Origin of the sequence: Rhodococcus sp. PvR099 (assembly GCF_017833315.1) — a bacterium.
GTDB lineage: Bacteria > Actinomycetota > Actinomycetes > Mycobacteriales > Mycobacteriaceae > Rhodococcus_G > Rhodococcus_G oryzae.
This window is the reverse complement of record NZ_JAFIBV010000001.1, coordinates 1,151,589-1,207,387: the sequence shown is the minus strand read 5'-3', so window position 1 is coordinate 1,207,387 and position 55,799 is coordinate 1,151,589. Positions and strand designations below refer to the sequence as shown.

Here is a 55,799-nt window from a genome sequence, read left to right as displayed (position 1 = left end):
GCCCTGTTTGTTGCCGCCCGCTCGAACCTCGCCGAGTTGCTGGCATCGATGGCGGTACTCGGCTTCGGCGTCGGCGGATTCTCGGCGGCGATGCCCTCCGTCATCCTGGCCGTCACCCCGACGGATGAGACGACGAGCGCCATGAGCTTCAACCAGGTCGTGCGCAGCGTCGGCTTCTCGCTCGGAAGTGCAATCGGTGGCCTGGTGTTGGCCGCCGGCACTCCGAGCGGGCATCTCTTCCCGACCGACGACGCCTACACGACCGCGGCATGGATCGGGATCGCAGCAATGGCAGTCACGGCGATCACGTGCGTCACGCTCGCCCGCCGTCCCGCGGCCCGAGAACCTGGCACAAATCAGCCAATTGGGTTTCGCTGACCTGGCGGTGGACACGGCCAAATACCGGCGGTCCAGGGCTTCAAGTGAACAACTGTGCAGGTATAGGCTGAGTGACGGCATCGGCTCGGTTCTCGCGCCCATCGAGGAACGTCATGACCGTGACATCCCGCATCACCCGCACCGGGCTGATCCGCGCATGGCGAGACCTCGACCGCGGTGAGCGACGCAGCCTCCTCGGCATGGCGGTCACGGTGCTCGCCCTCAACGTCATCGGCTGGGGTGTGCTGTTCGTCGTCGTCGTTCCCGGGCACTACACGGTCCACGGGTCCGCTTTCGGCGTCGGGCTCGGCGTCACGGCGTACACGCTCGGCATGCGGCACGCCTTCGACGCCGACCACATCGCGGCCATCGACAACACCACGAGGAAGCTCGTCGCGGAGAACAAGAAGCCGATGTCGGTCGGATTCTGGTTCTCCCTCGGGCATTCCACGATCGTGTTCGTGCTCGTGGCGCTGCTGGCATTCGGGGTGCGTGAGCTCGCCGCGAGCCTGTCCGACGACAACTCCGATCTCACGCGATGGACGGGAGTGTTCGGCACCCTGGTCTCGGGGACCTTTCTGCTGCTCATCGGCCTGTTCAACCTGATGTCGTTCATCGCGATCCACCGGGTGTTCCGCGAGATGAAGAGGGGCGCCTACGACGAGGCGCGGCTGGAGCGGGAACTCGACAATCGGGGAGCCCTCAACCGGGTGCTGAAGCCGGTGGTCGCCGCGGTCCGCGCGCCGTGGCACATGTATCCGGTCGGGCTGCTCTTCGGGATGGGCTTCGACACGGTCACCGAGGTGGGGCTGCTCGTCATCGCGGGTGGCGCGGCCGCGACCGGGCTGCCCTGGTACTCGATCCTGGTGTTGCCGATCCTGTTCTGCGCGGGCATGTCGTTGTTCGATTCGATCGACGGCTCGTTCATGAACTTCGCCTACGGCTGGGCGCTCGCCCGGCCGCTCCGCAAGATCTACTACAACCTCGTGGTCACGGGGCTGTCGGTGGTGGTCGCGATGCTCATCGGTGCGCAGGAGATCATCTCGCTCCTGACCGCGAAGTTCGACGTCACCGATGGGCTGCTCGGGTGGATCGGCGCGCTCGATCTCGGGGCGATGGGGTTCATCATCGTCGGGCTGTTCATCGGCACCTGGCTGACCGCCGTGCTGGTGTGGCAGTACGGCGGCGTGCAGGCGCGCTGGGAGTCCGGTCTGGCGACGTCGCCGTCACCCGAGAAGGCGGCGTCACCCGAGTGACGAACCGTTGTGCCCGTGGTGGTCGCGTCCTAGGGTGAATTCCACCGAGGCCGGAGCGAGGCCGTGATGCACGAGATGTCGATCACCCAGAGCGTCGTCGACGCGGTGTGCGAGCGTGCGGCGGGCAGGCGGGTGCGGCGGGTCACGATCGAGGTGGGCACGCTCTGCGCCGTGGTTCCCGATTCGATGCAGTTCTGTTTCGAGCTGGCGACCGAGGGCACCGTGATGGAGGGTGCCAGCCTGGAGATCGATCAGCCGCCGGGCAGGGCGCACTGTCGCGGCTGCGGGGCGGATTTCGAGCTGACCGATCTGGTGGTGCTGTGCCGCTGCGGTAGCGCGGACGTGGAGATCCTCTCGGGCCGCGAACTACGGATCATGTCGATGGAAGTGAGCTGAGCTATGTGTGCAACATGCGGATGCGGCGACCACGCGGGTGCGGTGATCACGGTGCCCCACGACCATGCCGATCACGATCACGATCACGCTCATCCACACGACCCTGCCCACTCACACGATCACGCGCACCAGCACGACCACGACGATCATCCGCACGAACACCTGCCGCCGACCGAGACGATCTCGCTCGAGCAGAAGGTGCTCGCGAAGAACGACCTGCTCGCACAGGAGATCCGGGAATGGTTGGCCGCCCGCGACATCCTCGCCTTCAACATGACGAGCTCGCCGGGCGCGGGCAAGACCACGTTGCTCGAGCGAACGATCCGTGAACTCGGCGGCGCGCGCCCGATCTCTGTCATCGAGGGCGATCAGGAGACGTTGCTCGACGCCGAACGGATCAAGGCCACGGGATGTTCGGTGGTGCAGGTCAACACCGGCGCCGGCTGTCACCTCGACGCCGAGATGATGCGGCGCGCCCTCGACACGCTCGACCCGCCCAGCGGGTCGTTGCTGTTCGTGGAGAACGTCGGCAACCTCGTCTGCCCGGCCCTGTTCGATCTCGGCGAGCGCAGCAAGGTGGTCGTGATCTCGGTGACCGAGGGGTCGGACAAGCCGCTCAAGTACCCGCACATGTTCGCGGCCGCCGGGTTGGTGATCATCAACAAGACCGATCTCTTGCCGTATGTCGACTTCGATCTCGAGGCGTGCTCGCGACACGCGCGGTCGGTGAACCCGGACGTTCAGATCGTGCCGGTATCGGCGGTGTCGGGTGAGGGCGTAATCGATTGGTACACATGGATTGACGCGCAGTCGGGGCGCCGTGACGATCCTGCGACCATTGACAAGGTTCTTCCGGCGGGTGTAGACCGTGATGAGCGTCATACAAGTGGGCCGAGGGTCGACTCCGATGACGTAGGGGCACAGCCCTGCCCCGGAGAGCGGCACTGATGCCAACGGAGGCGGCAGTCAAAGCCGAAGAAACGTTGATCCACGTGCTGTGGATCAACGCGGGTCTCAGTTGTGATGGTGATTCGGTGGCACTGACTGCTGCCACCCAGCCCAGCATCGAGGAGATCGCCCTCGGTGCCCTTCCGGGCCTGCCAAAGATCGCCGTCCACTGGCCCCTGATCGATTTCGAGTGCGGGTCGGCCGGCGGTGCCGACGACTTCCTCGAGTGGTTCTGGAAGGCCGATCGCGGCGAACTCGAACCGTTCGTGCTGGTGGTCGAGGGATCGATCCCCAACGAGAAGCTGCACGACGAGGGGTACTGGTGCGGCTTCGGGAGTGACCCGGCCACCGGACAACCCGTGACGACGAGCGAGTGGCTCGATCGTCTCGCGCCGAAGGCGACCGCGATCGTGGCGGCCGGAACCTGCGCGACGTACGGCGGAATCCACGCGATGGCGGGAAATCCCACCGGCGCGATGGGCGTGCCCGACTACCTCGGCTGGGAATGGAAGTCCAAGGCCGGGATCCCGATCGTCTGCGTGCCCGGTTGCCCGATCCAGCCGGACAACCTGTCCGAGACGCTGACGTATCTGCTGTACATGGCGACCGATCAGGCGCCGATGATCCCGCTCGACGAGGCGTTGCGCCCGCAGTGGCTGTTCGGTGCCACGGTGCACGAGGGTTGCGACCGCGGTGGCTATTACGAGCAGGGTGAGTTCGCCACCGAATACGGGTCGCCGACCTGCCTGGTGAAGCTGGGCTGCTGGGGTCCGGTGGTCAAGTGCAACGTCCCCAAGCGCGGCTGGATGAACGGCCTCGGCGGATGCCCGAACGTCGGCGGCATCTGCATCGGGTGCACCATGCCCGGCTTCCCCGACAAGTTCATGCCGTTCATGGACGAACCGCCCGGCGGCCTGGTCTCGAGCACGGCGTCGGGGCTCTACGGCTCCGTCATCCGGCGCCTGCGTCACGTGACCGCACGAACGGTGGAGAAGGAACCGCGTTGGCGCAATCCGGGTTCCACGCTCGAAACGGGAGCAGTACGTACCTGGTAGCTCGACCTGTCGAGAGGCAATTCGATGACACAGATCATCCCCGAGCCGTCGCACAAGCAGACGGACCCCGGCGGCCTCGTGGAGATGGCCTGGGATCCGATCACCCGCATCGTGGGCAGTCTCGGCATCTACACCAAGATCGATTTCGACAACCGAGAGGTGGTGGAATGCCACAGCACCTCGTCCATCTTCCGCGGCTACTCGTTGTTCATGAAGGGCAAGGATCCCCGCGACGCGCACTTCATCACGAGCCGCATCTGCGGCATCTGCGGCGACAACCACGCGACGTGTTCCTGCTACACGCAGAACATGGCCTATGGGGTGAAGCCGCCGCACCTCGGGGAATGGATCGTCAATCTCGGTGAGGCCGCCGAGTACATGTTCGATCACAACATCTTTCAGGAGAACCTGGTCGGCGTGGACTACTGCGAGAAGATGGTGTCGGAGACCAACCCAGGCGTGCTCGCCAAGGCCGAGAACACCCAGGCGCCGCGGGCGGGCGAACACGGCTACCGCACGATCGCGGACATCATGCGTTCGCTCAACCCGTTCACCGGCGAGTTCTATCGCGAGGCGCTCCAGGTCAGCCGGGCGACCCGAGAGATGTTCTGCCTCATGGAGGGTCGGCACGTGCACCCGTCCACCCTGTACCCGGGCGGGGTCGGGACGGTGGCCACCATCCAGCTGATGACGGACTACATGACCCGGTTGATGCGGTACGTGGAGTTCATGAAGAAGGTCGTGCCCATGCACGACGACCTGTTCGACTTCTTCTACGAGGCGATTCCTGGGTACGAGAAGGTGGGCCTGCGCCGGACGCTGCTCGGTTGCTGGGGCTCGTTCCAGGACCCCGAGCACTGCAACTTCGAGTACAAGGACATGACCAACTGGGGCCGGAAGATGTTCGTCACCCCCGGGGTCGTCGTCGACGGCAAGCTGGTCACCACCGATCTCGTCGACATCAACCTGGGCATCCGGATCCTGCTGGGCTCGTCGTACTACGACGACTGGTCCGACCAGGAGACCTTCGTCAAGCAGGACCCGCTGGGCAATCCGGTCGACCGGCGGCACCCGTGGAACCAGCACACCAACCCGCAGCCGCAGAAACGCGACCTCGAGGACAAGTACAGCTGGGTGATGTCGCCCAGGTGGTTCGACGGCACCGACCACCTCGCGCTGGACACCGGCGGAGGGCCGCTGGCCCGACTGTGGTCGACGGCGCTGGCAGGGCTCGTCGACATCGGGTACGTGAAGTCGACCGGCCGCAGCGTGCAGATCAACCTCCCGAAAACCGCGCTCAAGGGCCCGGTTTCGCTCGAGTGGAAGATCCCGGAGCACGGCAGCAACACCATCGAACGCAACCGCGCCCGGACCTACTTCCAGGCCTACGCGGCGGCCTGCGCGCTGCACTTCGCGGAGAAGGCCCTCGAGGAGATCCGGGCCGGGCGCACCAAGACCTGGGAGAAGTTCGACGTTCCCGACGAGGGCATCGGCTGCGGGTTCACCGAGGCGGTTCGCGGCGTGCTCTCCCACCACATGGTGATCCGGGACGGGAAGATCGCGAACTACCACCCCTATCCGCCGACCCCGTGGAACGCCAGCCCCCGCGACAGCCTCGGCACACCGGGGCCGTACGAGGATGCGGTGCAGGGGCAGCCGATCTTCGAGGAGAACGATCGGGATCACTTCAAGGGGATCGACATCATGCGGACGGTCCGCAGCTTTGACCCCTGCCTGCCCTGCGGCGTGCACATGTACCTCGGCAATGGCAAGACGCTGGAGAAGCTGCACTCGCCGACGCAGTACTCGACCGGAGAGTGACGGTGAACGGCGAGGCGGCAGGGGACGAGGAAGCACGGTGGCGCGCGGCGGGTGATCGGATAGAGACGCTTCTCGAGGCCAGTTCGGCGGGCGGCACCGTGGCGCGCGAGCGCGCCGAACAGCTGGTGCGCGAGGTGGTCGACCTCTACGGCGAGGGATTGGCGCGGGTCGTGCGGATCCTCGGCGAGCACGTGGAGGACGGGGCCGAGTGGCTCGCCGACGACGACCTGGTGGCGAGCCTGCTGCTGGTGCACGGTCTGCACCCGCACGACGTGCCGACCCGGGTGTGTGCGGCGCTCGACAGCGTGCGGCCCTATCTCGGCTCGCACGGCGGGGACGTGGAGCTGATGGGCATCGAGTTCCCGGGTGAAGGCGGGCCCGCCGATGGTGGCGGGGTGGTGCGCCTGGAGTTGACCGGCAGCTGCAGGAGCTGCCCGTCCTCGTCGGTGACGCTGGAACTGGCCGTGGAGGGCGCGGTGCTCGCTGCGGCGCCGGAGATCGCCTCGATCGAGGTGGTCGCCGCTCAGCCCGGCTCCGAGCCAGGGCTGATCGCCGCCGAGTCGCTGTTCTCGCACGTGCACGCCCCGCCGGGTCCCGCCGGAACGTGGTGCCCCGCGCCGGAACTGGAGCAGCTCGCGCCCGGCGAGGTGGGCGGGTTCGTGGTCGGGGGTCTGCCCATCCTGGTCTGCCGCATCGGCGACGACCTGCTGGCCTACCGAGACCGCTGCCCGTCGTGTACGCACTCGCTGGCGGGCGCCGTCCTGGCGCGTCGCGCCGGCCACGCGGCGGGCGACGCCGTCCTGCGGTGTCCGACCTGCCGCGCCCATTTCGACGTGGTGCACGCGGGTGCCGGGCTCGACGACGGCGACGTGCACCTCGAGCCGCTGCCGGTGCTGGTCCGGGACGGCGTGCGCTCGGTCGCGGTACCGGTGGGGGTGAGCGGATGAGCACTCCCTTCTCGGTGCTCAAACGCATCACGGCGACCCGCCCGGCTCCGCAGCCGGGCGAGCGCTGTGAGATGTGCGCGGAGGCGATCGGCGATCGCCATCAGCATGTGGTCAACGTGGAGGGGCGGGCGTTGATGTGCGTCTGCCGCGGCTGCTACCTGCTGTTCACCGACCAGGGCGCCGAGCTGCGGTACCGCGCCGTCCCGGATCGCTATCTCTCGTTCCCCGGGTTCGAGCTCGGCCAGGGCCGATGGGACGAACTCGAGATCCCGGTGGGATTGGCCTTCTTCTTCCGGAACTCGGTCCTCGGCCGGATGGTCGCGTTCTATCCCGGTCCCGCGGGGGCCACCGAGTCGGAACTGCCGCTCGACGCGTGGAACGTCGTGCGCGCGGCGAATCCGGAGCTGGACACGGCGGCCGACGACGTCGAGGCGGTGTTGATCCGGATGCCGGAGGAGGGGCGCGGCGAGGCGGAGTGCTTCCTGGTGCCGATCGACGCGTGCTACGAGTTCGTTGGTCGGCTGCGCACGCTGTGGCGCGGCTTCGACGGCGGCCAGGAGGCGCGCGGGTACATCGACGACTTCTTCGCGGGGATCGCGGCCCGGGCCGGTCGGTCTCACGCCGGCGGTGCCGGCCGGGAGTTCGGCGGCGGTGAGGCGCCGTGAGTGAGGTGTCGTTCGCCGTCCTCGACGTCGCCCCGGAGCCCTATGCGGCGGCCCCGATCCTCTCCGCTCGAGTGGCGGTGAGCGCCGCCGCGCCCGTACACGCCATCGCGCTGCGCTGCCAGGTGCGCATCGAGCCGCACCGACGGCGGTACACCGACGCCGAGGCCGCGGGGCTGGTTGACCTCTTCGGCGGTCGGGAGCGGTGGTCATCGACGCAACACTCATTCGTGTGGCTGCAGTGCGCCGCGCTGGTGCAGGGTTTCGCCGAGACCTGCGAGGCGACCCTGCCGATGCCGTGCACCTACGACTTCGAGGTGGCGGCGTCGAAGTACCTGCACGCCCTGGAGGAGGGGACCGTCCCGCTGGTGTTCCTGTTCAGCGGCACGGTGTTCACCAAGGGTGCAGGGGGGTTCGGGGTCCAGCAGATCCCGTGGGATCGTGAGGATCGCTACGACCTCCCGGTCTCGGTGTGGCGGGACCTGATCCGGATGCACTTCCCGAACACCGGCTGGGTGCGGCTCGGCCGGGAGACCCTCGAGGCGCTGGCCGAATACAAGTCCACGCGGGGCCTGGTCGGCCTCGACGAGGCCGTCACGGAACTGCTCGCGCAGACGCGGGAGCAGGCCCGGTGACCACCACCGATGTCGGAACCCGAGTCCGCGCCGTCGCCGACGCGGTGCTCTACGAGGGCTACCTGCTCTATCCGTACCGGGCGAGCTCGCGAAAGAACCAGTCGCGCTGGCAGTTCGGTGTGCTCGGTCCACCAGGGGCATCGTCGGCAGGCGTCGGCGAGGAGCCGTCGCTGTCCGCGCAGTGCGTGCTGGCGCGCGGCGCGCCGGAGGGGGAACGCGCGGCACAGGTCACGGTGACGCTTCGCTTCCTGCAGCTGCAGGCCCGCAGCGTGCAGGAGGCGTCGGGCGCGGGCGGATACCGCGCGGTGGACGAACTGGTGGTGGGGGCGCGGTCGTGGCTCAGTTGGGACGAGGCCGTCGAGCGGGAGATCGAACTCCCGGCGGTGGCGTTGTCGGAACTCGCGGTGGCCAGGGGCTTTCCGATCGACGTGGCGGGCGGCACGGACACCGAGGAGCTGCTCGCGCCGGACGGATCCACCGCGGGACGGATCGTCCGGTCCCGGTTGCCGATCGCCGCAACGGTGACTCTCGGCGCCGCGGAGGACGACGGCTTCACCCGGCTGTTGGTCGAGGTGCGAAACACCGGGCCGGAGACGATCGACAAGGATCTCGCCGTCGCGAGGTCGTTGATCGGTGCGCACGCGATCGTGACCGTCCGCGATGGGTCGTTCGTCTCCCTGCTCGAACCGCCGGATGCGGCGGCCGGCCCCGTGGCCCGGGCCGTCCACCACCGGTGCTTCCCGGTGCTGGCGGGCACGCGCGGAGAGACGGACATGGTGTTGATCTCGCCGATCATCCTGTACGACTACCCGGAGGTCGCCGCGCAGAGCGACGGCGCGCTCTTCGACTCCACCGAGATCGACGAGATCCTCACTTTGAGGGTGATGGCGATGACCGACGAGGAGAAGGCGCAGGCGCGCGCCACCGATCCGCTGGCCGCGCAGATCGTCGACCGCTGCGATGCGATGACGCCCGAGGCGATGCAGCGGCTGCACGGCACTTTCCGCGACCCGCGGCTCGATCCGGGACTGATACCCGAAGTGCCCGAGGGGGTTCCCTGGTGGGATCCCGAGGCCGACGCGAGTGTGCGGCCGGATGTGGACGCGGTGTCGGTGAACGGTGTCCGTGTGGCCAAGGGCAGCGCGGTGCGGCTGCACCCGTCTCGCCGTGCCGACGCGCAGGACCTCTTCTCCGACGGCAGGACGGCAAGGGTCGCGTCGGTGCACGCCGATGTCGACGGCAACACCCACGTCGGCGTGGTCATCGACGACGATCCCGCCGCGGACCTGCACGACTGGTACGGGCGTTATCTCTACTTCGCCCCGGACGAGCTGGAACCGCTCGGTGGCGATGAACCGGGCAGAGAGGAGAACTAGCGATGGAAACAGTGGGGCAGATCGCGACGGTGCTCGTGGTGGCGCTGGTCGCAGCCGGTGTGATCGTCGGCGTGCGTTCGGTTCCCGACATCAGGCGCTACCTACGCATGCGTCACATGTGACGACGGCGGCGCGCGGAGAGATCGGTGAACGACCAACGGCGGGTGCTGGTCGCCGGTATCGGGAACATCTTTCTCGGTGATGACGGGTTCGGCCCCGAGGTGCTGAGACGGCTGGCCGAGCGCGGGCACGCGAGTGAGCCGCGGCCGATCCCGGACGGGGTCCGGCTGGTGGACTACGGCATTCGGGGCGTTCACCTGGCCTACGACCTGCTGGACGGCTGGGATGCCCTCGTCCTGGTGGACGCGCTGCCGGATCGTGGCGCGCCGGGCGCCATCCGGGTCTTCGAGGTCGATCCGGAGCGCGGCGGCGGGGGCGGTGGGCTCGATGCCCACGGCATGGACCCGGCGTCGGTCTTCGCGAGCCTGGACGCGCTCGGCGGCACCGCGCCCCGGACGGTCGTGGTGGGCTGCGAGGCGCGGTGCGTCGCGGACGGCATCGGGTTGTCGCCGGAGGTGGCCGCGGTCGTGGACGACGCGGTCGCGGCAGTGCTCGAACTGGTCGAGGATCCGCCGAGGTGGGTGCCCGCGGCCGCCGCGGATGCGGGAGAGGAGGGCTGAGCGGATGTGCTTGGGGATCCCGGGGCAGGTGGTGCGCATGCTCGACGGCTACGGCGACCAGTTGGCGCTGGTCGACGTCGCGGGCGAGCACCGAAAGATCAACGTGGGGATGCTGCCGGACGACGTGTTCGAGCCAGGGGACTGGATCATCATCCACATGGGGTTCGCCGTCGAGAAGACGGATGCGGCGGGTGCGCAGAGTGCCCTCGCCGGTCTCGAGTTGATGGGGCGGCCTCGGGAACCGGACGAACAGTCGATGTGAGGGTCGCGGGCGGACCCAGGAGGATCTATACTAGCTATCTAGATAGATCCGCCAGGCGTCCCCGGAGGCAGACATGTCGAACAGTGCAGCACGCGCCCGCGGCGTCCCGGAGCGTCACCGCGACCACCCACGCCGCCTGACCGCAGTCGGCGATTCGGTCAGCGACCACGACCTCATCGAGCTCATCCGATCCGAACTGGCCAGCCGTCCCACCCTGAGCCTGGTCGCGGGTCGGGTCTCCCACCTGCTGCTGGCCGGCCAGGTCGACGGCGACGATCCGATCCTCGACCTCATCGATCCGGGCAACATCCTCGACGAGAAGACGGTGATGCGCGACGCCGTCGAGTACATCCTGTCGTTCCCGCACCTCTCCGCGGGAGAGGTTGCCGTCAAATATCGCAAGACCTGGGCCAACCCGAGCGACGCACTGCGCAAGCGGGCCGGACAGATCATCGGCCTCAAGCAGGGCAGGCGATACCGCTACCCGGAGTTCCAGTTCTCGCTGCCCGAGGACGCGATCGAGCTGATCCGCCGGAGCAACGTCGCGCTTGGCGCCGAGAACGACCCGTGGGGCGTGGCGTCCTGGTGGCTCTCGCCCAATCCCGCCGCCACAGGCCGCACCTCGCCCGTGGACCTGCTCGAAGCGGGAGACCTCGAGCAGGTCGCCGCCCTGGTCCGGGCCGAGGTAGAGGACGACATTGCCTAACCGGGTACCCCCACCCGCGGTGACCGCAGAGGTGGCGTCGATCCCTGCCGGAACGAAGCTGTGGCGCATCCATTCCGGCGCCCCGGATCGACACGTGCTGTCCCTGAACCAGACCCCGGCCCATCCCGTCCACGGCGGCAGGTTCGACTCCCCGGACGGCTCGTTCCACTACAGCTACTTCGGCGACGACATCTCCGTCTGCATCGCCGAGACCTACTGCCGCTCACTCCCGCTCGACGACAACGTGCCCAGGATCCTGCGCAGGAAGAAGCTTGACGGGCGGGTGCTGTCGCAGGTGCAGGTGACCACCGAGTTCCCGGTCGCGCTCCTGCACGGCCGCCACCTGGCCGCCATCGGCCAGGACCTGTGGCTGACGAAATGCGATCCCGTCGACTATCCGCGGACCCAGCAGTGGGCCGCGGCGGTGCTGAACGGTTCGCAGGTGCACGGCATCAAGTACCGCGCCCGCAACGACGAGGACCGGTTCTCGGTGGTCATGACCATCCGCGCGGACACGGACCCGCCCGTCGCGCTGGCCGATCTGATGTGCGTGGTGCGGGACCCGATTCCGCTCGACGACGCTTCGGGCCTGGAACTGGTGCGCTCGCACCTCGCGGTCTACAACGCCACGCTGCGCTGATCGCAGAGTGTCGAGATGCAGGCTGAACCCCGGGTTCCATGTGTGGGCGTTGGCTAGGGTGCCAGCGTGACCTATTCGTGGGTGTTCCTCACGGTCGCCGTCGTGCTGGTGCTGACGCCGGGCGCGGACTTTGCGCTGATCGTCCGCAACAGCGCGTCCGGCGGGCGCAGGTTTGGGATGGCCACCACCTTCGGGGTCAGCTCCGCCGCGGCTGTCCAAGGCCTGCTCGTCTCGTTCGGCATCGCGAGCGTGATCATCGGTGTGCACCCGATCTTCCTCGCGATCAAGTGGCTCGGAATCGCCTACCTCGCCTGGATCGGGTGCTCGATGCTGCTCAGCGCGGTCCGAGGGCATGACGCCGCCACCGCGGGCGAAACCGGACCTGCCCCATGGACCGGATACCGGCAGGGATTCCTCTGCAACGCCACCAACCCGAAGATCTTCGTCTTCTATCTGTCGCTGCTGCCACAGTTCGTGCAGCCGGACGCGCCCTGGTGGGTCTGGCTGTTGCACGCCTGGACCCTGCCACTCATCGGAACCCTCTGGTGCTTGCTCGTCGTCGCGTTCGTGGGTTCACTACGCCAGCAGTTCGAACGCCGCACGGTTCGACGGACGATCGACGCCGCCGCAGGCGTCGTCATGCTCGGCTTCTGCTCCACGCTCGCTCGCGAAGCCTGATCCAGCCCGCCCGCCGAGCGATAGGTAACGTCCCTGTGGTGGTGACAGACGCGGCGCAGTCGTGGTGGGAAGAGTACGACGACAACATTCTCCGCGCGCGCGAAACCGGCTGGGGCGGGGAAGAGCCGTTGCTCTCGCGAGAGATGCGCGAGCTGCTCGACGACGTCGACGCAGCCTTCGCGGTCACCGGCGCGCAGACACCCGGGTGGCCGAACCCCTATAAGGACGGCCCCAGCCCGGGAGAAGAGGCGTACGAGCGTTCCAGCAACCCCGAGAAGTACCGGATCGTGGTGGCCAGAGCACAGGCATGGACTCAGGTTCTCCTCGACCGCGGCTGGGCGCGCGAAGCATCGCATGTGGACTGGGCGCTTCCTCCCATGGAGCCCGGCGGGGCCGACACCGTCCTCGAGCCGGCCGCCGCCGGCGCGGTTCCGCTGGTGTTGACGACGCACACACCCATGGACAGCGATCATCCCTTCAACATCACGATCGCCGCGGGCGACCCCGCGGTGCGGTTGGACACGCTTCCCGACTGTGCATGCGATGGGTGCGACAGCGGGTCCGCCGGCCTGCTCAAGTACCTGGACATGTTGGTGCTCTCTGTCGTCGACGGTTCTCTCGACGTTGACGTTGGCGACAACTACTACTGGCTGCGCACATCGTTCAGAGTCAAGGGCAGCGGGACCCAGAATCGCCACGCACGGACGGCGTTCACGGCTGCACCGTGGCCCGCGAACTGGACAGCCCGCCCGTTGGCACCACCTCTGAGTCGGGGTCGGCGTTGATCTCCTACACGAGTTGTCGACCTATCCCACCTGTGGAACTGACGTTGGCGAGATCGGTCGGTAGGTTCTGATCGCTCAGCCCGCGGCCTCGGTCCGTTCGAGACGGCGATTGGTCTGTGCGAGCTGCCACCCGGTCCAGTGCTGCAGGCGGTCGGTGTCCTCCGGGGTCAGCCTGTCGCACACGAAGTCCCAGTGCACGGCCACCGTGTCGCCCCTGCGGAGATCGGGGACGAACGAGCCGCCGGCCGCCCGATGGCGCACCGGCCGATCCTGTTCGTCGCCGAGGTGGAGCGCGCCGTCGTAGGTGAGCGGTCGCGCACGCACCACCACGTACTCGGCGCGCACCTCGATCACCGTCCCGCAGGTGATCCGGCAGGAGTCGAGCACCTGGAGGGGCTGCGGCACACCGGAGCCGAGCAACCGGGACCACGGATAGACGCCGAAGACGTGGAAGCCGTGGGTCGGCGCCGCCTCGGCGAGCAGGTCCTCTGTGAGGTGCTTCCAGTAGTGCCCGGCCTGGGGCGCCAGCCGGGAAAGCAGCTCCCGGCCGAAGCCTTCGCGGTCGATCTCGTCGGTCAGCTCGTTGCCGGTCCAATAGGCGCGCACCACCGACGCGTCCAACGGGTCGGTGCGCCCGGTCATCTCGGCGATGACCTGTTGGTACGGCCAGGCACCGCTGAACCTGGCGGCCAGCGACGGCACGTCCGCGATGGGCCCGTCGGTGCCCATCCCGTCACCGCACGCGACGGCCTCGAGGGCGCGCGCGTCCGCTGGGCCGCAGTAGCCGAGCGTGTTGGGGGCGTAGGCATACTGCGCGAACAGTCGGTGACCGGGCGGGCTCGGCACTCAAGCCTCCGTGGTGTTCTTGCCGACCAGCATCGCAGTCTCGCGGTGCAGTCGGCCGAAGTTGTAGTACGCCGCGCAGGCGCCCTCGGGTGAGACCATGCAGGTCCCGATCGGCGTCTCCGGCGTGCACGCGGTCCCGAACACCTTGCACTCCCACGGCTTGATGACGCCCTTGAGCACCTCGCCGCACTGGCACGCCTTCGGATCGGCGACCCGCACCCCCGGCATCGAGAATTTCTCCTCGGCATCGAACTCGGAGTAGTCGTGGTGCACCTTCAGTGCGCTCTGCGAGATGAAACCGAGTCCGCGCCATTCGAAATGCGGTCGCAGCTCGAAGGTCTCGGCCATCAGCTTCAGCGCCTGGGTGTTGCCCTCGGTCTTGACCACGCGGGTGTACTGGTTCTCCACCTCGCACCGGCCGTCCCGGTGCTGCTGCAACAGCATGTGCACGGAGGCCAGGATGTCCAGCGGTTCGAACCCGGCCACCACCATCGGTTTGCCGTACACCTCCGGCACGAAGCGGTACGGCCTGGTGCCGACGACGGTCGACACGTGACCGGGGCCGAGGAAGCCGTCGAGCCGCAGGTCGGGGGATTCGAGGATCGCCTTGATCGGCGGGACGATCGTGACGTGGTTGCAGAACACGGTGAAGTTCTTGACCCCGAGTTGTCGGGCACGCACCAGCGTCACCGCGGTGGACGGTGCGGTGGTCTCGAAGCCCACCGCGAAGAACACCACCTCCCGATCGGGGTTGTCCACGGCGATCTTGAGCGCGTCGAGCGGCGAGTACACGAATCGGACGTCGGCGCCCCTGGCCTTCGCCTCGATCAGGTTGCCCCGCGAACCGGGCACCCGCATCATGTCGCCGAAGGTCGTGAAGATGACGCCTGGCTGCTCCGCGAGCGACATGGCGTCGTCGACCCGGCCCATCGGGATGACGCACACCGGACAACCGGGGCCGTGCACCAGTTCCACGGTCGGCGGCAGCAGGTGTTCGATGCCGTGGCGGTAGATAGTGTGGGTGTGGCCGCCGCACACCTCCATGAATTTGAACTCGTCGGTGCCCGCGAGGTCGGTGATGGACCTCACGAGCGCGCGGGCTGCGGCCGGATCACGGAATTCGTCTACGAATTTCATCGTGTGTTCCTCGCTGACGGAAGATGCCCGAGATCAGGCGATTTCGGACGAGTTGTACGCGTCGATCTCGTTGGTGTAGTCGGCGCCCATCTTCTGGACCTGGTCCAGCGTCACCTGCGCCTCGGCCTCGTCGATCTTCGACATCGCGAACCCGACGTGCACCAGGACCCAGTCGCCCACGACCAGGCCCTCATCGGCGAGTAGGCGGACGCTGATGACCCGACGGATCCCGTTGACGTCGACCTTGGCCAGGTGCTGCTGGGCGTCGACGATGTCAACCACCTGCCCCGGTATGCCCAAGCACATAGCCGTCCTCCTTTCAGGAGTTCCTGTTGCTCAACAGATTCGCGGCAGCGGGTCGCCGACGAGCATGTCGACGATCCGGCTGCCCCCGAACGCGGTCCGCAGCGCCACGATGCCCTGCGGCTCGGCCATCACCTCACCGATGACGGCCGCCTGCGCGCCGCCGGGCTGCGCACGCAGCGCGTCGACCGCGGCGTCCGACTCGGCGCGCGGCACGATCGCGATGAACTTGCCCTCGTTGGCCACGTAGAGCGGGTCGATCCCCAACATGTCGCACGCGCCGAGCACCTGCGGCTGGACGGGGAGCGACTGCTCGTCGATGATCACCGCGAGACCGGAGACCTGCGCGAGCTCGTTGCAGACCGTGCCGACCCCGCCGCGGGTGGCGTCGCGCATCCACCGGGTCGACGGTGCGGCCTCGAGCAGCGCCTCGACGAGCGAGTTCACCGGCGCTGTGTCCGAGTCGATGTCGGCCTCGATGGCGAGCTCGCCGCGGGCGAGCATCACCGCCATGCCGTGCTCGCCGATGGTGCCCGACACCAGGACGCGGTCACCGGGCTGCACCCGGTCCGCGGACAGCACCCGGCCCGCGGGGATGACGCCGACGCCCGCCGTGCAGATGTACATCCCATCCGCCGCGCCCTTGCCGACCACCTTGGTGTCCCCGGTGACGATCTCGATACCGGCCGCCTGGCCGGAATCGCGCATGTCGGCGACGATCTCACGCAGCGCGGAGATTTCGAAGCCCTCCTCGATGACGAATGCGGCCGAGAGCCATTGCGGGCGGGCACCCGAGACCGCGAGGTCGTTGACGGTGCCGTGCACGGCCAGGTTCCCGATGGACCCGCCGGGGAACCGCAGCGGTTGCACCACATACGAATCGGTCGAGAACGCGAGCCGCTCGCCCGACGGGAGCGGCAGCACCGCGGCGTCGCCGAGCTGCTCGAGCTCCGGGTTGCGGAACGCCTCGACGAAGACGGAATCGACAAGGGCCGCCGAGGATTTGCCGCCCGCACCGTGGGCGAGCGTCACCACCGATTCGAGCAGGCGCGGACGGCGTTTGCGGAACTCGTCGATGCGGTCGAGTACCCGGCCCTCGCGTTCGGCCGCGGTCGAGGGTCGGTCGCCGACCTGTGAGCTGCTCATCTGGGACCGCCTGTCGTCTCTCGCGGCCCCGGTGCGGGTTTCGCGAGGTTGTCCTGCACCGCAGACCAGAGCTGGTATCCGACCAGCGCGTGGCTCTCCTGGATGCGATGGATGCTCTGGGACCGGATGGTGAAGCAGAAGTCCAGGTCGTCGCTGGTCGACATCCGGCCGCCGTCGTGGCCGGCGAACCCGACGGTCAGCAGCCCGCGCGTGCGGGCCTCGGCCAACGCCGTCATCAGATCGTCGGAGTTGCCGGAGGTGGACAGCGCGATGGCGATGTCGACCGGCTTGGCGTGGGCGATGATCTGGCGCGAGAAGATCAGCTCGAAGCCCACGTCGTTTCCCAGCGCCGTGACCACCGCCTGGTCGGCCGCCAGCGACCAGGCCGCGACCGGCCGACCGCGGGCGGGCCGGCTGAACAGCGAGGCCAGGGTGGCCGCGTCGGTGGAACTGCCGCCGTTCCCGAAGGTGTACAGCCGCGCGCCCGCGCGGAAGCGCTCGGCCATCCGGGCGCCCGCCGAGGTGATCCCGTCGCCCCATTCCTCGAGCGAGACCCGCTGCAGCCGTGCGCTCTCGGCGGCCTTGCTGCGCGCCGACGCGGCCAGGTCGGTCAGCAACGCGTCGGCGTCGTTCTCCTCCGCGTCGATGAAGGGATAGAGGAAGTTGGTGCTCTCCTGCTCGCTCATCGCGACACCTCGGCGTTGTCGATGCGGGTGATCGCCGCGCCGCCGTGCACGAGGATCAGGTCGTTCGCCTCGACCTCGCCGAGCACGGTGACGTCGACGGACTCCTCGCCGGAGCCGGTGCGGACCAGCGCGGTGTCCAGCGCGGTGGCCGGAGGCAACACCACCTCGGCGAGCCTGCCCTCGTCGCTGCAGGTGACGCACCCGTCGTCGGCGCACGCGTCCTCGTCCGGGGTCAGCAGGCCGGGATGTTCGAAACAGACGTGGGTCAGCTCCCACAGCAGGTGGTACATCAGCACGAACCTGCCGGTCGCCGGGATCATCGGATCGTCGGAGGCCACCCACAGCGTGTGATCGGCGCTGCCCGCCGGCGGGCGCGGGCCGGAGCCGATCCAGATAGTGTCGGCGCCCCACGCGGGTGCGCGCCGCATCGCGTCGCGCACCTGGGGCTGGTCGGCGGAGGCCACCGCGATGATCACGTCGCCGGGCCGGGTGGCGACGCGGCACTGCGCGACCGGGTCCGGTTCGACCAGCGCGACGGACGGCAGTGCCCGCTTGCCCATGATCACCGGGTGCACGAACTCGACCGCGACGTGATGGGCGTGCGGCTCCCACTGCGGCGAGATGACCCACAGCGTGGCGCCCGCGTTGAACCTCCTGGCGAGCGACAGCGCCGCGGACGCGAGATCCGCGGAGAGATCGTCGTCGATCAGGGGGGCGTCCGAATGCGCCGTCGTGGTCATCGCCGTGCTCCGATCTCCGATTGGTCGGTTCTGGTACCGCGCCGGTGGGCGGCGCGCTCGAGGAACGCCAGGCCGAGGACCGCCTGGCCGAGCGAGAGCCCGCCGTCGTTCGCGGGCACCCGCTGGTGGGTGAGGACCTCGACACCGTTGCCCTGCAATCGCGTTCGCAGCAGGCTCAGCAGGAGCCGGTTCTGGAAGACGCCTCCCGTGAGCCCGACGGTTCCGGTGCCGGTCCGGTCGGCGATCCGCAGGGCCAGCGCCGCGGTCGCGGTCGCGAGCGCGTGGTGGAATCCCAGCGCCAGCGAGGCCGCGGACTCGCCCCGCCGCAGGCCCGCGACGAGACCGGTCAACAGCGCATCGAGTCGCAGCTGCCCGCCGTCGATCGCCATCGTCAGCGGTGCCGGTCTGTCGGCCTGTCGCGCGAGGGCCTCCAGTTCGATGGCGGCCTGCGCCTCGTAGCTCACCCGGTGGCAGACGCCCAGCAGCGAGGAGACGCCGTCGAACAGGCGCCCGACGCTGGTCGTGCGGACGGCGCCCGCCCCGGAGGCCAGTTGAGAGGCGACGAGGAGGCGTTCCGCGGCCGCGAGCGCTCGGGTGCAGGGCAGGTCGTCGATCTCGCGGATCCCGGCCTCGTGCAGCAGCGACAGCGCGACGCGGGCGGGGTTGCGGACCGCGGCATCGCCGCCGGGCAGCCAGAACGACTGCAGGTGGCCCGACCGCTCGGTGGTCAGGATGTCCGGGCCGACCAACAGGAGCTCGCCGCCCCACACGGTCGCGTCGCACCCGTATCCGGTGCCGTCGAAGGCGACGCCGAGGACCCTCGAGTCGAGGCGGCCGTGCTCGGCGAGCAGGGAGGCGACGTGCGCGTGGTGGTGCTGCACCGTGCGCAGTTCGATCTCGTTCGCGCCGGCGTACCGCGCCGCCCACTGCCTGGTCGAGTAGCCCGGGTGATCGTCCGCGACGATCAGCGCGGGCGCGGCCCGGTGCATGGTGGTGAGCTGGCGCACCGAGGTCTCGAACGCGCGCCGGCTTTCGAGTGTGCCCATGTCGCCGAGATGTGCCGAGCAGAATGCGAGATCCTGGCGGGTCAGGCAGAAGGTGTTCTTCACCTCGGCCCCCACCGCCAGCACCACCGGACCCGGGGAGGGCAGCAGGATCGGGAGCGGCGCATACCCTCGCGACCGGCGGATCGGGACCTCCCGGTCCTCGGATACCGCCAGGACCGAATCCTCGCAGGGCACGGCGATGTCGCGATCGTGCATCAGGAAGAGGTCGGCGATCCCGGCGAGCCGCGCGCGGGCGTCGTCGTTGTCGAAGCAGAGCGGCTCGCCGCTGGTGTTCCCGGAGGTCATCACCAGGACACGGGGGTGCTCATCCGGTGGCGACCCGGGAGCCGGCGAGAAGAGCAGGTGGTGCAGCGGGGTGTAGGGCAGCATCACTCCGAGTTCGTCCAGGCCGGGCGCCACTTCGTCCGCGACGGGGCCGGTTCCCCGGGTTCGCAGCAGCACGATCGGCCGCGCGGGGTGGCCCAGCAGGCGCTGCTCGGCGTCGGACACCTCGACGATCCGCTCGGCCGTCGCCGTGTCCGCGGCCATCACCGCGAACGGCTTGGCGGGGCGGCGCTTTCGGATCCGCAGACGCCGCACCGCGCCCGGCTGGGTCGCGTCGCACACCAGGTGGAAGCCGCCGAGCCCCTTGATCGCGACGATCAGGCCGTCGTTCAGCGCCCGCTGGACGCCACCGAGCACCTCGTCGTCCCCGACGGTCCGGATGCCGTCGCGCTCCAGGAAGATCCGCGGGCCGCAGGCGTGGCAGCTGATCGGCTGGGCGTGGTAGCGCCGATCCTCCACGGTCCCGTACTCGCGCAGGCAGCGTGGGCACATCGCGAACGGGGCCAGCGTCGTCGCAGGACGGTCGTAGGGCAGGTCGGTGATCACGGTCAGGCGCGGCCCGCAGTTGGTGCAGTTGATGAAGGGATGCCGGTAGCGGCGGTCGGCGGGGTCCCGCAACTCGCGTAGGCAGTCCTCGCAGGTCGCGACGTCCGGGGAGATCAGCGTCCGCGCGCCGGGCACGTGCCTGCTCTCGGCGATGCGGAAGGATCTCTCGCCCTGCGGGGCAAGGGCTTCCGCGGCGAGGTCGACGATCACGGCGATCGGTGGCGCCTCGGCCCGTATCCGGCGCTCGAACTCCGCGAGGGCGGCGGCGGGGCCCTCCGCCTCGATGAACACACTGGCATCGTCGTTGCCGCAGTGGCCGCCGATCGCCAGGTCCGCCGCCAGCCTGGCGACGAAGGGCCGAAACCCCACCCCCTGGACGATTCCGCGAACCACGATCCGACGCCGTTCGATACGGCCTTCCGCCCGGTGTGCTGGCTGTAAGTGGGTTGTCATACCCGACTCCACATCGCAGACGGTTCACCCCGGGTCCGGGGTGCTGGGTGACGACCGGCCTTCATCGGATCTTTCTCCTCGCGCTCCGGACCCGCAAGGGGCATCGGCGCAGTATCCGCAGCATCCGGAGGACCCAGGTGCAGACGCGGAGCGGTCTACGGGTGTGTACTTGATCGCATGAGCCTCGGGCCCGGCTCGGCGGGCGGCGGTGTGTGAGCATGCCGGTGTGGCGGCTGCGTGACTTCCATGACGGGGATCTCGATCAAGCCATCCAGATCCTGGATCAGAGCCGTGCGCCGGGGTCGGAGGAGCCGGTGTTCGCGGTCGCCGAGGTGATGGCTGCGGCCCGGGCTGGTCAGCCCGCCGTGGTGGCCGCGGTCGGGGACGAACTGGTCGGGATGGCGGTGGCACAGACACAGGGCGAGCGGGCCTGGGTGCTCCTGGTGGCACTGGGATCGAGATGGCGAGGACGCGGAATCGGTAGCGCGCTGCTGGCGAATCTGGAACAACGCCTGCGTTCCTCCGGGGTTCAGCGGATCTGTGCGGTGTTGACCGAGGGTGCCACCGGTTCGGCGGCGTTCGAGAACTCCGGCTACACCCGTCGGGACGGTCTCGTCTACTACGAAATGCTCGAGCCGCTCGGCCCGGATCGGGCGTTGCTCGCCGAGTTGGGTGGTCGCATACTGCCCACTGGGTTGTGGCAGGCGATGGCCGGAATGGAGCGGGTGAAGGAAGCCATCGAGCGCCGGGTCGTCTTGCCGCTGGCGGAGCCGGACGTCGCCGAACGGTATGGCGTCCAGCCCCCCAAGGCGGTGATCCTGTTCGGCCCGCCCGGTACCGGCAAGACCAGCTTCGCGAAGGCGGTGGCATCGAGACTGGGCTGGCCGTTCGTCGAACTGTTCCCCTCTCGCCTGGCCGCGGCGGTGGACGGTGGGTTGGCCGCCTCGTTACGGGATGTCTTCTCCGAACTGGCCGAGCTCGAGGAGGTGGTGCTGTTCATCGACGAGGTCGAGGAGATCGCGGCCGCCCGCACCGGGTCGGCGGCCAATGCCGCGCATGGGGTCACCAATGAACTGCTCAAGCTGATCCCGTTGTTTCGGGAACGCGACCGGCGACTGATGGTCTGTGCGACGAACTCGGTGCACTCGCTGGACTCTGCGTTCCTGCGGCCCGGTCGATTCGACTACGTGATCCCGGTCGGCCCGCCGGATGCGCCCGCCCGTCGTGCGGTGTGGGAGCGGTACCTCGGTGCCGCACACGGTGCGGTCGACGTGAACCTGATCGTGAATTCCAGCGAGCTGTTCACGCCCGCCGACATCGAGTTCGCGGCGCGGAAGGGCGCGCAGACCGCCTTCGAGCGGGAGATTCTCCACCGCCGCGGCGAGCCGGCGAACACCGACGACTATCTCGCGGCCATCGCCGACACGCGGCCGACCCTCAGTGCCGAGTTGCTGGCCGAGTTCGACCAGGACACCGAGCAGTACACACGCCTGTGACGTTCTGACCTGCGCCGGAACACCCGCCCGAGGCGGGATCGGGCGGTAGCGTGAGCAGACGGAACGAAACGGAGTCGGTATGCCCGATTCGGCGCGTCATTCGACACCCGCGATGCGGGTCCTGCTCGTGCTGGCGTGTGCGGTGCTGGCCGCGGCATTCGGAGCGCCCGCGATGGCCGCCCGCGCCGCCCCTGCCGGCCCGGAGTCGCCCGCGTGCGCGTGGCGCTTCATGTCGAACGAGACCGTTCTCAATGTCGCGTTCCCGGACGCCAACGCGACCTACTGGGTGCTGCCGTACGCGTTGGGGGGCGACGACCGGATCGAGCTGAGCGGGGACTATCCCGCTGCGCGCTACTTCTCGCTCAACACCTACGGCACCGACCTGAACACGGTCGACACCCTGCGCGACGACCAGATCGTCCCGGATCGAGGCAGCGGGAACCCGTTCGTGGATCCCTCGCCGGCCGGGTCGCCGGAGTCGGCGGGGCGTTGGCACGCCACCGTGGTGCCCGGCGAGGCGGACCACGCGCTCAACCAGATCCGGGCGCTGCCCGCCGGAGCCGCGAGCCAGACCGTGCCGATGGGCTTCCTGATCATCCGGGTGTACGTCCCCGACGACGTGGCCTCGCCGCCGGGAGGGGTGCCGCTGCCCGCGGTCGCCCTGGTGCTGAACAACGGCGCCACCACGATCCCGATCTCGACCTGCCCGGCGGCATTCGACCCGGCGGACGCCACCAACGGACCGATGGGGCAGGCGATGGAGGCGACCTTCGACCGACTGATCGCGGGCGCGGCATCGGGCGCGTTCCCCGGGAACGTGCCCGAGGCGACCTTCGTGAACCCGGCCAGCACCTCCGGGCTGTTCCCCAACGGCGACAACAAGTACATCGGCGCCGGACTGACCTATCAGCCGGGCCGGATCGTCGTCGTGCGGGGACGGGCGCCGACCTTCCCGGACACCCGGGAGGGCGTGCCGGTGACCGAGCCGGGGCAGCAGGTGCGGTACTGGTCCATGTGTCAGAACGACCAGGTGTCGCCGTATCCCGTGGTCGCCTGCGCGGCCGACTTCCAGACCAACCTCGATGCGCGCGGCTACTACACCTATGTGGTGGCGGTGCCGGAGGACGTGCCCGCGGCCGCCGCGTCAGACCCCACGGTGACGGTTCTGCCCTGGGGTTCCACCGAGGTTCCGAAGAAGGTGCTGTTCCTGCGGCACATGCTGCCCAGCCCGGCCTTCTACCCCCAGTCGGTGCAGGCGTCCCAGGCGGCGAACTCCGACCCTGCGACGACCATGGGGGAGTACTACCCGCGGGCGACCTACTGCGCGCGCGCCGACTTCGAGGCGGGCGGTTACCTGGCCTGCCTGGACGGGGACGGCTGAGTCCGGTCGGCCGGGCGGCCGGTGAGCCCGCACAGCGCCGCCACCTGTCCGATGGTCAGTGCTCCGCCATTGTCGGTCGCAAGGGCGAACCGCCCGTCCGCCCGGACCCGCACCGCGACGGCCGCCTCCCGGCGCATTGGATCGCTCGCACGGTCGAGAAGGTACTCGTCGTCGCCCGCCGGGGTCGGCGTCACCGCGCGGACCACACCGCGCGCGTATGCCTCTTCGATGAGACGGTCGATCATGACGCTGACTCCTCACGTGTAGGCACTGTGCCCGGCCGTGAGTATTAGGTACGCCTTACCTTATTGTCAAGCCGTCATTCCCGGTCAGCAGACCTCGGCGAACGGCGTCAGCCGCCCCCCTGACGCCGCCATCACCCCAGGGTGGGCAATTCCTCGCCCTGGGGTGATGGCGGCGTCGGTGCCGCGCGGCCCAGCATTGAGGAGTAGCGAATCCGGAACTCGGATTCATCCGAATCGACCACAGAGAGCTCGGCATGAACGCGATGAACACACCGGCGTCGACCGCGACCGGGGCAACCGGAGCCGGCGGTTCCATGACCACTGAGGAGATCAAGGCCCGCCTCGGCGCGATGTTCGTGTCGGCCAGGCCGGAGGGGCGACGCCGGGGTTCCGGGCTGCGCAGATTGGATCGCGGAGCTCCGGTGTGATCGGTGCGACTGCGTCGGCACGCGCTGTTTCGGAGTGACCGACAGTGGGTATGCCGCCTTCGTCATTCTCGACCACCACTACGAAGCGGGGTTCATGCCATGATCGTGCTCGGATTGATCTTGCTTCTCATCGGCTTCCTGACCGGCATCTCCATCTTGTGGACGATCGGCATCGTCCTGGTGGTCGTCGGATTGATTTTGGCCCTGCTCGGTGCGACCGGCCGGGCCGTCGGGGGTCGGAAGTACTGGTATTGACGCTACCGACGTTGCCTACGGACTCGGCTGGGGCACATTGCAATCGGTGACCTTCGGATTCACGCCGGCGTAGTTCAGCGGCCCGGCCAGTACCGTGACCGCGATGGTGCCGACGCCGGCGCAGTTCTCCGGGGTATTCGTGTAGTAGCCGCGCTGGCCTGCCGCGATGGCCCCGACCACGAGCCAGATCAGCACGACGAGAGTGATCAAGCGCATCACGGACCTCCGACTTCGCGCGGTTGCGACCTGTCAGAGCAATACCCCGCCGTGAAGCAGCGAAACCTACGTCGACGCCTCCCGGGTTGTCCGTCTGTACAGCGGCGGTGCCATCCGGGAGGCGTCGACTTCGGCCGATCAGTCCTTGAAGGCGTCCTTGACCTTTTCGCCGGCCTGCTTGAGGTTGCCCTTGGTCTGATCCTTCTGACCGCGGGCCTCGGTTTCACGATCGCCGGTCGCCTGGCCGACCTTCTCCTTCGCCTTGCCTGCGAGCTCTTCAGCCTTGTTCTTGGCCTTGTCGGTCGCTCCCATGGGGTGCCTCCTTGTGGTCTTGGCTCAGTGATTGCGCAGAGAGTTGATGAGTTCCTTCTTGTTCAACTTCGAGTAGCCGCTGAGTCCGAGTTCTTTCGCCCGTTCTTTCAGTTCGGGCACCGTGCGGTCTTTGTACGACTCGGCCTCGCCCCCGGTCTTCCCTACGGATGAACGACCTTCGGTCGCGGCGGCATTCGAGATCCGTGCCGCCTTTTCCTTCGAATCGCCCTCCTTGCGGAGTTTCTCGTACAGGTCTTGATCCTTGAGGTGGGGGTCTGATCCCTTTCGCGGCATCGACTTCTCCTTCCTGGTCCCGCCTGTGGGAGCCGGGCCGGCGAGCAATGATCTGCCCGGGCTCTGCCCCACACTGGTACCCAGCCCGAGGCCCGCCGAAACCGAGACGTCAGCCCGATTCGTCCATCGCCGCCCGGAGCGAGGCAAGAGTCCGCGCCAGTATCCGCGACACGTGCATCTGGGAGACCCCGACCTGCTCGGCAATCTGCGTCTGGGTGAGGTTGCCGAAGAACCGCAGCATCAGAACCGTGCGTTCACGCTCGGGCAGCGCTGCGACCAGCGGCCGGAGAGCTTCACGATTGTCGATCGTGTCGAAGGCGGAGTCGAGGTTTCCGACGGACTCGGCAAGTGGCGGCGCGCCGGGGCGCTCCGTACCGGGGGCGTCCACCGACGTCGTCTGGTACGCATTGCCCGCCAGCAGTGCCTCGTTGACGTCGGCGCGACTCACGCCGAGCTCCGACGCGATCTCTGTCGGCGTCGGGGACCGGCCCAATTGTTGACTGAGAACCCCGGTCACCTTTCCGATGGCCACATGGAGTTCCTTGGTGCGGCGCGGAACACGCAGCGCCCAGCCCGCGTCGCGGAAATGGCGACGCACCTCGCCCATGACGGTCGGAACGGCGAAGGACACGAACTCCGTGCCACGTTCGGGGTCGAATCTGTTGACGGCGTTGACCAAACCCACTCGGGCGACCTGGACGAGATCCTCGTGCGGTTCGCCGCGGCCCGTGAACCGGCGGGCTATGTGCTCTGCCAACGGCAGGCAGCGCTCCACGATCTCGGCTCGAACGGTTGCTCGTGCCGGATCGTCGGGCGTCATCGCCGCGAGTACCTCGAACCGGACATTGACATCCGAGTACTCGTCAGAATCAGGGCCTGAGTGCCGGCTCACCCGGGCGTGCCCTCCGCACGGCGAGTGAAGTCGATCGTGAGGATCAACCGGGATCCATCTTCGGGGTCGGGTGCGTGGTGTGCGGAGACCTCGTCGGTGAGGGTTCGCAGCACATGCCACCCGAACCCCTGGTCCAATCCACCCACCGCTTCGTCGGAGCCGGCCGATGTCGATCCGGAGAACACGAATTCTCGGTCGTGGACCTGAACCCGACACCGGAGCAGTGCCTCCGGTAGCGCCGCCCGCACCAATCGGGTGGCGGCCTCGTCGACGGCGAGTCTCAGATCGGCGATGGTGTCGAGATCGAAGTCATTTTGTGTCGCGATGGCCGTGACCATCGCGCGAACCAGGAAAAGTTGGTCGGCGTCGGCCGGCAACCGGAGCTCCAATTCCGATCCGGTCTGCTCTCCGAACTCTTCGGCGTGCGCCCGTGACATACGGCCTCGTTCCCCCACGTGGGATGTTGCGTTCGCTGAACGCAGACTACCCACCTTCCTCATCGCCGAAACGAAGGTATGGCCTCGCTCAGATCGATCTGGTAAGAAAGAGACAGGTTGAGCCAACAGCCGGCGGTAGGTCGAGCAATCGTCGCAGCTCCCGAAAATCCACTCGAATGCCTGATGAACGATCGCAACACCACCGCTTCACTCCGCACTGTCAATTGCGATGATGAGGAGGGTGTCGTGCTTCAACGTCACCAGTTCAAGGGAACGGATCGAGTGTCGCGCCCGGTGGAATCTCCGCCGAGAAGAACATCGACGGTTGTCGTCCCGATCAGTGGAGATGTCGATGCAGCCACGCTGCCAGCCGTGCGGGAACAGATCAATGCCGGGATCGACGAGGCAGCTGACAGGCTCGTGGTGGACCTGTCGCAGGTCACGTTCCTGAGCATCAGGGGTGCGGAGGTGCTGGCCGACGCACAGTGGCGAGCCCGGGCCGACGGGGTGGAATTCTCAGTGATCACCGGGTCGCGCGCGGTCGACCACACCCTCCGGGTTGCCGAGCTGGACAACCGATTCCGCTGCTTCGCTTCGGTCGAGAGCGCGCTCGCGCTGCAGCATGATGGTCGATCGCGTCCTGTCGATACCGCTTCCCTCGGGGCTTGGCAGGCGGTCGGCTGATCGCAGCCCCTCGGGCCCGTGGTCATCGCGGCGCCGGCGGCGGTGGTGCGGGCGGCACGGGCTCGGGGGATGGTCCCGGCACCGGTCCCGGTTGCGGCGGCTGTGGCCCCGGCGGCGCGGGGTCGGGTGCCGGCCCTGGGAGGGGCGGGGTGGGGACGGGCGGAGTCGGGATCGGTGGCTGTGGAACGGGGTCACCCGGTTCCGGCTCGCCCGGATCCGAAGCGCCGCTGATTCTGGTCATGCCCCGGTGATACCCGCCGAGTGGGTGCCGGAAACCGGACCCGATGAGTGAATCGGAGGCGTGCAGTGCAGATCGGATACAAACTCTTCGCGGAGGGGTACTCGCCGACGGAGCTTGTCCGCCAAGCCGTCCACGCCGAGGCGGTGGGCTTCGACTTCGTCGAGGCAAGCGACCATTTCCATCCGTGGCTGGACAATCACGGCCACTCCGGCTTCGTCTGGTCCGTCTTGGCTGCCGTCGCCGCGCGAACCAAGACGGTGGGCCTCGCGACCGGTGTCACCTGTCCGTTCCTCCGATATCACCCCGCGCTGATCGCGCAGGCCGCGGCCACCACCGCCCTCCTGAGCGAAGGCCGGTTCACCCTCGGTGTCGGTTCAGGGGAGCGTCTGAACGAACACGTCGTCGGTAGGGGGTGGCCTGCGGTCACGCGGCGGCACGAGATGCTCCGCGAGTCGCTCGAGATCATTCGGTTGCTGTGGTCGGGCGGCTATCGGTCGTACGAGGGCAAGCACCTGACGCTCGAGGACGCGAGGGTGTTCGATCTGCCCCGAGAGCTGCCGCCGATCGCGGTCGCCGCAGGCGGACGTTCCGCCGCGACGGTGGCGGCCGAGCTGGGGGACGCGTTGTTCGCCACCGAGCCGCGGCCCGAGATCGTCGAGCGCTACCGGGGGGCAGGCGGCAAGGGGCCCACCTATGCCGAGGTACCGCTGTCATGGGCGGCCGACGACTCCGCGGCCGCCGAGTCGGCCCGCGAGAAGTTCCGGTTCGGAGTGCTGGGCTGGAAGGTGCAGGCTGAGTTGCCCAACCCCGCGGGTTTCGAGGCCGCCTCGGCGTATGTGACCGACGACGACATGCGCGCCGTGTTCGGTTGCGGTCCAAGGGTTGACGACCATCTGGCGGTGGCGCGGAAGTACGTCGATGCCGGCTTCGATCGGCTGGTGCTGATCAACGCGGGACCCGATCCGGACGGCTTCTTCGACTTCTTCGCCGACGAGCTGTCGGGCCCGCTGCGTCAGTTGGGTGGCTGAACTCCGATGCGTGTTCGGCGCCAATCGCTTCCGCCATGAGCTGTTCGGAGCCGGCATCACCGCCGTCGAACGGGCGGAATCGGCGGCTCGGGATTCTGAACCGCCGATCCCTCGGTTCCTGCGACTACCCGGGCGGCCACAGGCCCTGTCCCTTGAGTGCCCGTGCATACCGCGATCAAACGCAGAACGAGGCCTTATCCGCCCGGACGTTGCCCGTCGGCTCGGATCGACATCGTCAACAGGATGTGGTTGAAATCCTCGCGGAATCCCTGCGGTGTCGCGATCAGGCTGGAGATGTCGCGGAGCAACTGACGGGCCACGTCGCGCAGTTTGACGTTCGACTCTTGCGAACGCCAGGTCAGAACCTCGAAGGCGCGGTCAGCGGAGATCCCGTATGCGAGCATCAACGCGCCCTTCGCCTGCTCGATCGCGGCTCGTGACGAGGCGATCTCCGCGACCGCGTCATCGATCGATTCCTGGATGTCGGATTCGAACGCGTCGGTGACGTCGATGTAGAAGCCGAACGTCCCGATCACGTTGTCATCGTTGTCGAGCAGTCGGTCGCCGACGACCACCACGCGATGGGTCTCGCCCTCCGTGTCGATGATCCGGTGCCTGCTGCTGAAGGGCGCGCCGTGGGCCCGGACGTTGTCGAGGATCGCGGCGACATGTGCCTTGTCGTCGGGGTGCTTGTGCGAGAGCAGTAGCTCGGTGGTCGGCACGACCGACCCGGGCGCGTACCCGTGCATTCTGGCAACTGCGTCCGACCATTCCCACGCGTCGTCCGCGACCCGAAAGCGAAAACTGCCGACGAGCATGCCCGACTCGCCGCCGACGGGCGTCGTCGCGCTGAACTCAGGCTGCGCCTCGGGCGCGACTTCGCTCACCCTCTGAGTATGGACCCATTTCCAGGGCAGTGGCGATCAACGAGAAGCGGACCTTCTTCGGAGGCATCCGGACGGAGAGGCGTGGCGTTTCACGCCGCGTGCGGACGGGTAGCAAGGGGCGGTGAACCGAACACGCAACCCGGAAGGCGGGATCCGAAGACCCCCACACCCATTCGATCGACCGATGACGTGATCCAGTTCTTGGTCGGTCAGCACGAACAGATCAAGGCGCTGTTCAACGACGTTCTCGCCCTGTCTGGGAAGGCTCGCGGTGAGGCGTTCTTCGCGCTTCGTCGATTGCTTGCGATCCACGAGACGGCGGAGGAGGAAGTGGTCCATCCTCGGGCCCGGCGTGACCTCGACAATGGTGGCCCATTTGTTCGCGGCCATGCTCGACCGAGCACGCGACGCGATCGACGGGCCCCTCGGTGAGGAACCGGGCGAGATGAACGCAAACATACTGGAACTGCTGTTATTGCTGTTCGCGAGTGGCGGGATCGTGGTGATCGTGCGGGCGAAGGTGCGCCATCCGGCATACCGGAGGCCGCCCGGTATGAGCCAAGGCTAGAGATACCGGCCACTGCGCGGCCATGATCGACCCGCCCGTGGTCACGCACTGCCTGCCGCGATCACATCGACGAGGGCTTCGCAGAAGGCCGGAAGATCGCCCGGGTTGCGGCTCGAGACCAGGTTGCGGTCGACCACGACCTCTCGATCGACGACGGTGCCGCCCGCATTCGCGATGTCGGTCCGGATGCTGGGGTAAGCGGTCAGGGTCCGGCCGCGCACCGAGTCCGCCTCGACGAGGGTCCACGGGCCGTGGCAGATCGCGCCGACGGGCTTGCCTGCCGAGATGAAGTCGCGAACGAAGTCGACCGCCGCGCGATCCTGACGCAGATGATCGGGATTGGTGGTCCCTCCGGGCAGGACCAGTCCGTCGTATTCGGCGACCGTTGCCGCCGCCACGCGCTCGTCGACCGGGTATCGCCCCGCCTCGTGCACGTCGCCCTTCATCGCCTGGATCTCGCCGGTGTCGAGAGACAGCAATCTCACCTCCGCCCCTGCGTCCTCGAGCGCGCGTCGCGGCTCGACCAGCTCGACCTCTTCGACGCCGTCGGTGGCGAGTACGGCCACCCGCTTTCCGGCGAGCTTGACGGAATTCATGGTTCCTCCTGTTCCGTGGGCAGCGACTGCCGGTGTGACCGACGATCTATCCCGTGGCGAGAACGTTCGCGGACATGCCGAGGTAGACGAGCATCGCAATGAACAGGACCCAGCCGGCGCCGTGCCAGACGGGCCATGTCCCACCCTCCCGCCACAGGCGATAGGTGCGCACGAAGGCGCCCAGGCCGCCGAGCAGGAGGATGACAGTCGGTCCGAGCGCCAGAATGTAGCGTTCCGGGTTCGAACACACCGCGGTCGAGGCCTCCGCGCACTCGTCGCGGTTCGACAAGCCCCAGGCCAGGGAGACGGCCATCACGGTCAGCGCAAACCCGACGACGGCGAGCGTGTACACGGCGGCGCCGCGGAGCGTGTCGCGATCGCCCCAGCGCTTCTCGACGTCCCGCTTCCCGACGTCCTCGGCCATGCTCTCCTCCCGATCGAGTGCCCTGTCGGTCAGGGGATGCCCGGTAGGCACGCGGTCGAAACGGATCGAGTTCTCAAACGTTTCGGCGGCGCTCCGGTGCGGTAATCAAGAAGCGACCTCGGGAGGACAGATGTTCACACATGCATCCAGCGGCCGGCACGCAAAGAGACCGAGCCGATGGGGTCGGCGGATCGGTGTGGCACTCGCCGGCTTCGCGATCGCCGCGGTACCGGCGTGCGGCTCGGACGACGGCACGCCCACGACTCCTGAAGCGCCGTTGACCAATTCTTATGGCCCCGGAACAGGAACGATGACCGCACCCGGCACGCCGGCCGAATCCATGGTCGTCACCATCAGGGACTTCAAGTTCGAGGTCCCGACGACGGTCCGGGCGGGGGCCGAGATCTCCCTGGTGAACCAGGATGACGTGGAGCACTCGGTGACCTCGAACGAGGCGGGGAAATTCGACGAGGACGTCGACGGGAACAACACCGCGACCTTCGACGCACCGATGAACCCGGGCACCTATCCGTTCCACTGCACGTACCACCCCGAGATGCAGGGGATACTCGTCGTCGAATGACGTCGGCGGAAGGGGTGCGCTCCCCGTCCTGATCGGTGACTACACCGGCTTCGGATCAGCCTGTCGATCGAGGTGGTTCTCGGCCATCCAGGCCGCGATCTGTGTGCGCGAGGTGAACCCGAGCTTGGACAGCACGTGTTCGACGTGGCCCTGGGCGGTACGGGGCGAGATCACCAACATGGACGCGATCGCCTTGTTCGAATGGCCCGCCGCGACCAGGTGCGCCACCTCGGTCTCGCGGGGGGTCAGCACGGGCGCGACCGGCGTCGTCCGGGCCTGGGCGACGCAGCGGTCTCCGAGCGCATACGCGACAGCCTCGTCGAGACTCATGGCGGCACCGGTACGAAACGCCTCGCCGTAAGCGCGGGTACCGAGCGCGTCGCGGGCGAGCTGTTCGCACTCCTCATGGTGGGCCAGGAGATAGGGGAGGGTCGCTGAGCTGCTCCCGACAGTCCGCGAGAGCGTCTCGGCGGCGCCCATCAGCACCGCGGCACGCGTCGGCTCGTCCTCGCGGGTCGCGATCCAGGCCAGTGACTCCAGGCACCAGCCCGTCATGACAGGGTCATCGACCTTCCGGATCAGCCGCAACGCCAGCTCTGTCACGGTTGACGCGCGACCGGTGTCTCCCGTGCGGAGCGCCGTCAGTCCGAGGGTCCATGACGAGTACGCACGGAAGAAGGACTCCTCCCGTGGGGTGGTGATCGCCAGCACCTGCTCGTGACACGCATTGGCTGTCGCCTCATCCCCGGACAGTCCACTCGCGATTGCCAGGCCGAGGAGGCCACCCAGTTGTCGGCCGATCCGGGACGCGCTCGGACCTCGGTCGGCCCCGGTAGCGGACGATGCGCCCGCGCTGGCGATTGCAGTCTGGAGCGGTTCTACCGCCGCCGCGAGGTCACCGCTGAACAGCGCCCGGTATCCCCTCGCGTAGTTGCCGATCTCGAGTGACTCCGCGCTCCCCAGCTGCTCCGCAAGCGAGCAGCACTGTTCCGCCCGCGCCGAGGCCTCCCCGAGTTGACCCTGCATGCCTGCCAACACGCCGTCGCAATACAACATCTCCACGCGCTCCTCGGCCTTCATGGCGTCGGAGCTGGTGAGGCAGCGGCCCATCCATCGCCTTGCTTCCGCCAGCATGCCCCGGCACGACCAGAACATGAACAGGGCATTGGCGGTGCGTGCAGTGACATCTGGATCGATGCGGACGACCGCGTCGGTCAGACCGAACGCCAGAGCATCCCGCAGGTTCGACTGTTCCCGATCGAGTCTGGCGATCCATTCGGTTTGGCGGGGGCCGATCCACTCGGACTCGGCGCGCTCCACCACCTGCTCGTACCACGCGAGGTGCCGCCGCTGCGCCAGCGGAAGGTCGCCGGATTCGCGCAGCTTCTCGCGGCCGTAGTCGCGGATCGCCTCGGACATGCCAAGGCGCACGACCTCACCGACCTGCTCACGGGCCAGGATCGACTTGTCCACCAGGGACGACACCGCGTCCAAGAAATCGTTGGCAACCAGCGCCTCGGGGCAGACGCCCTCGGCCGCATCGAGCTCGAAACCGCCGGCGAAAACCGACAGCCAGGCCCATAGCTGCTGCTCGCGCGCCGTGCACAGGTCGTAGCTCCAGTCCACGCACGACCGTAGGGTCTGTTGTCGGGTCGGCGCGACCCGGGAACCGACGGTCAGCAACTGGTACCGGTCGGTCAGGCGGTGCAGGATCTGTTCGGCGGTCATCGCCCGGATCCGCACGGCCGCCAGCTCGATCGCCAACGGAAGCCCGTCCAGCCTGCCGCAGATTCCCGCAACCGCCGCGCAATTGCTCTCCGTGAGCACGAAGTCCGGCAGGCAGGCCGTGGCGCGTGCGACGAACAACGCCACCGCCTCGCAATCGGCCATCGCCTCGAGCGGCGGGGCCTGATGGGTGCTGGGCACCGCCAACGGCGGCACCCGCATCACCTGCTCGCCGTCCACCCCGAGGACCTCGCGGCTCGTCGCCAGGATCTGCAGCTCTGGACACGCTCGCAGCAGTGTCTGTACCAACGCAGCAGCGGCGCAGAGCACGTGTTCGCAGTTGTCCAGCACCAACAGCGTCTGTTTGCTGGAGAGGCGATCGATCAGCAGGCGAGAGACCGAACGTCCGGGCCGATCCGGCAGCCCGAGCGCCGCGGCGATGGTCTCGGGCAACAACGCAGGATCATGAAGGTCGCCGAGCGCGACGAACCACACACCGTCGGCGAACGCGCGCCGCGAATCCTCGGCTACCCGCAAAGACAATCTGGTCTTGCCGACCCCGCCGATGCCGGTCAACGTGACCAACCGCGAGGTGGACTGCAGCCGCCGTGCCTCGGTTATCTCGTGGCGCCTGCCGATGAAACTGGTCAATTCAACCCGCAGGTTTCCGGGCTTTTCCTTGACAGAGGTTGTCATCGAACGTCATCTCGTTTCGCGGTGTGCTGTGATCGACGCTATCCCTGGAAGGCTATGCCCGGCCGATGGTGGCCATATCGTTGCGTTCATTTTGTTCAGCCGCTCGGCTCATACTCGGTCCACCGCACCGATCACCCCGGTATGCAGGGCGTTCCCGTACGTTTCGGCCGCGTCGGCGCGGGGGAGGGGCGTGCCCCTCGAGACGAGTTGGTAGGCCGGATTCAGGGCAGCGGCGTCCCGGACAGAGGCGCCCGCGCCCACCGTGTACCGCTGCGTGGTGTTCATGGACTCGTGCCCGAGCATTCGCATCAAGGTGTAGATGCTGACGTTCTGGTCCGCCATGGCGGTGGCGAAGGTATGCCGAAGCTGGTGGACGAGGGCGCCCTTGGCGCGGTCACCGTTGATCCCCGCGCGGCGATAGGCGCGTTCGACGCGGTACTGCAGCGTCCCCCTGGTGATCCGTCTGCCGTCGCCACCGACGAACATGGGGTCGGCGTCGGTGAACCGCTCCCACGGGGAGACCTCGGCCCGCGGCCTGCGTCGCGCCGTGTCGGGGAATCGCTCGGAACGGCTGACGAGGTAGTCGCCGAGTACATCGACCACAGCCGGCTCGACGGTGACGACCCGCTCTTTGTTCCCCTTACCGTGCACGTGGATCACCTTGGCGTGGCCGTCCCCGTCGTCGATCGCGTCGCGCAGGTCTCCGAGATCGACCGCGATGAGTTCGGCGGAACGCATCCCGGTCAGCAGCCCCGTGAGAATGAGCGCGAGGTCGCGTTCCGGCCAGGCGCGCGCGCCGTTGTCGTCCGACGATTGGAGCGTTGCCACGAGCCGTTCGATCGAGTCGGCACGAAACGCCTTCGGCAGTGTCTTGGGTGCCTTCGGCCGCAGCACCGCCGACATCGGGTTGGCGACGATGGCGTCGACGGAGAACAGGAAGTCGCACAGCATGTTCCAGGTGGACCAGCATCGCCTGATCGAGGCCGCCTGGTGGGTCCGCGCGTAGTCGGCGAAGGCCGCCCGCACTGTCGTCTTGTCGAGCGCGTCGAGGGTGAGGTCCGCGGCGGTCACCCCGCGGGCACGCGAGAGGGCATCGGCGATGAGGGTGTAGTCCTGACGGTAGGCCTTGAGGGTGTTCGGTGAGGGTTTGGCGGTGCTGCGGTGGACCAGGAACTCCTCGAACCAGGGGGACAGCCGATCCCGTGCCCGACCTCCCGTCGGGACGCTCTCGTCATCGGGGTCTCGCTCCGTCACCATGAGCGGGCACGCTAGCGGCAGGCACCGACATCGAGGGGAGCGGGTCCGGGGATTTCCGTCAAACACGTTGGGGCAGGGGCCTTTGGGCGGCAGCGGCCGCCGCCGACACGGGAGCGCGTCGATCCGAGCGATCGGGTGGTCTTGATAATGTCATAACGCCGAGGATATCGGCACTCGTGCCGCAGCGGGGGTCATTCGCCGTAGTCGGCCGCCTGTTCGTGCCCGCTCGCGTCTGCCGGCAAGGAGAAGGGGGGCCTGCGTCGGCGTCCGGGGCGTGTGCGGTCGTGATTCCTCGTGTCGAGCGGAGGGCCTGCCGCGGCCGCCCGCCCGCGACGGTGAGTCGTCCTCGCCGCGGGGGAGTGCGGTGGCGCCAGGGCGTGGTCGCGATCCCCCCGGTCGACAGTGGAGGGGGAGTCGACGTTCTTTGCGGCGCCCGCTCTTGCATCAGTCGTCGAGGTGGTACGGCGGGGGAGTTGGCTGCGTTAGCCGGGTGTCGATTCCAGGGGAGGCGATCGGCGATCGGGCCTTGCGGTCATTCGTCGCGCGGCGGTATCCCTGGTGATAATGACATAACGCCTGGCCTATCGGCTCCTGAGCCGAACCGAGGGAACCTCCCACGGTCTTCTCACGTCCACCGACGCTGCCGTCCGTTGGCACAGAAAAGGGGAGGGCCGCGCCTCGGCCGCGGACGTGCCGCGACGCCCTAGGCTCGGGTGCAGTGTTCCGTGCGAATGTTCCGGCAGGGGGTTGTCGTGGAGACGGTCGAACTATCGGTGGGGACGATCGAGTACGAGGACACGGGTGGGCCGGGGCCCGTGATCGTGTTCCTGCACGGGCTGACCATGGACGGGACGCTCTGGCGGCACGTGGTCGCCGACCTGCGCGACGACTATCGGTGCATCCTGCCGACGTGGCCGCTCGGCGGCCACCGGATTCCGATGAAGCCGGATGCGGATCTGTCGCTCTCCTCGCTCGCTGTGCTGATCGGGGAGTTCGTCGAACGGCTCGGGCTGACGCAGGTGACGCTCGCGCAGAATGACTGGGGCGGAGCTCAGGTCCTGATCGCGAACGGCGACACCTCGCGGATCGGCCGGATGATCATCACCGCCAGCGAGGCCTTCGAGAACTATCCGCCGCCGCCGGCCCGGCCCATCGCGGCAGTCGCCCGGATCCCGGGCGGGTTGTTCCTGACCATGCAGGCGATGCGCCTGCGTGCGATGCGACGATCGCCGAGAGCGTGGGGAGGGATGAGCAAGCGCGCGGTCCCGACCGAGGTGATGGACGGCTGGTTCCGTCCGGCCACGGAGAACGCGCAGGTGCGGCGCGACCTTCGGAAGTACGTGACCTCCGTGCCGGACCGGGACACGCTCCGGACCTGGGCCGCCGCGTCCGCCGGCTACCAGGGCCCGGTGCTGGTCGTGTGGGGGACCGAGGACCGGGTGATGCCGGTCGAGCACGGCCGCCGCCTGGCCCAGCTCTTTCCCCGCGCGGAGCTGGTCGAACTCGCCGACTGCTACACGCTGATCCCGGAGGACAGTCCGCGCGAGCTGACCTCCGCCATCCGCGGGTTCCTCTCGTCGACGTGACCGTCGGCCGAGTCGTCGTCGAAGGATCCTCCGGCCGCGCGAAGAAGGTCCGGTGCCCGACGGCCCGGTACACGCGGCGTTTCGGCCGAGTCACGTGCTGATTGCGCGTTCCTGACTCGCGAGTAGCTGACGAGGTGCGCGAATCGTAAGGGCGTGGACACCGTGCGCCACGGGGTGGACACAATCCGTCTCTAGGGTCATTCGCATCTCCACCCGCTGTCTGTCTTCACCGTCGCAGCAGCTCAGCGTGCCCCTCTGCGTCGATCGACGCGTCACCCATCGGCTGGCTTCGTCCGGCAGCGCAGGGACCATCGGTCCCTGCGACAGAACGAGAAGGAATCTCACCGACCATGAAAATGACCAAACTTGCGGCCGTCTCGGCCATGACGATCGCGTCGATGGGAATCATTGCCGGTACCGCCTACGCGGATCCCACGCCCGCCACGACGGCGGGCGTGGGGTGGAACGTCACCCGCAGCGGCAACCAGGTGATCCTCGATACGGCCGCGGGTTCGCTGGCCAAGGAGAACAACCACCTGATCGTCCGGGACTCGAGCGGCGCCATCGTCGAGTCGGTGCCGCTGGCGCTCGCGGTCGACGGCATCGCGCACCCGGTCACGGCGACGATCGACGGCCGCACCGCGACGCTGACCGCGGACACCAGCCCGGCCGCGGCGACCCCGGTCGCCCTGCCGGTCAAGGACATCGACCTGCCCGCCGCCGTCGCGGGGGTCAAGGACAACATCACCATGACGGGCGCCGTCGGCGGCTTCCTCGGCGCCGCGACCGGTCTGGTCGGCGGCTGCATCCTGGGCGCGGTCGCAGCCGGCGTGGTCTCGGCGCCTGCGGCAATGCTGTTCGGTGCGGGCCCGCTCGCGGGCTGCATCGGTGGCGCGCTGCTGGTGGGAGCCGGCGCGTCGTTGGCGGGTACCGCGATCGGGGGACTGGGTGCCGTCGCCGCCAACGCCCAGCCCTTCATCACGCTGCTGAACGCGCCGCCCGCCGCCAAGAAGTAGTCCGATAAGCGGTATCGGCGCCCGGCACGGGGCCGGGCGCCGATACCGGTCAGGTCAGTCCGGAGCCGTGTCGGCGGCCCGGCCGAGGTGGCGAGCGAAGAACCGGGCCGAGCTGTCGCGCTCGTATTCGGGCACCTGGTTGTGCCTGCCCGGGTGGGCGTGCATTGCCTTCTCGCTCGAGGCGAAGGCGTCGAACAACGCCACCGCGGAGGTGTGGTCGATTTCGTCCTCGTCCCACGGAATCCGGTACTCGACCGGGACGGTGATCTTTCTCGCCGCCTCGATCAGAGCGTCGTGCACGTAAACCCCGCCGAAGCTCACGGCAGCGATCCGGGATTCGACCGCGGTCAACATCAGCCCTGTCACGACACCCAGATTCACCCCGCCGTAGCCGATCGGCGCTTCGGCGCCGATTTCGGGTAGAGCCTGCAGGGCGTCCAGGGTCGTCTGCCATTCCGGCACCGCACGCTCCGCCAGCGACATGTTGTAGTCGATGACGATAGGGGCGATCGGCTCGATCGCCGCCCTGGCCTGATGGATCGCCTCGACCCACCGTTGATCCTGAGGGTTTCGCGGCCGGTCACCGTGCCCGGGCGCGTCGATGGCGGCGACGGTGAACCCATAGGTGGTCACGCTGTGGAGTGCACTGGCCACCAGCCCCGGCGCCTTCTTGTGCATGCCGCCGGAGTGCCCCAACAGCAGCAGCGGTGCGCCAACCGTTCCGGATGTGGGCGACCAGAGCACGCCGGTGATCTCGTTCAGAGTGAAATTGCGTTCGATGACACCGCTCGACGGTGTCTCAGAGGTGAAATGCATGGTGTTGCCTTTCGGGATTGCCTTGTAGTCGAGGCGCTCCCGGCGACACCTACGTCAATCGCCGAACCGTGAAACGAGTGGGAGCACCCACATGATTACTGCGTTCATGGGTCTCACCTCCTCGCGTGATGCACGGTCTCGTAGACGCTATCAACCTGAAACGAATCCCGTCCAACCTATTTCCTGTCCACCCACCCGACCGGCGTGGTTCAACTGGCGCGTGTCGGACGGATCGCCGTCGCGGGGGATCGGTCAATAGGACCGCCGGCTCGGCCGCGGCGACGAGGTGGTGGAGGAGTGGGCCGGGTGGTGCGCTGGGGGGAGTCGTGGCCCGAGGTCGGCCTCGGGGCACCCGGTCTGAGTGGCGGGGAACCCGGGACGGGTCGGGTGGCGCCGCGTCGACTGGGTTCAGGTTCTGGCAAATCCCGACGGGGATACTTGAAAATCACGTATTCTGTTGTACTGCACCGAGTTTCATGGATAACAGTGATTATCCATGAAACTCGGTTGCGGTACCGACGATCGGTGTGCCCGTGCCGCCGGTGGGGGTCTGCGGTAGGTCTCGGTCGCCGGGCGACCGACTGCGGCGGCGAATTGATCCGTTCGGACGATTCGGATGCGTCGGTGCCTGGACGGCGGTCCGTCGGGACGCCGTCGTCCGCACGCGTGCGACGAACCCGTCGCTCCGGCGGAGGTGCTCGCGGGGGCGGTGCCGGGGTCCGTCTTCGGGTGATCCATCCCGTCCGATGGGTGTTCGGTGTGTGCGATGTGCTCGCGTCGATCCGAGGTCTATCCGTGCTCGTGGGGGCGGCCCGGATGCACTTTAGATGACATAATGTCGATTATCGGTTGTGCGCTGAACTGCGTTGATAACGCGTCCGCACGCGCGGCCGGTTGTTCGTTTGTTCCGTCCGCCGCCTTCAGGCGTCTTACTCGGCGCGCTCGGATGTAGAGCGCACCTTGCCGGTTGGCGATTGCCTGCAGACTCCGGCGACGGGTCCGCTGCAGGTTTGCGCGTTCCCTCGAGCCGCGTGGCCCGTGATGCCGGTGTCCGTCGCGCGCCCGTCGGGCTTGCTTCCGGGCACTTGCGACTCCCTCCTCGCGTGGGCTCCCGCTTCCGTCCTACGTCGCCCATTGCGTCACTGTGACGCAATGTTCGGTGCATGGGCTTGGCTGATGGGCGGTGTATTGATGCTCCAGGCCGGATCGGAAGCCGAGTCCGAGCTCGTCGCTCGCCCCCGTGCGCGCAGCGGTGGCGATGGTTCCGGCGCCCCGAACTGACACTGATCGGTCCCGCGGCGAAGTCGGCGCCGGGCATGACCGCGCCTCCCCTCTCGCTCCCTTGGGGCCTACCCTTTGTCATTGCGTCACTGTGATGAAATGATCCCGACGGGTCCCGGACTCGTCATCCGCGAACGTCACGTCGATTGAAGCCGACGATCGCGATGATGATCAACACCGCGACCGTCGCCGACGCGACGACCGCGGATCCGGCGGAGAACCCGTGCTGGATCGGATCGTGGCCGGCGTACTGGAAGAAGGGCGAGGTGCGCTGCCACGGCTCGAGCCAGGACACCATGGGCGCGAGACCGTTGACGATGTACGCCAGGACGGCTGCGGCAACGGGCACCGACCTGCTGACTGCTGGGTGACCGGTGATCGCACCCAACGCCAAGGCCAGTGTGCCGAAGACCAACGCGAGGAGCACCGCATGCACCATCGCGGCGGCCACCCCATTCTGGGGCAGGTCCATGTTCGCGAGCGAACCTAGCAGCATCAACGCAACGCCGGTGACCGCTCCCAGGAGCGCCGTGCCGATCAGCATGGCCGCGCCCTTCTCCAATACGATGCGGCGCCGACTGATGGGCGCGGAAAGCAGCAGATCAAGCGTCCTTCGATCCTCCTCTCCCGCTATCGCCGCGGCGCCCGCTCCGATCGCATACGTCAACAGCAGTAGTGGCACCATGAACGACAGGAGCTCGATCTTCACGTAGCCGATCGGTGTGGACATGTCCGCGCCGGACATCGCGAAGAGCGCACGAAATGTCTCCGGCATCTGGTCGAGAAACTCGTTCATCGACGGTTCGCCGCGCACACTCGGCCAGATGGCCACATACATCCCGACCAGCAGTACGAGGCCGATGGCCCAAGCGGGCAACGCGCGGCGTTGATCGTGAAGCGTCTTTGTCATCACGCTACGAAACATCGCTGGACTCTGTTCCGTAGTAGGTCATGAACGTCTCCTCGAGGTCGGCCTCGGCGCATTCGAGGTCGACCACCGTGAACTGGGCGATACGGTGGACCAATTCGTTGAGCGCCTGTTCCGGTGCATCGCACCTGAGGGTTTCCCCGTCCACATCGAGGTTGCGAACACCCTTGACGTCGCGGAACGCGTCCGCTCGCACGGGACGGTCGAACTCGACAACCACGTGGTGCAGGGACTTCTGGCGGAGCGTGTGGAGCTTTTCCACTGCGATCAACCGGCCTTCGCGGAGCATTCCGATTCGGTCCGCGACCTGCTGAACCTCACTGAGTAGATGTGATGACAGCAGCACCGTTCCCCCGGCAGCGGTGTGCTCTCGCAGTATCGCGTCGAACTCCCGTTGCATGATCGGGTCAAGACCGGTCGTCGGTTCATCGAGTATGAGCAGCTCCGGAGACGACATCAGTGCCAGCACCAGCCCGAGCTTCTGTCGGTTTCCCCGCGACATGACCCGCACGGGTTTGCCCAGATCGAGATCCAGGCGTTCGGCGATGTCGGCCGCCCGAAACCCTCCTCGGCGAGCCCCGACCTGGCCGAAGTAGGAGACATGATCGGAACCGGTCATCTTCTCGTACAGCGCGAGCTCGCCCGGAACGTAACCGACCCGACGGTGCACCCGAGGTGCTGACGACCAGCAATCGAACCCCAGCACGGTCGCCGATCCCGATGTCGGGCGCAGCATGCCCATCAGGATTCGGAGCGTCGTCGACTTCCCCGCGCCATTGGGCCCCAGATACCCGAAGATCTCCCCCGCATCGACGCTCAGATCCACGTCGACCAGCGCCAGCTGCCGGCCGTAGGACTTGGACAGGCCCGAGGTGGTGATCGCTGGGCGACGGGGCATGCCCCAAGCCTGGACCGCGCGCGCCCCACCAGATCAGGGTCCAAGGTCCCTTCCCCTGATCCAGTGCGACTCGGCAATGTGAATATCGGGTCGACAGTGCACCCAGGGAGGCGACCGTGTCACCGACCGCTTCGGTACAGGACCAGCCAGTGAATCCGCAGGAGTCGATCGACAGGCTCTTTCGTGATCTCCGCACGGGCGCGGCCGGACTAACCGAACGTGAGGCGGCGCGCCGCATGCAGGTATTCGGCCCGAACGAACTCGTCAGGCGAGCCGGGCGAGAATGGCCGGGACAGATCGTGCGCCAGTTCACTCATCCGCTGGCCCTGCTCCTGTGGCTGGCTGCGACGCTGGCAGGAGTCAACGGCGCCCCGGAGCTCGCGTTGGCCATCGTTTTCGTGATCGTGATCAACGCGGCGTTCGCCTTTATTCAGGAGCGCCACGCTGAGCGAGCAGTGGAAGCGCTGGCCGCCTATCTGCCTGCGCATGCTGCCGCAATCCGAGACGGCAGGTCCACACCGATCGAAGCTCGGCAACTCGTGCCTGGCGACGTGATTCATCTTCGGGAAGGCGATCGGGTGTCCGCCGACGCACGCCTGCTCTCGGGCAGCGTGGAGGTCGACCTGTCGACGATGACCGGAGAATCGGTGCCCACCCTGATCATGGCGAACGCGAATGTCACCGTCGGACCGCTCATCGCCGCACCCGACATCGTCTTCAGCGGAACAACCGTCGTCGGTGGCGACGCCGACGGCGTGGTCTTCGCGACCGGGATGCACACCGAGCTCGGGCGGGTCGCGGCGCTCTCGCAGCGGGTGTCGATAACCGAGAGCCCGCTCGAGCATCAGGTGAAACGAGTCGCCTGGTTGATCGCCGCGGTCGCGGTCACGATGGGAGTCGCGTTCATACCGCTCGGAACCCTGCTCGCGGGGCTCTCGCTGGACGATTCGACGAGTTTTGCCATCGGATTGCTCGTCGCCAACGTCCCGGAGGGGCTGTTGCCCACGATCACGCTCGCGCTCGCCGTCGGCGTGAGCGAACTGGCCAGGCGCGGCGCGCTGGTCAAACGGATCTCGGCCGTCGAAACACTGGGATCCACCAGCGTCATCTGTACCGACAAGACCGGCACGCTGACGATGAACAGGATGCGGACCGTCAAGATGTGGACCCCGGGCGTGGTCGTCGACTTCGCCGGACCCCTTCCAACCATCGCTGCGGGATCCCAGCCGGCCAGGGCGGCGCGGGTGCTCGCGGGGTGCTGCACCGTGGCGATGAGCACCGATGGGACCCTCGATGAGAACGCCGATCCGACGGAATCGGCGCTGTTGCACGCCGCGCTTGTCGTGGATCCCGATGTCACGGTCGGGGTCAGGTCCCCTGCCGCGCGGTTCTACTTCGATCCGTCGCTCCGACGGATGTCGATCGTCGCCGATCTCGGTGGCTCCTTGCAGGTCTACACCAAGGGCGCTCCGGAGGAGGTGCTGGCGCGAAGCGCATTCATGGCAGGTCCGGACGGCAATGATCTGACGTTGGGCGGCGCTGAGCGCGACCGAATAGCCGATCTGATCCGTGAATGGTCTGGTGAAGGTCTTCGGCTGCTCGCGATCGCGGACAGGACGCTCGACGTCACGGACGGTTCCACGCTGACGCGAGACGCGGTCGAACGGGACCTCACCCTCCTCGGGATCGCGGCGATGGTCGATCCGCCCCGGCCGGAGGTCGCCGATGCGGTCGCACGATGTCACTCGGCGGGCATCAGGATCGTCGTCATCACCGGTGATCACGGTCTGACCGCATCCCGTATCGCCAAGGACATCGGGATCGGACGCGACGGACTTCGCGTCATCACCGGAACCGAGCTCGACGCCATGCCGGAGGCGGCGCTCGATCAGCTCCTGGCGACGGATCAGGAATTGGTCTTCGCCCGCAGCTCGCCCGAGGCCAAGCTGCGGATCACCGATGCGTTGCGGTTCACCGACCATGTTGTCGCGATGACCGGCGACGGCGTGAACGACGCACCGGCCCTTCGCCGGTCCGACATCGGCATCGCGATGGGACGCTCGGGCACCGACGTGGCACGGGAAGCCGCGACCATGGTCCTCACCGACGACAACTTCGCGACCATCGTCACGGCGGTCGAGGCGGGCCGGCGCGTCTACGACAACGTCCGTAAGTTCATCGTGTACATCTTCGCGCACGCCACCCCTGAGGTGGTCCCCATCCTCCTCTACGCGCTGTCGGGTGGGCAGATCCCGTTGCCGCTCACCGTGATGCAGATTCTCGCGATCGACCTCGGCACCGAGACCTTGCCTGCCCTGGCGCTCGGGCGCGAAGCGCCGGAGCCGGACCTCATGCAACGTGCTCCTCGCCCGCGCGGCCGCAGTATCGTCGATTCCACGCTCCTGCTCCGGTCCTGGGCGCTCCTGGGTGGGGTATCGGCGGCCCTCGTGCTGGCCGCGTTCTTCGCCACCCTCGTTCGGGGTGGTTGGTCGATGGGGGCCGATGTGTCGTCGGGGCCCCTGCACCACACCTGGCAGCTCGCGACGACGATGACCTTCCTGGGAATCGTCTCGTGTCAGATCGGCACCGCGTTCGCGGCCCGAACTGAGCGTGCCTCCCTTCGTCAGATCGGGGTGACGACGAACCGTCTCCTGCTCTGGGGAATAGCCTTCGAAATCCTGTTCGCGGCCGCGGTGGTCCTCGTCGCACCACTCCAGCGTGCTTTCGGCACGGTGACCCCGAGCTGGGATCAGGTCGTGTGGCTCCTCCCGTTCCCCATCGTGGTCTGGGGGTGCGACGAGTTCTGGCGCTGGACCCGGCGACGGCGCAACCGCGTCGGATCGGGCACGGGAGGGTCGACATGATCGTGTATCGACGGACTTGGGACGTATGGCCCTAGTCCCCCGGGCCGGCCACGCGGACGCTGGAAACGTAGCCAAAGGAGCAATCATGCGCGCGCGACACATCATGAGCAGCCCGGTCACCACCGTGACAGGGTCGGAGTCGGTCATCGACTGCCTTCGCACGATGGAGACCACGGGCTTCACGGTCCTCCCCGTCGTCGACGACTCCCAGCATCTGACCGGGATCGTCTCGGAAGGTGACCTCCTCCGTGAGCAGTTTCGTTGGTCGCATTCGAAGGCTGCCGACGACGACGAGGCGGGCAAGGCCCCGACCGCCGCAGATGCCATGAGCAGCCCCGTCGTTGCCATGACCGCAGAGGCCGACATCAGTGACCTGGCGTCGGCCATGCTCAAATCGAGGTTGCGTGGCATCCCGATCGTGCACGACAAGGACATCATCGGCATCGTGACCCGCAGAGACTTGATCGGCGTCCTGACGATGGACGACACCCACATCGCCCATGAGATCCAGCACCGCCTCGACGTCTACAGCGGCACTCGGCGATGGGAGGTCCACGTGGCGGGAGGCAGCGTGACCATCGACGGCACGGAGCGCGATGACCCGGAGTGCGGTGTCATCGCTGCGCTGGCCGAGACGGTTCCCGGCGTCAACGACGTTTCGTTTTCCTGATCCTCGGACGGTCCGGGGCGATCACCTGGCCGCGTCCTCGACACGATCGAGGGCGGGCTGCTCTCGTAGTCCCAGGACCTTGCGGAATCCCTCGGCCATCGACTCCCGTAGCGCATCGATATCCGGCACCGCTGCGCCGTCGGAGTCGAGCCCCACGCAGCAATGAGATCCGTAGGACACCATCGTCGCGTTGAATGCCGCACCGAGAGTGGGGCTGAACGCGTAGTAGCGATCGACCCGGGATCCCGCGATGAACAGCGGTTCCGGAGAGCCGACCACATCCGATGCGACGATATCGACGTGCCTGAGCATCTTCCCGAGCAGTGTCGGCGGCAGGACGTTCAGCACACCGGCGATGACAGGCGACAGGGCTATGGCCGGTTCGCTGCGCCACCTGCCGATGATCGCGTGCACTTGCCGGATCAGGACTGCCGGGTCGTCCGTGTCGGCGGGCAGTGTCAGGCGGGCCAGGGTGATCTTGTTGCCCTCCAAGGGATCCCGCTCCGTCCGCAGGCTCATCGGAATCGTGACACGCAGCCTGTCGATCGTGGCCCCGTGCCGGCGGTGGTAGTGCCGCATCGCGAGCAGTACCGCAACGATGAAGGCGTCGTTGATCGATCCGCCACCGGAGGAGGCCGCCTGGGACAGGTCCTCGATCGGCACCTCGAGCACCGCGAAGCGCCTGCGTATGGACCTGGCGGTCATCACGGGAGACAGCGTGGTCGCTATCGGTCGAACGAAACGGGCGACCGACATGAGACTCGCGGCGACCGCGCGCGCCGTTCCGTACGGGTTGCCTGCCACCCACCGTGCGCGTTCAGGTGCCCGCGCAATGATCTGTCTGGACAGCGCGGCGGCGGACAGTCGGTACCACGACGGCACCGCACCGTTCGTTGGTTCGCGCTGAACGGGCGGTGTTGCGAGGGGGCGCTCCCCCTCGCGCGTGAGATCCACGATCTCGCGGGTGATGGCCATCCCACCGACCCCATCGGTGAGTGCGTGGTGCACCTTGAGCACGAGCGCCGCACGGCCGCCGGACAGCCCGTCCAACACCGTCAACTCCCACAACGGCCGTTCCCTGTCGAAGGCCGTCGATCCTGCTGTCTGGGCGAAATCCAGCACCGACTGCATCCCGGGCTCCGTGAGGGTGAATCTCCGCAGATGCCAGGACAGGTCGAAGTCCGGGTCGACGACCCACCGCGGCGGAGCCGGACCCAGTTTCGCCTCGACCACCTTGCATCGGAAGTGGGGCGCGAGAGCGGTGGCCCTGTCCATCATCGACACCACGCGGCGCCAGTCGGGACTTCGGTCGAGTACCAACAGCGCGACGATGGTCGAGCGCAGTGGCGGATCCGCCTCCATCCGCCACGCCATCAGGTCGGCCTGGTTCATGTACAGCGGCGACTCATCGGCCATTGCCACCAACTCATTCGGTCGCGGTGCGTGCGCCGCGGTGTTCCGCGCGCACTTACGCCTCCAGTATGGATCCGTCACAGGCCTCGCTCCAGGAGTCGACTATGACCTTCGGCCCTGTGCCACGGCGGTCGCCCGGCGAATACTGGGGTTATCAGGATCCCAGCTGGCGATGTCGGATCCGGTCGAGGAGTGATGGACATGCCGAAAGATCTGATGGCCATGTGCCATGCGTTCATGATGTGGCTACACCACATGGGCGTACCCATGCCGCCGATGGACGGCATGCACTGACAACACCTCATCCGCATGCCGACAGAGCCGAGGCCGAGCCTCCCGCAGCGGGTGTCCCGCTACGGGTTGACCATCGCCCTGTTCGTTGTCACATCCGCCGGGTTGGTGGCGGGAATCGCGAGTTCCCTGATGGGCCACCGCGACCTGGCCGACGGCTGCTGGATCACGGCGACCGGGGCGGCACTCGTCCCCGCGGCCTGGTCGGTGATCGCGGGGATCCGACGCGGCCGGCTCGGCGTCGACATCATCGCAGTCCTGGCGCTGGTGGGCACAGCACTCGTGGGCGAGTACCTCGCGGGTGCCCTCATCGGCGTCATGTTCGCGTCCGGCCAGGCACTGGAGACAGCCGCCTCGACGCGGGCGACGAAGGACCTTCGCGAACTCGTCGATCGGGCGCCGCGCACCGCTCGGCTGCGCACCGGAAGTGACGTGCGCCGGGTTCCGCTCGAAGAGGTCGTCGTCGGCGATCGTGTGGCCATCGGTCCAGGCGAGCTGATTCCGGTCGATGGCTGGCTGTCGACCCCGGTCGCCATCCTGGACGAATCGGCACTGACCGGCGAACCGATGCACGTCGAACGACGCCACGGCGAGGATGTTCGGAGCGGGGTGCTCAATGCCGGCGGCCCGGTCGAGATCGTCGCCACCGCGACGGCAGCCGACAGTACGTACGCCGGGATCGTGCGTCTGGCCCAGGAAGCGGGTGCCGAGAACGCCGAAATCGTCCGCCTCGCGGACCGGTTTGCGCTGTGGTTCCTCCCGTTCGTCGCGGCCATCGTGGTTGTCGCGTGGCTGGCGAGCGGGTCCGCGACCCGAGCGGTTGCAGTGCTGGTTGTCGCGACACCGTGCCCCCTCCTGCTCGCGGCTCCGGTCGCGATCGTCTCCGGGCTCTCACGTGCTGCTCGCCTCGGGGTGGTGATCCGCGACGGCGGCGCCCTGGAGAACCTCGGCCGGGCCCGAACACTGGTGCTGGACAAGACCGGCACGGTGACCATGGGACGCCCGACCGGGAGCGAGATCGTGGCCGGACCCGGCGTGACCGCAGACGAGATCCTGCGGGCGGCGGCTTCCGCTGACCAGTTCTCGGCCCATGTGTTCGCCGAGGCCATCGTGCGCGAGGCCCGAGTTCGAGGGCTCGACGTGGTGGTTCCCGTCGATGTCGTCGAGCAGCCGGGTACCGGTGTCAGCGCGACCGTCGACGGTCACCGCGTCACGGTCGGAGCCCTCGTCCCCCTCGCTCACCCCCCGCACTGGGTCGTCACCCTGCAGAACCGGCTCGCCTTCGACGGAACGGCAGCGGCGTGGGTCTCGATCGATGGTGTGATCCGTGGGGCGATCGTGTTGAACGACCCGATTCGAAGTGATGCCCCTCGCACCTTGCGTCGACTGCGCGCACAAGGCCTGCGTCGGGTGGTTCTGCTGACCGGCGACCGCCCCGAGCCTGCGCGTGAGATCGGCACGATTCTGGGGATCGACGAGATCTACGCCGAGCAATCACCCTCAGACAAGGTTGCGCGTGTGCGCAGCGAGACGGACGCGGCCATCACCGTGATGGTCGGCGACGGCGTGAACGACGCGCCAGCGCTCGCCGCCGCGTCGGTGGGGATAGCCATGGGCGCTCGGGGTTCGAGCGCCAGTACCGAGGCAGCTGATGTCGTCCTCACCGCAGATCGACTGGACCGGGTGGCGGATGCCATGGTCACGGCACGACGGGCGCGCCGCATTGCGACCCAAAGCGCCGTCGGCGGGATGGTGATGTCCTGTATTGCAATGGGATTCGCTGCGTTCGGCCTGCTCGCACCTGCCATGGGCGCGCTGACTCAGGAGCTCATCGATGTCGCCGTCATCCTCAACGCGATGCGAGCGCTCGGCGGACGACCGGCTGTCGACATCGACCCCAGGACCGACGCCATGCTCGTGCGGTTCAGTTCCGAGCACGACCTCATGCGCGACGAACTGTCGATCCTGCGCGAGACCGCGGAGCTGATCACCGGGGGCGATCTCGGTGCGGCACACGCGGCACTGCGCCGCACCGACGACTTCCTTCGCCGCACCCTCCTGCCGCACGAGCGCGCGGAAGACGCCGACCTGTACCCAGCATTGGCGCGTCCGCTCGGTAGCTCGGAGGCGACCGCACCCATGAGCCGCATGCATGTCGAGATCGAACGCCAATGCCAACGCCTTCAGCAGCACCTGGTCCTCGCCGATAGCGCGGGCGCGCTGAGCGCGGACCAAACCGACGACCTGCTTTCCTGCCTGTACGGTCTCCACGCCCTTCTGAGGCTTCATTTCATTCAGGAGGAAGAGTGCTATTTCTCACTCGCCGCGGATCCGGCCGAGCGCCTCGCGCGGAGCCGCGACGATCATCGGGCCAACCGGACGGGCTGATGCGTGGCGTTCTCGATGTCCCTGGATGTCGTCGCAACCAGTTGGTCCGCCAGGTCACGGAGAGCCCGCGCGGTGGCGAGCTCGTCGCCGATCACCGGCACCTCCGGGTCGGCCGGATCTCGCCTCGCGAACCCGACGCCGACGAGTCTGGATTGATCGATCGTCAGGGTGGCCTTCGCGCGGGTCCGACGATCGCGTTCGTCGATCGTCACGTCGATCATCCAGGTCTTGTCGCTCATGACGTGCTCCTTCACTGACCGAGTTGCTCGTCTCGATCTCCCCGTCAGCCTTCCCGCCGCCCGCGAATCGTTGCAGGGCACAAGGTCCCTTTGTCGGCCCATCCGAAGGGAGGGAACAAGGACCCTAGCGCCGCCGTCGTGGCAGCGGAACAGTGGTCTTTGCGGGGCGGCAGAGGCCGGGCGATCACCCGGAGAACCGGACTAGGGGGCTCGCGGAGGAGGGCATGTCATGCACTGGGACGACCACGCCTCGAATGGCTGGATGTTTGTGCTGATGATCGGATGGTTCACGATTCTCGTGGTGGTCGTGGTCCTCGCTGTCGTGGCGGTGATCAGATTCCAGAACCGGAACGCGCCGGACCGTCATTACGTCGTACCCATGAGCTCCGCGCGTCAGATCTTGCTGCAGCAATTCGCGCGCGGCGAACTGGACGAGGACGAGTTCCGGCGCAGGCTGGCGGTGCTGGACGAGGTTGAACCTTCGTAGCTGCGCGCGCTCAACATCACGGACCTCAAACATCGAATGGGAGTCGAGACGGTGTACAACCCACATCGAGACGAACCGATTGTCGTCGGCATCGATGGTTCGGACCAGGCTGTCAGGGCCGCAGAGTGGGCCACGGTCGAGGCGGTGAGTCGGCGGGTGGAACTGCACCTTGTCTACGTGATCTCGAAGGACGAACTCGAACGCAGATACGCCGAGCGTGTACTTGCCGTCGCCGAGGCCGCTGCGATGCGTGTGGACGGTTCGGTCAAGGTCGAGTCCCGTATGGTGCGCGGACCGCTTGTGTCGACCCTCCGCGCACAGACCGAATCCGCGACCGTGCTCGTACTCGGTTCGGTCGGAATGGGATTCATCCGCCGGGCGATGGTGGGATCCACCGCGTCGGCCCTTGCTGCGGGCGCGGCGTGCCCCGTTGTCGTGGTCCGTGGCTCCGACCCGGACGCAGCGCCACCATCGGCGGGGCCCGTGCTCGCCGGACTCGGTGGACATCACATCGACGATGCGTTGCTCGGATCGGCGATGCACGAGGCCTCGATCAGAAGTACACAGGTACTGGCAGTGCGCGCGCAGATGGATCTGATGCCCGACCTCCGGCGGCGGCGTGCGCTGGAGGTCGAGCGAGAGTTCGACGAGGAGATTCGCGGTCGTGTCGAACGATGGCACACGACCTTTCCCGGGATTCGCGTCGAGACCCTGGTCGTCCAGGACACCGCTGCCGAGTCCCTGACCGCGTTGAGCGCGAATGCGCAGATGATCGTCGTCGGTAGTCGCGGGCGCGGCTTCGTCGAGGGTGCAGCCCTCGGTTCGACAAGTCAGTCACTCCTGCTGAGTGCCCAGTGTCCGATTCTGGTGTACCGCGAGTCGCGATGACATCGGCAACGTTTGCTCATGGATGATTCGAAGGCCGCACGACCGGCGCATCAGCACCAAGCGCCGGACATCCGGGAGACCCACACCGGCATCGTCGTCCTCATCGGCGACCGCTGCTACAAGGGGAAGAAACCGATCGCCACCGGATTCCTGGACTTTCGCTCCGTCGAACGACGTGACGCCGCATGCAGGAACGAACTGAGTCTGAATCGGCGACTCGCGCCGGACGTCTACCTCGGTATCGCGCACCTGACGTCCCCGGACGGCGAATGCCGCGAGCCGATTCTCGTCATGCGCCGGCTTCCCGACCGCTTACGGCTGTCCCACCTGGTGACAACTCGAACACTTGCGGACAAGGATCTACAGCGGCTCGTCGAACAGCTCTGCACATTCCACGCCCGAGCCGAACGCGGCAGCGTCATCGATGAGTGTGGGACGGCCGCATCCGTACTCGCGCGGTGGCGGGCAAACATCGCAGAGATCCGTGGCTTCCACGACCAGATCCCACCGGAACGGGTCCTCGCCGAGATCGACCAGCACGCGGCCCGGTACACGAGCGGCCGGCAACGCCTGTTCGATCGGCGCATCACCGAACATCGAATCGTCGACGGGCACGGCGACCTGATCGCGGACGATATCTTCTGCCTTCCGGATGGTCCTCGGATCCTCGACTGCCTGGATTTCGACGACCGGCTGCGATTCGTCGACTGTATCGACGATGTCGCCTTCCTGGCCATGGATCTCGAGTTCCTGGGCAGGCCGGATCTGGCCCAGGACATGGTTGGACGGTATCGGGACCTCGCCGGGGACACCGCGCCGCGCTCACTGGTCCACCACTACACCGCGTACCGCGCGCTGGTTCGCGCGAAGGTCGACTGCATCCAACATTCCCAAGGCGTCGAACATGCCGGATTGTCGGCGACCCGACACACCTTGCTCACCCTCGAGCACCTGCGCGCCGGGGCGGTCCGACTGGGCCTCGTCGGTGGTCTCCCCGGCACGGGAAAGTCCACCCTGGCCACCCGGCTCGCGGAGGCGGCCGGCGCGGTGGTCGTCAGCAGCGACTCGGTCCGCGATGAGCTTCGACGTTCCGGCGTGCTGCGCGGCGAGCCGGGAGCGTACCGGCGCGGCCTGTACTCCCCCGCAGCGATCTCGGCGGTGTACGACACGATGCTCGGCCGAGCCGAGGAACACCTGCGCAACGGCGAATCGGTAGTCGTCGACGCATCGTGGTCCGATCTTCAAGAACGGCGCCGCGCGCGGGAGCTCGCGGAAAACACCGCCAGCACGCTCGTGCAGTTCCGCTGCGCGTGCCCACCAACGGTGTCCGCACAGCGGATCGCCGATCGGACGGTTGGGTTCTCTGATGCGACGGCGGCCATCGCGGACCGGATGTCCACGGACGCCGATCCGTGGACCGACGCGGTAACGATCGACACCATGCGCACGGTGGACGAGGCCGCGTCCGAGACTCTACGAATCTGGAGATCCCACCATAGTGATCCCTGACCACGTCGGGCAGCGAGCTGCGGAGGGTGAGTTCGGCTCAGGGCCCGCGAACCACGATGATGGGGCACTCCACCAGGTATAGCAGCGCCTGACTGGTCGAGCCGAGCGTCATGCCCGCGAATCCACCTCGCCCGTGGCTGCCGACGACCACGAGCTGCGCTTGTTGAGATCTCGCGAGTAGGTTGCGAACCGGGCGGTCCTTGACGACGATCCGCTGCACGTGCACGTCGGGATGGCGTTCCTGCCACCCCGCGAGGCTCTCGGCGAGCGCCATCTCCTCGGCAGTCGACACTGCCTGCCAGTCGACAGCGAAGGCGAGGGATTCGCTCACGTCACTCCATGCATATAGTGCGCGCAGTTCCGCACGTCGGTGTGAAGCCTCGTCGAATGCGACACCGAGCGCCGGTTCGCTGTTAGACGAGCCGTCCACGCCGACCAGCACCGCGCCGCCAGCCGGATCCGCGAGGACAGGGGCATCCCCCACCACCGCCACCGGGCAGCGGGAGTGCCTGGCGAGCGCGGAGCTCACCGATCCGAGCAAGCCCATGTGAAACGTGCCGAGGCCGTGCTTACCGACCACGACCATGCTCGCGTCCTCGGTCCTGCCCAACAGGATCGGCCTCACCTGGCCGTCCGCGATCTCAGTGGTCACCTCGATGGCGTGAATCGTGCTCGCCGTCTTTACGGCCAGCGGCACGGCGCGGTCGAGAATGGCTTGGGATTCGGCGCGTACCTTCGCGAGACCGGGCCCACCGTATCCAAGGCTGGGTCCACCGGCGGTGTCAGCGGCGAGCACATTGATCAGGTGCAGCGGTAGCTGGTGAAGCGCGGCGTCCTCAGCGGCCCAACGCACCGCGTTGAGGCTGGCCACCGACCCGTCAACCCCCACCAGGACCTGACGCCTGGTCGATGCGTTCACGTGATCTCGCCGCCTTGCGCGGCTGTTTCGCCGATGAGTCTCTGCAGCTTCGCAATTCGCTCGCGCTCGTGTTCCTGTCGACGGAACATCTCGGTGGCCGATACGACGAGCCAATCCCCGGCCTGGGCGCGCATGGCGGTTCTCCTTCTGCCTCGCCTCCGACGGTACGAAGGCGCGATGTGCGGTCGATAGGGCCGTTGGTCACCCGTGGTCCCGGCGTGTGGGTTCGGTAAGCCCTACCGTGGATGGCAGTTGGGCTGAACACTGGATGGGAAACGGTGTGTCCGCCTACCGCGACCGGGAGGTGACCGGTGCACGACATCGTCACGCTGACCATGAATCCCGCCCTGGACATCGCAACTGCCACCCCAAAGGTTCGACCGGACCACAAGCTGCGGTGTGCCTCGCTCCGAAACGACCCCGGAGGCGGCGGCGTCAACGTCGCTCGGATTGCGCACGCTCTCGGTGCCTCGGTCCTTGCCGTGATGCCCACCGGCGGCCCCACCGGCCAGGTGGTGCGCACCCTGCTTGCAGGCGAAGGGGTGCCGTGCGAGGTGGTGCCGATTCGAGGATCGACACGGGAGTGCATCACCGTGGCGGAGACCGACACGGCCCGCCAATACCGATTCGTCCTCCCCGGACCCACCCTCACGAGAGATGAACAGAGTTCCTGCCTGGACGCGATCGAAAGGCTCTCCGCAACGGCCCGCTTCGTGGTGGCCAGCGGCAGCCTCCCCCCTGGCGTACCGACCGACTTCTATCAGCGGGTGTCGACCGTGGTGCAGGGCTCCGAGGCGCGCTTCGTCCTGGACAGCTCGGGCGAGGCGCTGCGGCAGGTGCACTCCGGGGTGTTTCTGCTCAAACCGAGCATCCGGGAGCTACGAGACCTCACTGGACGACCGCTCGAAACGCCGAGCGACCAGGTGCGTGCGGCGCGGGAGCTGATCGAGTCGGGCGTGTGCGCTCGAGTCGTGGTTTCTCTCGGATCTCGGGGCGCTCTCGCCGTCACTCCAGACAGGCAGTACACGATCCCCGCCCTCCCCAAGGAGGTGCGCAGCGGCGTCGGTGCGGGCGACAGCCTGGTTGCGGGCACGGTGGTGGGGCTGTGTCGTGGATCGAGTTTCGGTGAGGCCGTCAGGCTCGGGGTCGCCGCGAGCGCGGCCATGCTGATGACACCGGGCACCGCCGCGTGCACCCGCGACCAGGTCGAGCAGTGTCGATCGGAGTTGCACGGCATCGAAGCGGCCTCGGGTGCGACGGATATGTGCCGCTGACCATCCCGCTCCCACCCCAGCGGTTCTGCGAGTGGTGAGCACACCTCGGTGTCGACTATCCGACACTGGTGAGGAAGTCGATGAGCAGGCGATTGACCGCGTCGGGCCGCTCGAGGTATCCGTAATGGCCGCAGTTGGCGATCTCTTCGTAGCGGGCGCCTGGGATGGCGTGGGCAACTTCGCGGCCGTACACGGGTGGTGTCATCCGGTCGTCGGCGAAGCCGATGACCATGGTGGGGACAGTGATGCAGGCATAGTCTCCGAGCCGGTTGCGCGATCTGTCCATTCCGAGTTGGGCCCGCACGCCAGCCGTGGTTCGGGATGTGGCGGAGAACTCGAAGATGTCGAGCCACTCCTGCGCCTTCTCTGGGTTCTCGAGGGTCCGCGGCGACAGGTGCAAGAGTGCGTTCACCGCCGCGGCGTACTGCGGTGGCAGTACGACTCCCTGGTCGTGGAGGGCCTGCCGCCCCAGGTTGAGAGTACTTTCGACCGGATGCGGTCTCCCGGTGGTGGCGAGCATGACGGCCTTGGCGACCAGGTCCGGGCGCGCCAGCGCGAGTTCCTGGACAACCCGTGCTCCCATGGACGTACCGACGACATGGGCCGGGCTGGCGCCGAGATGCTCAATGAGCGTAGCGGTGTCGGCAACGAGATCGTCGATGCTCATGTTGTCCGTGCCCTCGTCCGACGGCGCGATCCCACGATTGTCGAAGGTGGTGACCCGGAATCCGGCCTTCACCAGAGCTGGGACTTGGAACGAGTTCCACACGCGGCCCGGGCTGCCGCTCCCCATGACCATCAGAACAAGTGGACCGGTGCCGGTGACGGTGTAGTTGAGTCGGATCCCGTTGAGGGTGGCGATGGGCATGTGAGTGGGTCCCTTTCATCGTGCAGGAGGTGCGGGTGGGGTGTCCGTCTATTCGCCGGCCATGGACGGGATTTGCTCGCCCGTGGCCGGCGGCTCTATCCGGGCGTGCCGACCTGGACGATCGTGGGAAGGCGGGATCGGTGTGTCGTCCTCGCGTCGATGGGCGCCGCCATCGCGCCCGTCCTTCCGCGCTGTGGGAGCTCGGTTCACCTGTCAGTCCTTGTCGTATCGGGGTTCGCGGCGCGTGGACCGTCTGCCGAGATGGTGATTCCGGCGCAACGTGCGACGGCATGCCGAAAGGCCCGTGTCGCAGATCGTGGACGCACGCAGGATCTTTCGCTGGATG

59 protein-coding genes and 1 pseudogene (1 of these 60 only partly in view) are annotated in these 55,799 nt (G+C 67.6%); 34 read left to right on the top strand and 26 right to left on the bottom strand.

What is annotated here, in order from left to right; translation table 11 throughout:
• The 17 genes from JOE46_RS05415 to JOE46_RS05340 form a co-directional block, all read left to right on the top strand.
• Positions 1–378, top strand: partial view of an MFS transporter gene (locus tag JOE46_RS05415; RefSeq protein ID WP_257017681.1) — the 3' portion only. 1,047 nt of this gene lie to the left of the window's left edge; the window shows 378 of its 1,425 coding nt (coding positions 1,048–1,425); its start codon lies off the left edge, out of view; the stop codon is at positions 376–378.
• Between the two features lie 113 nt (positions 379–491).
• Complete coding sequence (locus JOE46_RS05410) at positions 492–1,634, top strand: HoxN/HupN/NixA family nickel/cobalt transporter (RefSeq protein WP_209926490.1); 1,143 nt, start codon at positions 492–494, stop codon at positions 1,632–1,634.
• 66 nt (positions 1,635–1,700) lie between these two features.
• The gene (locus JOE46_RS05405; RefSeq protein WP_027501469.1) at positions 1,701–2,030 is read left to right on the top strand and encodes a hydrogenase maturation nickel metallochaperone HypA; all 330 of its coding nucleotides are present in this window, start codon (positions 1,701–1,703) and stop codon (positions 2,028–2,030) included.
• Between the two features lie 3 nt (positions 2,031–2,033).
• Positions 2,034–2,978 carry a hydrogenase nickel incorporation protein HypB gene (gene hypB / locus JOE46_RS05400; protein WP_097213331.1) on the top strand — a complete coding sequence of 315 codons (945 nt, stop codon included), beginning with the start codon at positions 2,034–2,036 and terminating at the stop codon, positions 2,976–2,978.
• Positions 2,978–4,033 (top strand): hydrogenase expression protein HypE, encoded by a 1,056-nt coding sequence (locus tag JOE46_RS05395; RefSeq protein WP_097213330.1) that lies wholly within the window; start codon positions 2,978–2,980, stop codon positions 4,031–4,033. The genes hypB and JOE46_RS05395 overlap by 1 nt, the downstream gene beginning before the upstream one ends.
• A gap of 24 nt (positions 4,034–4,057) precedes the next feature.
• Positions 4,058–5,854, top strand: coding sequence for a nickel-dependent hydrogenase large subunit (locus JOE46_RS05390; RefSeq protein WP_097213329.1), 1,797 nt, complete (start codon positions 4,058–4,060; stop codon positions 5,852–5,854).
• On the top strand, positions 5,851–6,801 hold the full coding sequence (locus tag JOE46_RS05385) for a NifU family protein (protein ID WP_373560281.1): 951 nt from the start codon (positions 5,851–5,853) through the stop codon (positions 6,799–6,801). Before JOE46_RS05390 ends, JOE46_RS05385 begins: the two co-directional genes overlap by 4 nt.
• Entirely contained in the window at positions 6,798–7,466 is a 669-nt protein-coding gene (locus JOE46_RS05380; RefSeq protein WP_097213328.1) for a DUF5947 family protein, read from the top strand. Before JOE46_RS05385 ends, JOE46_RS05380 begins: the two co-directional genes overlap by 4 nt.
• A complete protein-coding gene (locus JOE46_RS05375) occupies positions 7,463–8,098 on the top strand; it encodes a DUF6084 family protein (RefSeq protein ID WP_097213327.1) in 636 nt (211 codons plus the stop codon). The genes JOE46_RS05380 and JOE46_RS05375 overlap by 4 nt, the downstream gene beginning before the upstream one ends.
• The gene (locus JOE46_RS05370; protein WP_209926488.1) at positions 8,095–9,474 is read left to right on the top strand and encodes a hypothetical protein; all 1,380 of its coding nucleotides are present in this window, start codon (positions 8,095–8,097) and stop codon (positions 9,472–9,474) included. The genes JOE46_RS05375 and JOE46_RS05370 overlap by 4 nt, the downstream gene beginning before the upstream one ends.
• A 2-nt stretch (positions 9,475–9,476) precedes the next feature.
• Positions 9,477–9,596: a hypothetical protein gene (locus tag JOE46_RS27075; protein WP_097213325.1), complete on the top strand. Its 120-nt coding sequence runs from the start codon at positions 9,477–9,479 to the stop codon at positions 9,594–9,596.
• 24 nt (positions 9,597–9,620) lie between these two features.
• The gene (locus tag JOE46_RS05365; RefSeq protein WP_097213324.1) at positions 9,621–10,154 is read left to right on the top strand and encodes a hydrogenase maturation protease; all 534 of its coding nucleotides are present in this window, start codon (positions 9,621–9,623) and stop codon (positions 10,152–10,154) included.
• Between the two features lie 4 nt (positions 10,155–10,158).
• On the top strand, positions 10,159–10,416 hold the full coding sequence (locus JOE46_RS05360) for a HypC/HybG/HupF family hydrogenase formation chaperone (RefSeq protein ID WP_097213404.1): 258 nt from the start codon (positions 10,159–10,161) through the stop codon (positions 10,414–10,416).
• A gap of 73 nt (positions 10,417–10,489) precedes the next feature.
• The gene (locus JOE46_RS05355; RefSeq protein ID WP_097213323.1) at positions 10,490–11,122 is read left to right on the top strand and encodes a hypothetical protein; all 633 of its coding nucleotides are present in this window, start codon (positions 10,490–10,492) and stop codon (positions 11,120–11,122) included.
• Between the two features lie 19 nt (positions 11,123–11,141).
• A complete protein-coding gene (locus JOE46_RS05350) occupies positions 11,142–11,762 on the top strand; it encodes an RES family NAD+ phosphorylase (protein ID WP_097213322.1) in 621 nt (206 codons plus the stop codon).
• A 66-nt stretch (positions 11,763–11,828) separates the two neighbouring features.
• On the top strand, positions 11,829–12,440 hold the full coding sequence (locus JOE46_RS05345; protein ID WP_097213321.1) for a LysE family translocator: 612 nt from the start codon (positions 11,829–11,831) through the stop codon (positions 12,438–12,440).
• Between the two features lie 38 nt (positions 12,441–12,478).
• A complete protein-coding gene (locus tag JOE46_RS05340; protein ID WP_257017678.1) occupies positions 12,479–13,225 on the top strand; it encodes a DUF6226 family protein in 747 nt (248 codons plus the stop codon).
• 75 nt (positions 13,226–13,300) lie between these two features.
• Here the strand turns inward: JOE46_RS05340 and JOE46_RS05335 are convergent, their stop codons facing one another.
• The 7 genes from JOE46_RS05335 to hypF are packed head-to-tail and all read right to left on the bottom strand — an operon-like array spanning position 13,301 to position 20,473.
• Positions 13,301–14,071, bottom strand: coding sequence for a DUF6390 family protein (locus tag JOE46_RS05335; RefSeq protein ID WP_257017676.1), 771 nt, complete (start codon positions 14,069–14,071; stop codon positions 13,301–13,303).
• Positions 14,072–15,208 carry a hydrogenase formation protein HypD gene (hypD, locus tag JOE46_RS05330; protein WP_097213320.1) on the bottom strand — a complete coding sequence of 379 codons (1,137 nt, stop codon included), beginning with the start codon at positions 15,206–15,208 and terminating at the stop codon, positions 14,072–14,074.
• A gap of 33 nt (positions 15,209–15,241) precedes the next feature.
• Positions 15,242–15,514 carry a HypC/HybG/HupF family hydrogenase formation chaperone gene (locus tag JOE46_RS05325; protein ID WP_027501456.1) on the bottom strand — a complete coding sequence of 91 codons (273 nt, stop codon included), beginning with the start codon at positions 15,512–15,514 and terminating at the stop codon, positions 15,242–15,244.
• A 30-nt stretch (positions 15,515–15,544) separates the two neighbouring features.
• Positions 15,545–16,657: a hydrogenase expression/formation protein HypE gene (hypE, locus tag JOE46_RS05320; RefSeq protein WP_097213319.1), complete on the bottom strand. Its 1,113-nt coding sequence runs from the start codon at positions 16,655–16,657 to the stop codon at positions 15,545–15,547.
• Positions 16,654–17,343 (bottom strand): SIS domain-containing protein, encoded by a 690-nt coding sequence (locus tag JOE46_RS05315; RefSeq protein ID WP_209926486.1) that lies wholly within the window; start codon positions 17,341–17,343, stop codon positions 16,654–16,656. The genes hypE and JOE46_RS05315 overlap by 4 nt, the downstream gene beginning before the upstream one ends.
• The gene (locus JOE46_RS05310) at positions 17,340–18,083 is read right to left on the bottom strand and encodes a HypC/HybG/HupF family hydrogenase formation chaperone (protein WP_097213317.1); all 744 of its coding nucleotides are present in this window, start codon (positions 18,081–18,083) and stop codon (positions 17,340–17,342) included. Before JOE46_RS05310 ends, JOE46_RS05315 begins: the two co-directional genes overlap by 4 nt.
• On the bottom strand, positions 18,080–20,473 hold the full coding sequence (gene hypF / locus JOE46_RS05305) for a carbamoyltransferase HypF (protein WP_097213316.1): 2,394 nt from the start codon (positions 20,471–20,473) through the stop codon (positions 18,080–18,082). The genes JOE46_RS05310 and hypF overlap by 4 nt, the downstream gene beginning before the upstream one ends.
• 218 nt (positions 20,474–20,691) lie before the next feature.
• On the opposite strand from hypF, the gene JOE46_RS05300 reads away from it, so the two are divergent.
• A complete protein-coding gene (locus JOE46_RS05300; RefSeq protein ID WP_097213315.1) occupies positions 20,692–21,969 on the top strand; it encodes an ATP-binding protein in 1,278 nt (425 codons plus the stop codon).
• Positions 21,970–22,081: 112 nt separating this feature from the next.
• Positions 22,082–23,350: a hypothetical protein gene (locus JOE46_RS05295; protein WP_097213314.1), complete on the top strand. Its 1,269-nt coding sequence runs from the start codon at positions 22,082–22,084 to the stop codon at positions 23,348–23,350.
• On the opposite strand, the gene JOE46_RS05290 is transcribed toward JOE46_RS05295, so the two are convergent.
• Positions 23,320–23,595 (bottom strand): hypothetical protein, encoded by a 276-nt coding sequence (locus JOE46_RS05290; RefSeq protein WP_097213313.1) that lies wholly within the window; start codon positions 23,593–23,595, stop codon positions 23,320–23,322. The two genes, JOE46_RS05295 and JOE46_RS05290, sit on opposite strands and share 31 nt — an antisense overlap.
• A 527-nt stretch (positions 23,596–24,122) precedes the next feature.
• Between JOE46_RS05290 and JOE46_RS05285 the strand changes: the two genes are divergently transcribed.
• Positions 24,123–24,278, top strand: a complete 156-nt coding sequence (locus JOE46_RS05285; protein WP_097213312.1) for a DUF6131 family protein — start codon at positions 24,123–24,125, stop codon at positions 24,276–24,278.
• A gap of 15 nt (positions 24,279–24,293) precedes the next feature.
• Here the strand turns inward: JOE46_RS05285 and JOE46_RS05280 are convergent, their stop codons facing one another.
• From JOE46_RS05280 to JOE46_RS05260, 5 genes are all read right to left on the bottom strand, one after another.
• Positions 24,294–24,494, bottom strand: coding sequence for a hypothetical protein (locus tag JOE46_RS05280; RefSeq protein WP_097213311.1), 201 nt, complete (start codon positions 24,492–24,494; stop codon positions 24,294–24,296).
• 138 nt (positions 24,495–24,632) lie between these two features.
• A complete protein-coding gene (locus JOE46_RS05275; RefSeq protein ID WP_097213310.1) occupies positions 24,633–24,806 on the bottom strand; it encodes a CsbD family protein in 174 nt (57 codons plus the stop codon).
• A 24-nt stretch (positions 24,807–24,830) separates the two neighbouring features.
• Complete coding sequence (locus JOE46_RS05270; RefSeq protein ID WP_097213309.1) at positions 24,831–25,100, bottom strand: Rho termination factor N-terminal domain-containing protein; 270 nt, start codon at positions 25,098–25,100, stop codon at positions 24,831–24,833.
• 109 nt (positions 25,101–25,209) lie between these two features.
• Entirely contained in the window at positions 25,210–25,992 is a 783-nt protein-coding gene (locus tag JOE46_RS05265; protein WP_097213308.1) for a SigB/SigF/SigG family RNA polymerase sigma factor, read from the bottom strand.
• Positions 25,989–26,429 carry an ATP-binding protein gene (locus JOE46_RS05260; protein WP_179800663.1) on the bottom strand — a complete coding sequence of 147 codons (441 nt, stop codon included), beginning with the start codon at positions 26,427–26,429 and terminating at the stop codon, positions 25,989–25,991. The genes JOE46_RS05265 and JOE46_RS05260 overlap by 4 nt, the downstream gene beginning before the upstream one ends.
• Positions 26,430–26,612: 183 nt before the next feature.
• On the opposite strand from JOE46_RS05260, the gene JOE46_RS05255 reads away from it, so the two are divergent.
• Entirely contained in the window at positions 26,613–27,113 is a 501-nt protein-coding gene (locus JOE46_RS05255; RefSeq protein ID WP_097213306.1) for an STAS domain-containing protein, read from the top strand.
• A 306-nt stretch (positions 27,114–27,419) separates the two neighbouring features.
• The gene (locus JOE46_RS05250) at positions 27,420–28,382 is read left to right on the top strand and encodes a TIGR03557 family F420-dependent LLM class oxidoreductase (protein ID WP_097213305.1); all 963 of its coding nucleotides are present in this window, start codon (positions 27,420–27,422) and stop codon (positions 28,380–28,382) included.
• 194 nt (positions 28,383–28,576) lie between these two features.
• Here JOE46_RS05250 and JOE46_RS05245 read toward each other — a convergent pair whose 3' ends face one another.
• A complete protein-coding gene (locus tag JOE46_RS05245; protein WP_373560280.1) occupies positions 28,577–29,269 on the bottom strand; it encodes a PAS and ANTAR domain-containing protein in 693 nt (230 codons plus the stop codon).
• A 171-nt stretch (positions 29,270–29,440) separates the two neighbouring features.
• On the opposite strand from JOE46_RS05245, the pseudogene JOE46_RS26285 reads away from it, so the two are divergent.
• Positions 29,441–29,650: pseudogene (locus JOE46_RS26285) on the top strand (hemerythrin domain-containing protein); the annotation flags it as partial.
• Positions 29,622–29,837 carry a hypothetical protein gene (locus tag JOE46_RS05235; RefSeq protein ID WP_179800658.1) on the top strand — a complete coding sequence of 72 codons (216 nt, stop codon included), beginning with the start codon at positions 29,622–29,624 and terminating at the stop codon, positions 29,835–29,837. The pseudogene JOE46_RS26285 and the gene JOE46_RS05235, both read left to right, overlap by 29 nt.
• Before the next feature lie 41 nt (positions 29,838–29,878).
• On the opposite strand, the gene JOE46_RS05230 is transcribed toward JOE46_RS05235, so the two are convergent.
• Together JOE46_RS05230 and JOE46_RS05225 are read right to left on the bottom strand one after the other, a co-directional pair.
• Positions 29,879–30,433, bottom strand: coding sequence for a type 1 glutamine amidotransferase domain-containing protein (locus JOE46_RS05230; RefSeq protein WP_097213303.1), 555 nt, complete (start codon positions 30,431–30,433; stop codon positions 29,879–29,881).
• 46 nt (positions 30,434–30,479) lie between these two features.
• Positions 30,480–30,857 (bottom strand): hypothetical protein, encoded by a 378-nt coding sequence (locus JOE46_RS05225; protein ID WP_097213302.1) that lies wholly within the window; start codon positions 30,855–30,857, stop codon positions 30,480–30,482.
• Between the two features lie 310 nt (positions 30,858–31,167).
• Here JOE46_RS05225 and JOE46_RS05220 point away from each other — a divergent pair, with 310 nt between their 5' ends.
• Positions 31,168–31,440: a cupredoxin domain-containing protein gene (locus JOE46_RS05220; protein WP_179800662.1), complete on the top strand. Its 273-nt coding sequence runs from the start codon at positions 31,168–31,170 to the stop codon at positions 31,438–31,440.
• A gap of 39 nt (positions 31,441–31,479) precedes the next feature.
• Here JOE46_RS05220 and JOE46_RS05215 read toward each other — a convergent pair whose 3' ends face one another.
• Positions 31,480–33,861 carry a LuxR C-terminal-related transcriptional regulator gene (locus tag JOE46_RS05215; RefSeq protein WP_097213300.1) on the bottom strand — a complete coding sequence of 794 codons (2,382 nt, stop codon included), beginning with the start codon at positions 33,859–33,861 and terminating at the stop codon, positions 31,480–31,482.
• A gap of 108 nt (positions 33,862–33,969) precedes the next feature.
• Positions 33,970–35,118, bottom strand: coding sequence for a tyrosine-type recombinase/integrase (locus JOE46_RS05210; protein WP_097213299.1), 1,149 nt, complete (start codon positions 35,116–35,118; stop codon positions 33,970–33,972).
• Between the two features lie 752 nt (positions 35,119–35,870).
• Between JOE46_RS05210 and JOE46_RS05205 the strand changes: the two genes are divergently transcribed.
• Together JOE46_RS05205 and JOE46_RS05200 are read left to right on the top strand one after the other, a co-directional pair.
• The gene (locus JOE46_RS05205; RefSeq protein ID WP_097213400.1) at positions 35,871–36,704 is read left to right on the top strand and encodes an alpha/beta fold hydrolase; all 834 of its coding nucleotides are present in this window, start codon (positions 35,871–35,873) and stop codon (positions 36,702–36,704) included.
• Between the two features lie 350 nt (positions 36,705–37,054).
• On the top strand, positions 37,055–37,720 hold the full coding sequence (locus JOE46_RS05200; protein ID WP_097213298.1) for a hypothetical protein: 666 nt from the start codon (positions 37,055–37,057) through the stop codon (positions 37,718–37,720).
• 54 nt (positions 37,721–37,774) lie between these two features.
• On the opposite strand, the gene JOE46_RS05195 is transcribed toward JOE46_RS05200, so the two are convergent.
• From JOE46_RS05195 to JOE46_RS05185, 3 genes are all read right to left on the bottom strand, one after another.
• Entirely contained in the window at positions 37,775–38,536 is a 762-nt protein-coding gene (locus JOE46_RS05195) for an alpha/beta hydrolase (protein WP_097213297.1), read from the bottom strand.
• Between the two features lie 1,405 nt (positions 38,537–39,941).
• The gene (locus tag JOE46_RS05190; protein ID WP_245220939.1) at positions 39,942–40,727 is read right to left on the bottom strand and encodes an ABC transporter permease subunit; all 786 of its coding nucleotides are present in this window, start codon (positions 40,725–40,727) and stop codon (positions 39,942–39,944) included.
• Between the two features lie 4 nt (positions 40,728–40,731).
• Positions 40,732–41,643 (bottom strand): ABC transporter ATP-binding protein, encoded by a 912-nt coding sequence (locus JOE46_RS05185; RefSeq protein ID WP_097213295.1) that lies wholly within the window; start codon positions 41,641–41,643, stop codon positions 40,732–40,734.
• A 116-nt stretch (positions 41,644–41,759) separates the two neighbouring features.
• On the opposite strand from JOE46_RS05185, the gene JOE46_RS05180 reads away from it, so the two are divergent.
• Both JOE46_RS05180 and JOE46_RS05175 read left to right on the top strand, forming a co-directional pair.
• Entirely contained in the window at positions 41,760–44,507 is a 2,748-nt protein-coding gene (locus JOE46_RS05180) for a cation-transporting P-type ATPase (protein ID WP_306455752.1), read from the top strand.
• Between the two features lie 85 nt (positions 44,508–44,592).
• The gene (locus JOE46_RS05175) at positions 44,593–45,177 is read left to right on the top strand and encodes an HPP family protein (RefSeq protein WP_097213293.1); all 585 of its coding nucleotides are present in this window, start codon (positions 44,593–44,595) and stop codon (positions 45,175–45,177) included.
• A 21-nt stretch (positions 45,178–45,198) separates the two neighbouring features.
• Here the strand turns inward: JOE46_RS05175 and JOE46_RS05170 are convergent, their stop codons facing one another.
• Positions 45,199–46,593: a wax ester/triacylglycerol synthase domain-containing protein gene (locus JOE46_RS05170; protein WP_097213292.1), complete on the bottom strand. Its 1,395-nt coding sequence runs from the start codon at positions 46,591–46,593 to the stop codon at positions 45,199–45,201.
• A gap of 306 nt (positions 46,594–46,899) precedes the next feature.
• Between JOE46_RS05170 and JOE46_RS05165 the strand changes: the two genes are divergently transcribed.
• A complete protein-coding gene (locus JOE46_RS05165; RefSeq protein WP_209926484.1) occupies positions 46,900–49,269 on the top strand; it encodes a heavy metal translocating P-type ATPase in 2,370 nt (789 codons plus the stop codon).
• Here JOE46_RS05165 and JOE46_RS05160 read toward each other — a convergent pair.
• The gene (locus tag JOE46_RS05160) at positions 49,245–49,508 is read right to left on the bottom strand and encodes a DUF1876 domain-containing protein (protein ID WP_097213399.1); all 264 of its coding nucleotides are present in this window, start codon (positions 49,506–49,508) and stop codon (positions 49,245–49,247) included. The genes JOE46_RS05165 and JOE46_RS05160 overlap by 25 nt on opposite strands.
• A gap of 229 nt (positions 49,509–49,737) precedes the next feature.
• Here JOE46_RS05160 and JOE46_RS05155 point away from each other — a divergent pair, with 229 nt between their 5' ends.
• From JOE46_RS05155 to JOE46_RS05145, 3 genes are read left to right on the top strand one after another with little or no spacing between them, the layout of a single operon-like run.
• Positions 49,738–49,995, top strand: a complete 258-nt coding sequence (locus tag JOE46_RS05155; protein ID WP_097213291.1) for a hypothetical protein — start codon at positions 49,738–49,740, stop codon at positions 49,993–49,995.
• 36 nt (positions 49,996–50,031) lie between these two features.
• Entirely contained in the window at positions 50,032–50,883 is an 852-nt protein-coding gene (locus JOE46_RS05150) for a universal stress protein (RefSeq protein WP_097213290.1), read from the top strand.
• A gap of 18 nt (positions 50,884–50,901) precedes the next feature.
• Entirely contained in the window at positions 50,902–52,392 is a 1,491-nt protein-coding gene (locus tag JOE46_RS05145; protein ID WP_097213289.1) for a bifunctional aminoglycoside phosphotransferase/ATP-binding protein, read from the top strand.
• A 37-nt stretch (positions 52,393–52,429) separates the two neighbouring features.
• Here the strand turns inward: JOE46_RS05145 and JOE46_RS05140 are convergent, their stop codons facing one another.
• Positions 52,430–53,311 carry a universal stress protein gene (locus JOE46_RS05140; RefSeq protein WP_097213288.1) on the bottom strand — a complete coding sequence of 294 codons (882 nt, stop codon included), beginning with the start codon at positions 53,309–53,311 and terminating at the stop codon, positions 52,430–52,432.
• Positions 53,308–53,445 carry a hypothetical protein gene (locus tag JOE46_RS05135; RefSeq protein WP_179800660.1) on the bottom strand — a complete coding sequence of 46 codons (138 nt, stop codon included), beginning with the start codon at positions 53,443–53,445 and terminating at the stop codon, positions 53,308–53,310. Before JOE46_RS05135 ends, JOE46_RS05140 begins: the two co-directional genes overlap by 4 nt.
• Positions 53,446–53,622: 177 nt before the next feature.
• Here JOE46_RS05135 and JOE46_RS05130 point away from each other — a divergent pair, with 177 nt between their 5' ends.
• A complete protein-coding gene (locus JOE46_RS05130; RefSeq protein WP_179800659.1) occupies positions 53,623–54,585 on the top strand; it encodes a 1-phosphofructokinase family hexose kinase in 963 nt (320 codons plus the stop codon).
• Between the two features lie 55 nt (positions 54,586–54,640).
• Here the strand turns inward: JOE46_RS05130 and JOE46_RS05125 are convergent, their stop codons facing one another.
• Positions 54,641–55,453 (bottom strand): alpha/beta fold hydrolase, encoded by an 813-nt coding sequence (locus JOE46_RS05125; RefSeq protein ID WP_209926482.1) that lies wholly within the window; start codon positions 55,451–55,453, stop codon positions 54,641–54,643.
• Between the last annotated feature and the right edge of the window lie 346 nt (positions 55,454–55,799).

Bases quoted from the DNA above. Each gene is read 5' to 3' on its own strand.
- JOE46_RS05410 (WP_209926490.1), top strand. From the start codon at position 492: ATGACCGTGACATCCCGCATCACCCGCACCGGGCTGATCCGCGCATGG.
- JOE46_RS05405 (WP_027501469.1), top strand. From the start codon at position 1,701: ATGCACGAGATGTCGATCACCCAGAGCGTCGTCGACGCGGTGTGCGAG.
- hypB (WP_097213331.1), top strand. From the start codon at position 2,034: ATGTGTGCAACATGCGGATGCGGCGACCACGCGGGTGCGGTGATCACG.
- JOE46_RS05395 (WP_097213330.1), top strand. From the start codon at position 2,978: ATGCCAACGGAGGCGGCAGTCAAAGCCGAAGAAACGTTGATCCACGTG.
- JOE46_RS05390 (WP_097213329.1), top strand. From the start codon at position 4,058: ATGACACAGATCATCCCCGAGCCGTCGCACAAGCAGACGGACCCCGGC.
- JOE46_RS05380 (WP_097213328.1), top strand. From the start codon at position 6,798: ATGAGCACTCCCTTCTCGGTGCTCAAACGCATCACGGCGACCCGCCCG.
- JOE46_RS27075 (WP_097213325.1), top strand. From the start codon at position 9,477: ATGGAAACAGTGGGGCAGATCGCGACGGTGCTCGTGGTGGCGCTGGTC.
- JOE46_RS05360 (WP_097213404.1), top strand. From the start codon at position 10,159: ATGTGCTTGGGGATCCCGGGGCAGGTGGTGCGCATGCTCGACGGCTAC.
- JOE46_RS05355 (WP_097213323.1), top strand. From the start codon at position 10,490: ATGTCGAACAGTGCAGCACGCGCCCGCGGCGTCCCGGAGCGTCACCGC.
- hypD (WP_097213320.1), bottom strand. From the start codon at position 15,208: ATGAAATTCGTAGACGAATTCCGTGATCCGGCCGCAGCCCGCGCGCTC.
- JOE46_RS05325 (WP_027501456.1), bottom strand. From the start codon at position 15,514: ATGTGCTTGGGCATACCGGGGCAGGTGGTTGACATCGTCGACGCCCAG.
- hypE (WP_097213319.1), bottom strand. From the start codon at position 16,657: ATGAGCAGCTCACAGGTCGGCGACCGACCCTCGACCGCGGCCGAACGC.
- JOE46_RS05315 (WP_209926486.1), bottom strand. From the start codon at position 17,343: ATGAGCGAGCAGGAGAGCACCAACTTCCTCTATCCCTTCATCGACGCG.
- JOE46_RS05310 (WP_097213317.1), bottom strand. From the start codon at position 18,083: ATGACCACGACGGCGCATTCGGACGCCCCCCTGATCGACGACGATCTC.
- hypF (WP_097213316.1), bottom strand. From the start codon at position 20,473: ATGACAACCCACTTACAGCCAGCACACCGGGCGGAAGGCCGTATCGAA.
- JOE46_RS05300 (WP_097213315.1), top strand. From the start codon at position 20,692: ATGCCGGTGTGGCGGCTGCGTGACTTCCATGACGGGGATCTCGATCAA.
- JOE46_RS05295 (WP_097213314.1), top strand. From the start codon at position 22,082: ATGCGGGTCCTGCTCGTGCTGGCGTGTGCGGTGCTGGCCGCGGCATTC.
- JOE46_RS05290 (WP_097213313.1), bottom strand. From the start codon at position 23,595: ATGATCGACCGTCTCATCGAAGAGGCATACGCGCGCGGTGTGGTCCGC.
- JOE46_RS05285 (WP_097213312.1), top strand. From the start codon at position 24,123: ATGATCGTGCTCGGATTGATCTTGCTTCTCATCGGCTTCCTGACCGGC.
- JOE46_RS05280 (WP_097213311.1), bottom strand. From the start codon at position 24,494: ATGCGCTTGATCACTCTCGTCGTGCTGATCTGGCTCGTGGTCGGGGCC.
- JOE46_RS05275 (WP_097213310.1), bottom strand. From the start codon at position 24,806: ATGGGAGCGACCGACAAGGCCAAGAACAAGGCTGAAGAGCTCGCAGGC.
- JOE46_RS05270 (WP_097213309.1), bottom strand. From the start codon at position 25,100: ATGCCGCGAAAGGGATCAGACCCCCACCTCAAGGATCAAGACCTGTAC.
- JOE46_RS05260 (WP_179800663.1), bottom strand. From the start codon at position 26,429: ATGTCACGGGCGCACGCCGAAGAGTTCGGAGAGCAGACCGGATCGGAA.
- JOE46_RS05255 (WP_097213306.1), top strand. From the start codon at position 26,613: ATGAACGATCGCAACACCACCGCTTCACTCCGCACTGTCAATTGCGAT.
- JOE46_RS05230 (WP_097213303.1), bottom strand. From the start codon at position 30,433: ATGAATTCCGTCAAGCTCGCCGGAAAGCGGGTGGCCGTACTCGCCACC.
- JOE46_RS05225 (WP_097213302.1), bottom strand. From the start codon at position 30,857: ATGGCCGAGGACGTCGGGAAGCGGGACGTCGAGAAGCGCTGGGGCGAT.
- JOE46_RS05220 (WP_179800662.1), top strand. From the start codon at position 31,168: ATGACCGCACCCGGCACGCCGGCCGAATCCATGGTCGTCACCATCAGG.
- JOE46_RS05215 (WP_097213300.1), bottom strand. From the start codon at position 33,861: ATGACAACCTCTGTCAAGGAAAAGCCCGGAAACCTGCGGGTTGAATTG.
- JOE46_RS05210 (WP_097213299.1), bottom strand. From the start codon at position 35,118: ATGGTGACGGAGCGAGACCCCGATGACGAGAGCGTCCCGACGGGAGGT.
- JOE46_RS05200 (WP_097213298.1), top strand. From the start codon at position 37,055: ATGAAAATGACCAAACTTGCGGCCGTCTCGGCCATGACGATCGCGTCG.
- JOE46_RS05195 (WP_097213297.1), bottom strand. From the start codon at position 38,536: ATGCATTTCACCTCTGAGACACCGTCGAGCGGTGTCATCGAACGCAAT.
- JOE46_RS05190 (WP_245220939.1), bottom strand. From the start codon at position 40,727: ATGACAAAGACGCTTCACGATCAACGCCGCGCGTTGCCCGCTTGGGCC.
- JOE46_RS05185 (WP_097213295.1), bottom strand. From the start codon at position 41,643: ATGCCCCGTCGCCCAGCGATCACCACCTCGGGCCTGTCCAAGTCCTAC.
- JOE46_RS05175 (WP_097213293.1), top strand. From the start codon at position 44,593: ATGCGCGCGCGACACATCATGAGCAGCCCGGTCACCACCGTGACAGGG.
- JOE46_RS05170 (WP_097213292.1), bottom strand. From the start codon at position 46,593: ATGGCCGATGAGTCGCCGCTGTACATGAACCAGGCCGACCTGATGGCG.
- JOE46_RS05165 (WP_209926484.1), top strand. From the start codon at position 46,900: ATGCCGACAGAGCCGAGGCCGAGCCTCCCGCAGCGGGTGTCCCGCTAC.
- JOE46_RS05160 (WP_097213399.1), bottom strand. From the start codon at position 49,508: ATGAGCGACAAGACCTGGATGATCGACGTGACGATCGACGAACGCGAT.
- JOE46_RS05155 (WP_097213291.1), top strand. From the start codon at position 49,738: ATGCACTGGGACGACCACGCCTCGAATGGCTGGATGTTTGTGCTGATG.
- JOE46_RS05150 (WP_097213290.1), top strand. From the start codon at position 50,032: ATGGGAGTCGAGACGGTGTACAACCCACATCGAGACGAACCGATTGTC.
- JOE46_RS05145 (WP_097213289.1), top strand. From the start codon at position 50,902: ATGGATGATTCGAAGGCCGCACGACCGGCGCATCAGCACCAAGCGCCG.
- JOE46_RS05135 (WP_179800660.1), bottom strand. From the start codon at position 53,445: ATGCGCGCCCAGGCCGGGGATTGGCTCGTCGTATCGGCCACCGAGATG.
- JOE46_RS05125 (WP_209926482.1), bottom strand. From the start codon at position 55,453: ATGCCCATCGCCACCCTCAACGGGATCCGACTCAACTACACCGTCACC.